The organism is Kribbella sp. NPDC056951 (genome assembly GCF_042674205.1).
GTDB lineage: Bacteria > Actinomycetota > Actinomycetes > Propionibacteriales > Kribbellaceae > Kribbella > Kribbella yunnanensis.
Window position 1 is genome coordinate 737160 of sequence record NZ_JBHUQZ010000001.1, and the last position, 55006, is coordinate 792165.

General features: G+C 66.3%; 59 protein-coding genes and 1 riboswitch (2 of these 60 only partly in view). Of the genes, 27 read left to right on the top strand and 32 right to left on the bottom strand.

Annotated features, from left to right (window positions below; all coding sequences use genetic code 11):
* The 4 genes in view from ACFTSF_RS03510 to ACFTSF_RS03525 are tightly spaced (at most 28 nt apart) and all read right to left on the bottom strand, a layout consistent with a single transcriptional unit that may run on beyond the window.
* Window positions 1–183: the 5' end (the start) of a histidine kinase gene (locus ACFTSF_RS03510; protein WP_344153032.1), read on the bottom strand. Its footprint begins 948 nt before the window's first position; only the first 183 of its 1131 coding nucleotides appear in the window; its start codon is at window positions 181–183; its stop codon lies beyond the left edge, outside the window.
* Window positions 184–200: 17 nt separating this feature from the next.
* Window positions 201–938, bottom strand: coding sequence for a metallophosphoesterase family protein (locus ACFTSF_RS03515; RefSeq protein WP_380152290.1), 738 nt, complete (start codon window positions 936–938; stop codon window positions 201–203).
* 14 nt (window positions 939–952) lie between these two features.
* A complete protein-coding gene (locus ACFTSF_RS03520) occupies window positions 953–2122 on the bottom strand; it encodes a hypothetical protein (RefSeq protein ID WP_380152291.1) in 1170 nt (389 codons plus the stop codon).
* A 28-nt stretch (window positions 2123–2150) separates the two neighbouring features.
* Window positions 2151–3251, bottom strand: a complete 1101-nt coding sequence (locus ACFTSF_RS03525; protein ID WP_380152293.1) for a hypothetical protein — start codon at window positions 3249–3251, stop codon at window positions 2151–2153.
* 87 nt (window positions 3252–3338) lie between these two features.
* On the opposite strand from ACFTSF_RS03525, the gene ACFTSF_RS03530 reads away from it, so the two are divergent.
* Window positions 3339–4763 (top strand): serine/threonine-protein kinase, encoded by a 1425-nt coding sequence (locus ACFTSF_RS03530; RefSeq protein ID WP_344153041.1) that lies wholly within the window; start codon window positions 3339–3341, stop codon window positions 4761–4763.
* On the opposite strand, the gene ACFTSF_RS03535 is transcribed toward ACFTSF_RS03530, so the two are convergent.
* A complete protein-coding gene (locus ACFTSF_RS03535) occupies window positions 4760–5692 on the bottom strand; it encodes a hypothetical protein (protein ID WP_380152294.1) in 933 nt (310 codons plus the stop codon). The genes ACFTSF_RS03530 and ACFTSF_RS03535 overlap by 4 nt on opposite strands.
* A gap of 114 nt (window positions 5693–5806) precedes the next feature.
* Between ACFTSF_RS03535 and ACFTSF_RS03540 the strand changes: the two genes are divergently transcribed.
* The 5 genes from ACFTSF_RS03540 (at window position 5807) to ACFTSF_RS03560 (ending at window position 11874) form a co-directional block, all read left to right on the top strand.
* Window positions 5807–7660, top strand: a complete 1854-nt coding sequence (locus ACFTSF_RS03540) for a hypothetical protein (protein WP_380152295.1) — start codon at window positions 5807–5809, stop codon at window positions 7658–7660.
* 5 nt (window positions 7661–7665) lie between these two features.
* The gene (locus ACFTSF_RS03545; RefSeq protein ID WP_380152296.1) at window positions 7666–9000 is read left to right on the top strand and encodes a dipeptidase; all 1335 of its coding nucleotides are present in this window, start codon (window positions 7666–7668) and stop codon (window positions 8998–9000) included.
* Between the two features lie 80 nt (window positions 9001–9080).
* Window positions 9081–10205: an NAD(P) transhydrogenase subunit alpha gene (locus ACFTSF_RS03550; protein ID WP_344153049.1), complete on the top strand. Its 1125-nt coding sequence runs from the start codon at window positions 9081–9083 to the stop codon at window positions 10203–10205.
* Window positions 10202–10507: an NAD(P) transhydrogenase subunit alpha gene (locus tag ACFTSF_RS03555; RefSeq protein ID WP_344153052.1), complete on the top strand. Its 306-nt coding sequence runs from the start codon at window positions 10202–10204 to the stop codon at window positions 10505–10507. Before ACFTSF_RS03550 ends, ACFTSF_RS03555 begins: the two co-directional genes overlap by 4 nt.
* Window positions 10504–11874: an NAD(P)(+) transhydrogenase (Re/Si-specific) subunit beta gene (locus ACFTSF_RS03560; protein ID WP_344153055.1), complete on the top strand. Its 1371-nt coding sequence runs from the start codon at window positions 10504–10506 to the stop codon at window positions 11872–11874. Before ACFTSF_RS03555 ends, ACFTSF_RS03560 begins: the two co-directional genes overlap by 4 nt.
* A 611-nt stretch (window positions 11875–12485) precedes the next feature.
* On the opposite strand, the gene ACFTSF_RS03565 is transcribed toward ACFTSF_RS03560, so the two are convergent.
* A complete protein-coding gene (locus ACFTSF_RS03565) occupies window positions 12486–13526 on the bottom strand; it encodes a TrmB family transcriptional regulator (RefSeq protein ID WP_380152297.1) in 1041 nt (346 codons plus the stop codon).
* On the bottom strand, window positions 13527–14546 hold the full coding sequence (locus ACFTSF_RS03570) for a LuxR C-terminal-related transcriptional regulator (RefSeq protein ID WP_380152298.1): 1020 nt from the start codon (window positions 14544–14546) through the stop codon (window positions 13527–13529).
* A 64-nt stretch (window positions 14547–14610) separates the two neighbouring features.
* On the opposite strand from ACFTSF_RS03570, the gene ACFTSF_RS03575 reads away from it, so the two are divergent.
* The 3 genes from ACFTSF_RS03575 to purM all read left to right on the top strand — a co-directional run bounded on the left by ACFTSF_RS03575 (window position 14611) and on the right by purM (window position 17507).
* On the top strand, window positions 14611–14754 hold the full coding sequence (locus ACFTSF_RS03575; RefSeq protein ID WP_380152299.1) for a hypothetical protein: 144 nt from the start codon (window positions 14611–14613) through the stop codon (window positions 14752–14754).
* 77 nt (window positions 14755–14831) lie between these two features.
* Entirely contained in the window at window positions 14832–16391 is a 1560-nt protein-coding gene (gene purF / locus ACFTSF_RS03580; RefSeq protein WP_344153064.1) for an amidophosphoribosyltransferase, read from the top strand.
* Between the two features lie 42 nt (window positions 16392–16433).
* On the top strand, window positions 16434–17507 hold the full coding sequence (gene purM, locus ACFTSF_RS03585; RefSeq protein ID WP_380152300.1) for a phosphoribosylformylglycinamidine cyclo-ligase: 1074 nt from the start codon (window positions 16434–16436) through the stop codon (window positions 17505–17507).
* 267 nt (window positions 17508–17774) lie between these two features.
* On the opposite strand, the gene ACFTSF_RS03590 is transcribed toward purM, so the two are convergent.
* The 3 genes from ACFTSF_RS03590 to ACFTSF_RS03600 all read right to left on the bottom strand — a co-directional run bounded on the left by ACFTSF_RS03590 (window position 17775) and on the right by ACFTSF_RS03600 (window position 19894).
* Window positions 17775–17963: a DUF3073 domain-containing protein gene (locus tag ACFTSF_RS03590; protein WP_344153070.1), complete on the bottom strand. Its 189-nt coding sequence runs from the start codon at window positions 17961–17963 to the stop codon at window positions 17775–17777.
* A gap of 205 nt (window positions 17964–18168) precedes the next feature.
* The gene (locus ACFTSF_RS03595; protein ID WP_380152301.1) at window positions 18169–18975 is read right to left on the bottom strand and encodes an ABC transporter permease; all 807 of its coding nucleotides are present in this window, start codon (window positions 18973–18975) and stop codon (window positions 18169–18171) included.
* A 34-nt stretch (window positions 18976–19009) separates the two neighbouring features.
* The gene (locus tag ACFTSF_RS03600; RefSeq protein ID WP_344153076.1) at window positions 19010–19894 is read right to left on the bottom strand and encodes an ABC transporter ATP-binding protein; all 885 of its coding nucleotides are present in this window, start codon (window positions 19892–19894) and stop codon (window positions 19010–19012) included.
* A 143-nt stretch (window positions 19895–20037) separates the two neighbouring features.
* Here ACFTSF_RS03600 and ACFTSF_RS03605 point away from each other — a divergent pair, with 143 nt between their 5' ends.
* Together ACFTSF_RS03605 and ACFTSF_RS03610 are read left to right on the top strand one after the other, a co-directional pair.
* Window positions 20038–21243 carry a histidine kinase gene (locus ACFTSF_RS03605; protein WP_344153079.1) on the top strand — a complete coding sequence of 402 codons (1206 nt, stop codon included), beginning with the start codon at window positions 20038–20040 and terminating at the stop codon, window positions 21241–21243.
* Window positions 21240–21899 (top strand): response regulator transcription factor, encoded by a 660-nt coding sequence (locus tag ACFTSF_RS03610; protein WP_344153082.1) that lies wholly within the window; start codon window positions 21240–21242, stop codon window positions 21897–21899. The genes ACFTSF_RS03605 and ACFTSF_RS03610 overlap by 4 nt, the downstream gene beginning before the upstream one ends.
* A 121-nt stretch (window positions 21900–22020) precedes the next feature.
* On the opposite strand, the gene ACFTSF_RS03615 is transcribed toward ACFTSF_RS03610, so the two are convergent.
* Window positions 22021–22854 carry a C40 family peptidase gene (locus ACFTSF_RS03615; protein WP_380152303.1) on the bottom strand — a complete coding sequence of 278 codons (834 nt, stop codon included), beginning with the start codon at window positions 22852–22854 and terminating at the stop codon, window positions 22021–22023.
* Window positions 22854–23046, bottom strand: a riboswitch (cyclic di-AMP (ydaO/yuaA leader). It overlaps the preceding gene by 1 nt.
* 270 nt (window positions 23047–23316) lie before the next feature.
* Complete coding sequence (locus tag ACFTSF_RS03620) at window positions 23317–24279, bottom strand: pyridoxal-phosphate dependent enzyme (protein WP_380152304.1); 963 nt, start codon at window positions 24277–24279, stop codon at window positions 23317–23319.
* A 94-nt stretch (window positions 24280–24373) separates the two neighbouring features.
* Between ACFTSF_RS03620 and ACFTSF_RS03625 the strand changes: the two genes are divergently transcribed.
* The gene (locus ACFTSF_RS03625; protein WP_344153090.1) at window positions 24374–24736 is read left to right on the top strand and encodes a YciI family protein; all 363 of its coding nucleotides are present in this window, start codon (window positions 24374–24376) and stop codon (window positions 24734–24736) included.
* Window positions 24737–24793: 57 nt separating this feature from the next.
* Here ACFTSF_RS03625 and ACFTSF_RS03630 read toward each other — a convergent pair whose 3' ends face one another.
* The 3 genes from ACFTSF_RS03630 to ACFTSF_RS03640 are packed head-to-tail and all read right to left on the bottom strand — an operon-like array spanning window position 24794 to window position 26297.
* Window positions 24794–24979 carry a YegP family protein gene (locus ACFTSF_RS03630; protein WP_344153093.1) on the bottom strand — a complete coding sequence of 62 codons (186 nt, stop codon included), beginning with the start codon at window positions 24977–24979 and terminating at the stop codon, window positions 24794–24796.
* 51 nt (window positions 24980–25030) lie between these two features.
* A complete protein-coding gene (locus ACFTSF_RS03635; RefSeq protein ID WP_380152305.1) occupies window positions 25031–25624 on the bottom strand; it encodes a GNAT family N-acetyltransferase in 594 nt (197 codons plus the stop codon).
* Between the two features lie 4 nt (window positions 25625–25628).
* Complete coding sequence (locus ACFTSF_RS03640) at window positions 25629–26297, bottom strand: TetR/AcrR family transcriptional regulator (RefSeq protein ID WP_380152306.1); 669 nt, start codon at window positions 26295–26297, stop codon at window positions 25629–25631.
* An 83-nt stretch (window positions 26298–26380) separates the two neighbouring features.
* On the opposite strand from ACFTSF_RS03640, the gene ACFTSF_RS03645 reads away from it, so the two are divergent.
* Window positions 26381–27805: an MFS transporter gene (locus ACFTSF_RS03645; RefSeq protein WP_380152307.1), complete on the top strand. Its 1425-nt coding sequence runs from the start codon at window positions 26381–26383 to the stop codon at window positions 27803–27805.
* A gap of 62 nt (window positions 27806–27867) precedes the next feature.
* Entirely contained in the window at window positions 27868–28503 is a 636-nt protein-coding gene (locus tag ACFTSF_RS03650) for a tyrosine-protein phosphatase (protein WP_380152309.1), read from the top strand.
* Here ACFTSF_RS03650 and ACFTSF_RS03655 read toward each other — a convergent pair.
* A complete protein-coding gene (locus tag ACFTSF_RS03655; RefSeq protein ID WP_380152310.1) occupies window positions 28454–28924 on the bottom strand; it encodes an NUDIX hydrolase in 471 nt (156 codons plus the stop codon). The two genes, ACFTSF_RS03650 and ACFTSF_RS03655, sit on opposite strands and share 50 nt — an antisense overlap.
* A 36-nt stretch (window positions 28925–28960) precedes the next feature.
* Here ACFTSF_RS03655 and ACFTSF_RS03660 point away from each other — a divergent pair, with 36 nt between their 5' ends.
* From ACFTSF_RS03660 to ACFTSF_RS03675, 4 genes are all read left to right on the top strand, one after another.
* On the top strand, window positions 28961–29452 hold the full coding sequence (locus ACFTSF_RS03660; protein ID WP_380152311.1) for an HAD domain-containing protein: 492 nt from the start codon (window positions 28961–28963) through the stop codon (window positions 29450–29452).
* Between the two features lie 22 nt (window positions 29453–29474).
* On the top strand, window positions 29475–30053 hold the full coding sequence (locus tag ACFTSF_RS03665; protein WP_380152312.1) for a suppressor of fused domain protein: 579 nt from the start codon (window positions 29475–29477) through the stop codon (window positions 30051–30053).
* Between the two features lie 33 nt (window positions 30054–30086).
* Window positions 30087–31121 carry an amidohydrolase family protein gene (locus ACFTSF_RS03670; RefSeq protein WP_380152313.1) on the top strand — a complete coding sequence of 345 codons (1035 nt, stop codon included), beginning with the start codon at window positions 30087–30089 and terminating at the stop codon, window positions 31119–31121.
* A 241-nt stretch (window positions 31122–31362) separates the two neighbouring features.
* Entirely contained in the window at window positions 31363–32301 is a 939-nt protein-coding gene (locus ACFTSF_RS03675; RefSeq protein ID WP_380152314.1) for a LysR family transcriptional regulator, read from the top strand.
* Here the strand turns inward: ACFTSF_RS03675 and ACFTSF_RS03680 are convergent.
* The 6 genes from ACFTSF_RS03680 to ACFTSF_RS03705 all read right to left on the bottom strand — a co-directional run bounded on the left by ACFTSF_RS03680 (window position 32230) and on the right by ACFTSF_RS03705 (window position 37654).
* The gene (locus tag ACFTSF_RS03680) at window positions 32230–32961 is read right to left on the bottom strand and encodes an SDR family NAD(P)-dependent oxidoreductase (RefSeq protein ID WP_380152315.1); all 732 of its coding nucleotides are present in this window, start codon (window positions 32959–32961) and stop codon (window positions 32230–32232) included. The genes ACFTSF_RS03675 and ACFTSF_RS03680 overlap by 72 nt on opposite strands.
* A gap of 13 nt (window positions 32962–32974) precedes the next feature.
* Window positions 32975–33715, bottom strand: a complete 741-nt coding sequence (locus ACFTSF_RS03685; protein ID WP_380152316.1) for an oxidoreductase — start codon at window positions 33713–33715, stop codon at window positions 32975–32977.
* Between the two features lie 122 nt (window positions 33716–33837).
* Complete coding sequence (locus ACFTSF_RS03690; RefSeq protein ID WP_380152317.1) at window positions 33838–34581, bottom strand: hypothetical protein; 744 nt, start codon at window positions 34579–34581, stop codon at window positions 33838–33840.
* A gap of 101 nt (window positions 34582–34682) precedes the next feature.
* A complete protein-coding gene (locus ACFTSF_RS03695) occupies window positions 34683–35195 on the bottom strand; it encodes a GNAT family N-acetyltransferase (RefSeq protein WP_380152319.1) in 513 nt (170 codons plus the stop codon).
* Window positions 35196–35288: 93 nt separating this feature from the next.
* Window positions 35289–36530, bottom strand: a complete 1242-nt coding sequence (locus tag ACFTSF_RS03700; RefSeq protein WP_380152321.1) for a hypothetical protein — start codon at window positions 36528–36530, stop codon at window positions 35289–35291.
* Window positions 36527–37654, bottom strand: coding sequence for a helix-turn-helix domain-containing protein (locus tag ACFTSF_RS03705; RefSeq protein ID WP_380152322.1), 1128 nt, complete (start codon window positions 37652–37654; stop codon window positions 36527–36529). Before ACFTSF_RS03705 ends, ACFTSF_RS03700 begins: the two co-directional genes overlap by 4 nt.
* Window positions 37655–38069: 415 nt before the next feature.
* Between ACFTSF_RS03705 and ACFTSF_RS03710 the strand changes: the two genes are divergently transcribed.
* The 3 genes from ACFTSF_RS03710 (at window position 38070) to ACFTSF_RS03720 (ending at window position 40927) form a co-directional block, all read left to right on the top strand.
* Complete coding sequence (locus tag ACFTSF_RS03710) at window positions 38070–38861, top strand: hypothetical protein (protein WP_344153143.1); 792 nt, start codon at window positions 38070–38072, stop codon at window positions 38859–38861.
* 137 nt (window positions 38862–38998) lie between these two features.
* Complete coding sequence (locus tag ACFTSF_RS03715) at window positions 38999–40381, top strand: hypothetical protein (RefSeq protein WP_380152323.1); 1383 nt, start codon at window positions 38999–39001, stop codon at window positions 40379–40381.
* Between the two features lie 111 nt (window positions 40382–40492).
* Window positions 40493–40927 (top strand): hypothetical protein, encoded by a 435-nt coding sequence (locus tag ACFTSF_RS03720; protein WP_380152324.1) that lies wholly within the window; start codon window positions 40493–40495, stop codon window positions 40925–40927.
* On the opposite strand, the gene ACFTSF_RS03725 is transcribed toward ACFTSF_RS03720, so the two are convergent.
* The 3 genes from ACFTSF_RS03725 to ACFTSF_RS03735 are packed head-to-tail and all read right to left on the bottom strand — an operon-like array spanning window position 40916 to window position 44525.
* Window positions 40916–41536: an LLM class flavin-dependent oxidoreductase gene (locus ACFTSF_RS03725; protein WP_380152325.1), complete on the bottom strand. Its 621-nt coding sequence runs from the start codon at window positions 41534–41536 to the stop codon at window positions 40916–40918. The two genes, ACFTSF_RS03720 and ACFTSF_RS03725, sit on opposite strands and share 12 nt — an antisense overlap.
* A 40-nt stretch (window positions 41537–41576) precedes the next feature.
* Window positions 41577–42368 carry an MBL fold metallo-hydrolase gene (locus tag ACFTSF_RS03730; protein WP_380152326.1) on the bottom strand — a complete coding sequence of 264 codons (792 nt, stop codon included), beginning with the start codon at window positions 42366–42368 and terminating at the stop codon, window positions 41577–41579.
* A 39-nt stretch (window positions 42369–42407) separates the two neighbouring features.
* Complete coding sequence (locus ACFTSF_RS03735) at window positions 42408–44525, bottom strand: MMPL family transporter (RefSeq protein WP_380152327.1); 2118 nt, start codon at window positions 44523–44525, stop codon at window positions 42408–42410.
* Between the two features lie 156 nt (window positions 44526–44681).
* On the opposite strand from ACFTSF_RS03735, the gene ACFTSF_RS03740 reads away from it, so the two are divergent.
* The 3 genes from ACFTSF_RS03740 (at window position 44682) to ACFTSF_RS03750 (ending at window position 47677) form a co-directional block, all read left to right on the top strand.
* Window positions 44682–45830, top strand: coding sequence for a sensor histidine kinase (locus ACFTSF_RS03740; protein WP_380152328.1), 1149 nt, complete (start codon window positions 44682–44684; stop codon window positions 45828–45830).
* The gene (locus tag ACFTSF_RS03745; protein ID WP_380152329.1) at window positions 45827–46480 is read left to right on the top strand and encodes a response regulator; all 654 of its coding nucleotides are present in this window, start codon (window positions 45827–45829) and stop codon (window positions 46478–46480) included. Before ACFTSF_RS03740 ends, ACFTSF_RS03745 begins: the two co-directional genes overlap by 4 nt.
* Before the next feature lie 309 nt (window positions 46481–46789).
* Window positions 46790–47677: a TolB family protein gene (locus tag ACFTSF_RS03750; protein WP_380152330.1), complete on the top strand. Its 888-nt coding sequence runs from the start codon at window positions 46790–46792 to the stop codon at window positions 47675–47677.
* A 199-nt stretch (window positions 47678–47876) separates the two neighbouring features.
* On the opposite strand, the gene ACFTSF_RS03755 is transcribed toward ACFTSF_RS03750, so the two are convergent.
* From ACFTSF_RS03755 to ACFTSF_RS03765, 3 genes are all read right to left on the bottom strand, one after another.
* On the bottom strand, window positions 47877–48302 hold the full coding sequence (locus tag ACFTSF_RS03755) for an SAM-dependent methyltransferase (protein ID WP_380152331.1): 426 nt from the start codon (window positions 48300–48302) through the stop codon (window positions 47877–47879).
* Window positions 48303–48698: 396 nt separating this feature from the next.
* Window positions 48699–49190, bottom strand: coding sequence for an SRPBCC family protein (locus ACFTSF_RS03760; protein ID WP_380152333.1), 492 nt, complete (start codon window positions 49188–49190; stop codon window positions 48699–48701).
* 996 nt (window positions 49191–50186) lie between these two features.
* Window positions 50187–50519, bottom strand: a complete 333-nt coding sequence (locus ACFTSF_RS03765; protein WP_380152334.1) for a hypothetical protein — start codon at window positions 50517–50519, stop codon at window positions 50187–50189.
* A 203-nt stretch (window positions 50520–50722) separates the two neighbouring features.
* Here ACFTSF_RS03765 and ACFTSF_RS03770 point away from each other — a divergent pair, with 203 nt between their 5' ends.
* Together ACFTSF_RS03770 and ACFTSF_RS03775 are read left to right on the top strand one after the other, a co-directional pair.
* The gene (locus ACFTSF_RS03770) at window positions 50723–50980 is read left to right on the top strand and encodes a hypothetical protein (protein ID WP_380152336.1); all 258 of its coding nucleotides are present in this window, start codon (window positions 50723–50725) and stop codon (window positions 50978–50980) included.
* Between the two features lie 9 nt (window positions 50981–50989).
* Entirely contained in the window at window positions 50990–51337 is a 348-nt protein-coding gene (locus ACFTSF_RS03775) for a type II toxin-antitoxin system PemK/MazF family toxin (RefSeq protein WP_380152337.1), read from the top strand.
* Window positions 51338–51410: 73 nt separating this feature from the next.
* On the opposite strand, the gene ACFTSF_RS03780 is transcribed toward ACFTSF_RS03775, so the two are convergent.
* The 4 genes from ACFTSF_RS03780 to ACFTSF_RS03795 all read right to left on the bottom strand — a co-directional run bounded on the left by ACFTSF_RS03780 (window position 51411) and on the right by ACFTSF_RS03795 (window position 54697).
* Window positions 51411–51590: a hypothetical protein gene (locus ACFTSF_RS03780; protein WP_380152338.1), complete on the bottom strand. Its 180-nt coding sequence runs from the start codon at window positions 51588–51590 to the stop codon at window positions 51411–51413.
* A 481-nt stretch (window positions 51591–52071) separates the two neighbouring features.
* Complete coding sequence (locus tag ACFTSF_RS03785; RefSeq protein WP_380152339.1) at window positions 52072–52272, bottom strand: hypothetical protein; 201 nt, start codon at window positions 52270–52272, stop codon at window positions 52072–52074.
* Window positions 52273–52779: 507 nt separating this feature from the next.
* The gene (locus ACFTSF_RS03790) at window positions 52780–53277 is read right to left on the bottom strand and encodes an SAM-dependent methyltransferase (RefSeq protein WP_380152340.1); all 498 of its coding nucleotides are present in this window, start codon (window positions 53275–53277) and stop codon (window positions 52780–52782) included.
* 25 nt (window positions 53278–53302) lie between these two features.
* Window positions 53303–54697 carry a hypothetical protein gene (locus ACFTSF_RS03795; RefSeq protein ID WP_380152341.1) on the bottom strand — a complete coding sequence of 465 codons (1395 nt, stop codon included), beginning with the start codon at window positions 54695–54697 and terminating at the stop codon, window positions 53303–53305.
* 240 nt (window positions 54698–54937) lie between these two features.
* On the opposite strand from ACFTSF_RS03795, the gene ACFTSF_RS03800 reads away from it, so the two are divergent.
* On the top strand, window positions 54938–55006 hold the 5' end (the start) of the coding sequence (locus ACFTSF_RS03800) for a hypothetical protein (RefSeq protein WP_380152342.1). Its footprint extends 72 nt past the window's final position; 69 of the gene's 141 nt are visible here — the first part of the coding sequence; its start codon is at window positions 54938–54940; its stop codon lies beyond the right edge, outside the window.

Consider the following 55006-nt stretch of genomic DNA (forward strand, 5'->3'; position numbering starts at 1 on the left):
AGAGTCGCAGATCGCGATGGCCGCCGTACCGAGGAGGTCTCTGAGGTGGCGGCTCGCTTTGCCGGCCGCAGCGGGTGTCAGGCCTTCGCGCAGGTGCGGACTGGCCAACGAGGCGGTATGCAGAGTCGCATACGTCGCCTTGTCAGCCGGGGTGCCGAAATGCTTCCGCCGCCGCGCGAACACCCCACGACCGTAGCCGCTCAACCCTCAGCCCGGGCCCTGAACGCGTCGAGTGCCTCCGTGTCGGAGTAGTTCGTCAGCAGGAACTCATCGACCCACTGCTGCCGCCCGGGGTACGACGACGTCTGCACGATCTGGCTGGCCGCCTTCGCCGGGTCCAGGGCCGACCGCCGCAGCTGAACCCCCTCCGGCGTGACCAGCGCCCAGCTGGGACCCGGGGCGCCGTACGGCATGCCCACACTGCCGGCGTTGACCACGGTCCGCCGGTCCACCTGCCGTACGAACGGCATGTGCGTGTGCCCGCACACCACAGTCCTGATGCTGTCCGGCACTCCACCCAGTACGTCGACCCACCTGCTGATCGGGCTGTCCACCAGCACGACCTCCTCGTCGTCCCGAGGTGTCGCATGGCAAACCAGTACGTCCCCGAACGTCACCGTGGTCGGCAAGTTGTCCAGCCACTCCACCTGCGCTGCCGTCAGCTCCCCAGCGGCCCAAGGGCTCACCGGATCCGGCGCCTCCCCAGTGAACGTGCCCCGAGCCATCGCCACCGCCTCGCGGTCCGCGTTCCCCCGGACCCAAACCACCCGGTCACCCATGGCCTTGAGCCGATCGAACACCTCCCGAGGCTGTGGCCCACTCACCACATCCCCCGCGACTACGACGGTGTGCGCCGCCCGCACGTCCTTCTCCGCCAGCACCGCCTCCAACGCCGGCATCACTCCATGGACATCCGCAAGCACCGCAAGCCGAGTCATACAGCCAGTGTCGTCTACGACCCAATAACGAGAGGCGTGTCGGTGCCGATCGGGGTGGCGCGCTCGCAGGCACCGGTGGTGATGGTGCAGCGAATGATGGCGGTCTTGATCTTCTCGGTCTGGCCGACGGCGCTTGCGTAGGCAACGACAAGGACGTGCTGGTCGTCTTCGGCTGCCATCTCCTGGAAGCAGCCCTTCCACTTGTGCAGGGTCTTGCCGGAGTTCGCCTCGAAGGCTGCCGAGATGCCGGAGCAGAAGCCCTCGGCGTTGTCCTCGTCGCCATAGGCCGTGGCGCCGTTCGGGGTGAAGCCGCGGACCTGGAACTCGCAGGTGCGGAAGAACTGGGTGCCGCTGGGAACCTGGACGACGTTCGAGCAGGTGCCGTCGTCGTTGCGGACCGGCATGGCTGCGGCTGTGTTGCCGTTGGCGGACACTGCGGTCGGTGAGATGACGGCCTTGATCAGCTCGGCCTTCGCTGCACTCGGCACCCAGGAGTAGAGCTTCCAGGGGCCGGTCTCCTTGTCACTCGCGCGGTAGTACACCTTCCCGTCGGTGTAGGCGAGGACCTGGACCTCCCAGCTGTTCGGCAGCTTCAGCGACTGCACCGAGTCGCCTGACTCCGCGTAGACCGTGCCGCCCTTGGTGGTGACGCCGAGGCTGCTGAGCCGGGAAGCGGCGTACGCGGCACCGGTCTGGTCGGACGTCGTGACCAGGGACGACACATCCGGCGTACGGCGGACTGTGTCGCCGGACGAGAGTTTCAGTAGTTCGGTGCCGTCTCCATCCGGCTCGTACATGACGACCGCCAGGACGGTTCCTTGCAACTGGCCGACCGAGAGTACGGAGCCCTTGCCGGGAATGGTCGCTACAGTCTTCGAGCCGCTGCGCACGTCTCGACCGATCAGGTAGGGCACCTGGGGCGCGCGGCCGTCCGAGAGCTTGTTGACGTTCACTGTGCTCTCGGTGCCAGTGGTCAGCGGTGGCTTGCTCGGGACGTTGCTCAGCGTCGGCGCAGGTGGCGTGGTCGAGGGTGTCGGGGTCGGGCTTGGCGTGCTGGTCAGGGGAGCGACGTCAGCTTTGGCGGTCTGTGGGCCCTGGCGGTAGGCGAGGGTGGCGCCGATGGCGACCGCTGCTACGGCGACCGAAGCCACCACAGCGATCAGGCGGCCGTTGTTGTTCCGCATCGGCGGGACTCCTTACAGGTGTTCGCTCTCATGAACCGAGGAGCAGAGGTTCCGGGGACAGCGGGCTGGCCAGCTCGCACTGGCCGGTGCTGACGGTGCAGCGGACGACAGCGGAGCGGGACTCCGGTCCGGCCTGGTTGTGCCACTCGAAGAGGACGTGGTCGTCGTCCTCCGGTACGGCGTTCCGCAGCGACTCGGCCAGCCAGGTGCGGAGGACCTTGCCGGTCTTGGCGTCCAGGGCGCTGGCCGTGCTCTCGCCGTACGGCGAACCGGCGTTGGGCGCGTAGCCGATGACGAATGCGTTGCGGGGGCTGAAGTTGTCCAGGCGGTACTGGCACGTCCGCCACTGCTGGCGGTTCTTGGCGAGGTCGGTGACCACCGAGCACAGCCCGCTGTCGGTGAAGACCGGCAGACCGGCGGCCAGCGTGCCGTCCGGCGACACTGCTACCGGGCGCGCGACCTTGAGGGGTTCTGCCACGGTCGATGCGTCGACGTCCCAGCGGTACAGGTTCGGTGTCTTGCTGTCTTCCGGACGGCTACTGAGGTAAACCGATCGGTCCACGACTGCCAGAACCTCGATCTCGCGAGCCCTCGCGTGGTCCAGGGTGAGGTCCTTGCCGTCGGTGGACCGGAAGTGCACCGTCCCACCGTCGTGGCCGGTGTACCGCCCGCCGGTGGCGAAGGCGGCCGCGTTCCCGTCCGCGCTGGTCACTAGCGAGTCGATCCCGGGCAGTCGCTGGGTGACCTTGCCGGCCTCGTCGAGCACCACCAGGCTGCTGCTGTTCGCGTTCGGGACCTCCATGGCCATGGTGGTGTCCCACAGTCGTGCAACCGCTTCGACAGGTACCGAGCCGGGCACCTTCACCGGGCTGCTGATGCCGCCCTGCACGGTCCGGCCGCGCAGGTACGAAACCTGGGGCGTCCGGCCGGTCGGCAGCTTGGTGGCGTCGATGACGACCTTGCTGGCGGGCAGTGTCACGGGCGGGATCGTCGGCACGCTCAGGGGTGCGGCGGCCGCCCCGGTCTGGCTCTCCGGACCGCGCGCAGCAGCCAGCATGCCGCCGCCTGCTACCGCGACGACAGCCACTGCGGCCACCGCGATCACCAGCGGCCGGTTCCGGTTCGACACCTGCTCCATCCTCGCTGAGACGCACCAAGTCGCCGTTTTGTTCGCACCGGCGAGCGAGTCGCAGGAACGATCGAGCATAATGCGTGCATGGACCAGCCTCAGCGGATCGGCCGGTACGCCCTGGTCCGCCGGGTCGGTGCCGGTGGTTTCGCGACCGTTTGGCTGGCCAAGGACGAGCAGTTGGACGCCGATGTGGCGGTCAAGATCCTCTCCGACCTCTGGACCGACGACGAGGATGTCCGCCGCCGCTTCCTGGCCGAGGGCCGGTTTCTGCGCAAGGTCGACTCGCTGTACGTCGTCGGTGCGCACGACGTCGGGGAGACCGACGACGGCCGCCCGTACCTGGTCATCACCTACGCCGACCTCGGGACCCTGGCCGACAAGATCAAGGCCGGCCCGCTGGAGATCGGCGACGCGGTCCGCATCATCACCGAGGTGGGCAAGGGCCTCAAGCACCTGCACAGCCGCGGCGTCCTGCACCGCGATGTTAAGCCGGCCAACGTGCTGTTCCGCAGCATCGCCGGCGGCGACCGCGCCATGCTCGGCGACCTCGGTCTCGGTAAAGCGGTTCAGGACGTCTCGCAGCTGACGATGCCCGGCGGCACCCCGGCGTACGTCGCCCCGGAGCAGGTGCTCGGTGATCGCCTCGACCACCGTGCAGACCTCTACTCGCTCGGTGCGGTCGCGTACGCCGCTTTCACCGGTCAAGCACCACATGGGGTGAACAGCCTCGGCGCGGTGATGCAGATCGACAAGCCACCGCCCTCGATGACCACGCTGCGCAAGGAGATCCCCGACGCGATCGACGTCGTCGTACGGCGAGCACTTGAGCCCAACCGGGACCTGCGGTGGCAGGACCTGGACAGCTTCCTCAACGCACTCCGCGAAGCGCATGTGACCGGCAAGATCCCCGCAGGTCTGATTCCTGCGCGTGACGTAGCTCCCGCGACCCCCGTCGCCGGTGGCGTCGACCAGGAGACCGCACTGTCCAGTGCGAACCAGCTGACCCAGTCGCCGCCCAAGCGGTCCGGCCGAGGTCGCGTGATTGCCGGACTGCTCGCCGTACTGCTGGCTGCTGGTGGTGGGTACGGCGGCTACCAGTTCGTCCTGTCACGTCCGGTGAAGGTGGAGTCCGGCAGGCTGTCGGTCGAGGTACCGCGTGCCTGGTCGCAGAAGGCGGAGGACACCGCCGCACAACGCCTGCTCGTCGCCACTAGTACAGCGACCTGGCAGACGGACCCGCGCGTCGAAGGCGTCTACATGGAGATCCGCCAAGCCGGAAAGCTCCCGACGACCACCACGCCGCCGCCTGGCTGCCAGCCGGCGACACCGGACGGCGGCCAGGTCGGCGACCAGGCGTTGGCGACCTTTCGCTACACCTGCGGTAGCGGACCATCGGTCATCGAGCAGTACCGGCAGCTGAATGCGACCACCCAGCTCCGGATCCAGGTCCGCGACGACAACCCCAACGGCCGCGAGACCATCGTGAACTCGGCCCGCTACCAGCCTTAAGGCACCAGTGAGGTCAGCGACGAGATCGAGGCCTTGTGCAGCCGCGGGATCACGTTGAGCGTGTTCGGGTCCGAGCCATACAGGTGTGACGCCGATTCGTAGACCAGGTAGGCAGTGCCGTTGTACTCGGTGATGCCCTCGGTCATGCTCGGCGCCCGGAAGCAACTGAGCGCTGCGGCATCCAGGTCCTTCTGGCCACGCTTCACGACGTACAGGTTGCTGCGGTTGGACCGCCCGTACGACGTGCTGTAGATGAAGTGGTTCGCGGTGACTGTCAGCCCCTGTGTCTTGGTGGGGATCTCCCAGGCGCCGGACAGCGTGGTGAGCGTGCCGTCGTCAGCGATCTTGTACTCGTACATAGCGCCGCGACCGGTCTCGTTGAACGAGCCGGCGAACAGTGAGTCGCCATAGGTGCCGATGAACGACGCCGCGGCCACGTCCCGCGCCGTACCGACCTGAGTCAGGTACGGCGTTCCTGCGGCCTTCATCGCATCACGCAACGCGGTGAGGCTGTACTTCCGAATGCTCGACCCCGCACCCGAAACGAACGCCCACCCCTTGCTGACCGCAATCCCACCCACATGCGACTCAGCCACCGCCACCACACCCACAGTGGAACCAGTAGCCGGGTCGATGCCATAGATCTGCGAGTCAGCACCTTCGCGGTACGACGCGACCAGCAGCAGGTTCTTGCCGCTACCGTCCCAGTTGTACCAAGTCCCAGCACCCTGAGGCGTGTGCGTACTCAGGTTAGGAATGCTCGCACTGTTGCTGAACCGAGCGTCGTACTTCTTGGACGCAGAAGGCCCGTCATAGAACGTCGAGCCACCAGTAGTAGCGGTGTCACACGTGATCGCAGCCTGCGCCGGCAGCGCGACCGTCAGAGCGGTAGCGGTGAGGAGGAAAGCAGTCATCAGGGGGCGGGACATGTCGTTGTCCTGTTCTCTAAAGTCACAGTCTCGATGGGGGCGGAAAGTTACAGCTTCCCCACCCTATGGCGACAACCACCCACGGTGAACCCTTCGCGTGTCTAGGGTCCGGGCGTGCTCAGACCCCTGCTCGCCATCACGTTGCTGACCGGACTGCTCGCCGTACCGGGCCAAGCGCAGGCTGCCGCGCCCACGTCGCAGTGCGCGGGCGCGAAGGTCGGTCCGGCCGTGGAGGTCGTGTCTGACGCGACCCGGAAGGGCCTAGGCCTCAAAGGCTGGGCGGACACCGCATACGGCGTACTGCCGGCTGGGAACGGGAAGTACGACTTCCTGGCGGTGGCTGCACTGGCTGGTGGGACTGGGTTCAACCAGAGCATTGCGGTCACCCGGGGCACGTTGAGCAACCCAGTGGGCGATGGTGTGCAGAAGCTCGCGCCGTTGATCGGACTGCCTGCGGGTTATGACTATGGCGGTGGTGGGCCGGTCTACCGCGACCCGGCGACCGGGGTCGTGCTGCAGATGCTGCATCTGGAGCAGGGGTTCTCGGATGGCTTTTACTCGACGCTACATCTCGGGAAGTACGACCCGGTGAGCAAGCGGACGACGTACCTGGGCCCGCTGGCCACTCCGCGGGCGACCAAGGAGCAGATCCAGGCCCTGCACGGCTCGGCCGACATGGGCACTCCGGCCTTCACTGTGCGGGACGGGTACCTGTACGTCCACTTCCCCGACTACTACGTCAACGCGGGAGGCGGCTGGGCCAGTACGGCGCTCTCGGTCGCGCGGGCGCCGTTGGCCGACGTACTGAGCGCTGCGGCCGCTGGTCGGGTTGTGGGGTGGCAGAAGTACCTCGACGGCGGTTGGGACTCTCCGGCGGTCGGTGGCATGTCGACCGACGTACGGCCGGGAGAGCGTGGCGCGTGGCATCCGAACGTCGTACGGACTGCACGTGGTGGTTCGCTACTGGTTCAAGGCATTTCGTCTACCGAGTTCGTTCTGTCGGACTCTGCGGACGGAGCGCTGTCGTGGTCGGCCGCGGTGCCGCTGTTCAACGACCCGGACAAGTTCAACGCCTATCCGACCGTCGTCGGCACCGGAGTAGATCCGTCGGTCGTAGGCGACGAGTTCTACGTCTACTACCTGCAGTGGAACGGCGTACAGCCGAACTGGGACAACGCCCACATGATGCGCCGGCTCGTCACGTGCACTGAGGGCCGCGACCTCGGCACAGTCCCGCTCGTCCGCAACGACAACGGCAACCGCCATCGCGTGACCACCGAACCGGTGACCGACCGCGGCTACTACCCGACGCGTACATGGATGCTGGAGGCCGGCCAGAAGCCAGGGACCTTCCCGGTGTTCAGCTGTCGGGGCGGCGCGCGCGACGACTTCGTGTCGGTCACGGCGAACTGCGAAGGCACGAGCTTCTTGCAGACACTCGGCTGGATGTACGGCTCGCCCCCGGCTGCGCCGTCCGTTGCGCTGTACCGCTGCACCGTGCCCGGCCTCGACGACCACTACCTCTCGGCCGAGTCCGGATGCGAGAACCCGACGGCGACCAACGAGGGACGGCTCGGCTACGCGCTCAGTACGACGAGGGTCGCGCTCTCGCGGTTCGACAGCTCCTCCGAGCGCTGGGTGACCAGTGGGGCCGTGCCAGCGAGCTATGGCGTGGTGAAGCGGTGGTTCATCGAGGGAAGCGAGCAGCCGGGCACCACCGCGCTCTATGGCTGTTCCTATGGGACTCCGAAGGGCACCAACCACTTCATCTCCAGTGACGTCAACTGTGAGGGGCTGACGCGACTGCGGACCGAGGGCTGGATCTACTCGAGTAGGACCGCCGCAGCGACGGCACCGCTCTACCGGTGCTACCACCCGGCCGACTACGACCACTTCCTGGGGGACGAGCGCTGTGACGGAGTCGTAGGTGCTCAGCGTGAGGGGCTGATGGGTTACGCCGTACCGTAGGCCCCATGACCGATCTGTCTGCGGCGATCGACCGCGTTCTGCCCAGTGTCCGTGCCGACCTCGAGGACCTCATCCGGATCCCTTCGGTCAGCTACGAAGCCGCCCGCGCGGGCGATGTCCAACGGTCCGCTGAGGCGACCGCTGCGTTGTTCGAGGCGGAGGGGTTCGCGGTTCAGATCGTGCGGGCCGGTGAGGGTGCGCCCGCGGTGATCGCGAAGAAGCCGGCGCCGGCCGGGAAGCCGACGGTGCTGTTGTATGCACACCACGACGTGCAGCCGACCGGTCCGGTCGACCAGTGGACGTCTGACCCGTTTGAGCCGACTGAGCGGGGTGACCGGCTCTACGGTCGCGGGGCGGCTGACGACAAGGCCGGGATTGCTGCGCACCTGGCCGCCGTACGGGCCTTTGGCAACGACCTGCCGGTGGGTGTGACGGTGTTCGTCGAGGGTGAGGAGGAGATCGGCTCTCCGACTCTGCTGCAGCTTCTGGATGAGTACTCCGCCGACTTGGCCGCCGATGCGATCGTGATCGCCGACTCCGGCAACTGGGATGTCGGCCACCCCGCACTGACCGTGTCGCTGCGCGGACTGGTCGAGTCGTACGTCGAGGTGCGGACACTCGACCACGCTGTGCACTCTGGGTTGTTCGGTGGACCGATTCCGGATGCGTTGTCAGCGCTGTGCCGGCTGCTCGCCACGCTGCACGACGACAAGGGTGATGTCGCGGTCGACGGTCTGCACGCGTCGCGTGCGGCTGACGTGGTGTACCCGGAGGACCGGTTGCGGGCCGAGTCGAGTGTTCTGGACTCGGTGCGGCTGACCGGGTCGGGTTCGCTGGTCGACCGGCTGTGGACGCGCCCGGCGATCGCCGTACTGGGTATTGACGCACCTGCCGTGGCTGAGGCCAGCAACACGCTGGTGCCGGTCGCACGGGCCAAGGTCAGCCTGCGGGTTGCGCCCGGTGACGATGCGTTCAAGGCCAGTGCTGCGCTCAAGGAGCACTTGGAGAGCAACGCACCGTGGGGCGCGCAGGTGACTGTCACCGAGGGTGAGGTCGGCCAGCCGTGCAGCATCAACGCACGCGGTGGCGGCTACGAAGCGGCCCGGTCGGCGTTCCAGACCGCGTGGGGTGTCGAGCCGATCGACATGGGCATGGGCGGATCGATCCCGTTCATCGCCGAGTTCCAGCGGGTTTTCCCAGCCGCCGCCATCCTGGTGACCGGCGTCGAGGACCCGGACACCCGCGCGCACGGCGTCGACGAAGGCCTGCATTTGGCGGAGTTCCGCAAGGTCTGCCTGGCCGAAGCGCTGCTCCTGCAGAACCTCGCAGACAACGCGTAAGGCCCTTACAGGACACAACCTGACCACGAGGTCGGGGCCAGGGTTTCCGACAACGCTCGGTTTGGCATAGGTTTCGGCGAGTGAAGATCGCAGTGGTACGGGAGACCAGGCCGGCCGAGCGCCGGGTCGCATTGGTGCCGGAACAAGTCGCGAAACTGATCGAGCTCGGGTACGAGGTTGCGGTCGAGCCGGCCGCCGGAGAGCGCGCGCTCTACTCCGACGACCAGTACCGCGACGCCGGTGCCGAGGTGGCCTGGGGTGCCGACCACGCGGCGACCATCGTGGCATCGGTGCAGCCGCTGGAGCGCGAACGCCTGCAGCGGCTCCACGCCGGTACGGCGTTGCTGTCGTTCCTGCCGACGAATCCGCCGGACATCATCCGCTCGGCGGCCAGGGCCAAGCTGACCGCGTTCGCGATGGAACTGGTGCCGCGAATCTCCCGGGCCCAGTCGATGGACGCGCTGTCCTCGCAGGCCCTGGTGGCCGGCTACCGGGCCGCGATCGTCGCCGCCGAACGGCTCCCGCGGTTCTTCCCGCTGAACATGACCGCGGCCGGCACGGTTCCGCCGGCCCAGGTCCTCGTCCTCGGCGCCGGGGTCGCCGGTCTCCAGGCCATCGCGACCGCGAAGCGCCTCGGTGGCGTCGTCAAGGCGTACGACGTCCGCACCGCGGCCGCCGAGGAGATCGCCTCGATGGGCGCGCAGCCGATCACGCTCGAACTCGGCACCCTCGACGGGCCCGGTGGTTACGCCCGCGAGATGACCGCCGAGCGGGCGCAACTCCAGCGCGAGCTGCTGACGCCGTACGTCGCCGCTGCGGATGCCCTGATCACGACCGCCGCCGTACCGGGGCGAACCGCGCCGATGCTGGTGTCGCGTGCCATGGTCGAGCAGATGAAGCCCGGCTCCGTCGTCGTCGACCTCGCCTCCGAGCAGGGCGGCAATGTCGAAGGATCGGTCGCCGGTACTGAGCTGACGATCGGCAACGCGCTGGTCTGGGGCGGCGCGAACGTGCCAAGCCAGATGGCCGGCCCGGCCAGCCGCCTGTACGGGCAGAACATCGCCAACCTGATCCGGCTGATGACCCGCAACGCGGCCTTCGACCCCGACTTCGACGACGAGATCGTCCGCGGCTGCTGCGTCACCCACGACGGCGCCGTACTGCACGAGCCCACCCGCGAACTCCTGAACGGACCGCAGGCATGACCGAATCCATTGCTCTGCTGACGATCTTCGTGCTCGCCGCGTTCGTCGGCGTCGAGGTGATCAGCAAGGTCTCCTCGACCCTGCACACGCCGCTGATGTCCGGGGCGAACGCGATCCACGGCGTCATCCTGGTCGGCGCCATCATCGTCACCGGCCAGGCCGAGTCCACCATCGTGGTGATCGTCGGCCTGCTGGCCGTCGTCCTCGCGACCGTCAACATGGTCGGCGGGTTCGTCGTCACCGACCGGATGCTCGAGATGTTCAAGCCCCCGGCCGCCCGCAAGAAGGAGCTTGGCAAGTGATCCCGACCTGGGCCCAGATCGGGTACCTGATCGCCGCAGTCTGCTTCATCGTCGCACTCAAGGCGCTGTCGTCGCCGAAGTCGGCCCGGACCGGCAACCTGCTCGGTGCGGCCGGCGCCGTACTGGCCGTCATCATCACCTTCGTCGCCTACAAGCCCGACCACCTGGCCCCGATCCTGGTCGCCCTCGCGATCGGAACCATCGGCGGTGTCGCCGGTTCGCGCCGCGTCCAGATGACCCACATGCCGCAGCTCGTTGCCCTGTTCAACGGCGTCGGCGGCGGCGCGGCCGCACTGGTCGCGCTGATGGAGCTCGGCGAGGTCCCGGACGGCGCCACCGTCGCCGCGATCGCGACCGCGTTCACCATCCTGGTCGGCGCGATCAGCTTCTCCGGCTCGATCGTCACGTTCGCGAAGCTCCAGGAACTGATGACGACCCGGCCGGTGACCTTCCCCGGTCTGCCGGTGCTGTTCATCGCCTCGATCCTCGGCAGCCTGGTGCTGGCCGGGTTCCTGGTCTCCGACCCGCGCGTCTGGGTCGGCATCCTGCTCTGCCTGATCGGTCTCGCGGTCGGCGTGATGCTGGTGCTGCCGGTCGGTGGTGCCGACGTACCGATCGTCATCTCGCTCCTGAACGCCTTCACCGGCCTGACCGTCGCGGCCGGCGGCTACGTCCTCGGGAACACCCTGCTGCTGGTCGCAGGCACCCTGGTCGGCGCGGCCGGTACGTTGTTGACCAAGCTGATGGCCGACGCGATGGGCCGCTCGGTCTTCAACATCCTCTTCGGTGCCGTGAAGGGTGGGTCGACCCTCGGCGGCGGTGAAGCGTCCGAGCGGCCGGTGATCTCCGGTGGCGCCGAGGATGTCGCGATCCTGCTCGGCTACGCCAACAAGGTCATCATCGTCCCCGGCTACGGCCTCGCCGTCGCCCAGGCCCAGCACACCCTGCGCGAACTCGTCGAAGAACTCCAGGGCCGCGGCGTCAAGGTCGACTACGCCATCCACCCCGTCGCCGGCCGGATGCCCGGCCACATGAACGTCCTGCTCGCCGAAGCCCAGGTCCCCTACGACCAGCTCCGCGAAATGGAAGACATCAACAGCGACTTCAAGTCGACGGACGTCGTCCTGGTCGTCGGCGCGAACGACGTGGTCAACCCCGCCGCCCGCACCACCCCTTCGGCCCCCATCTACGGCATGCCCATCCTGAACGCCGACGAGGCCCAGCGCGTCATCTTCCTCAAACGCTCCATGCGCCCCGGCTTCGCCGGCATCGAGAACGAACTCCTCTACGACCCCAGAACCACGTTGTTGTTCGGCGACGCCAAGGACTCTCTCACCAAACTCCTAGCCGCCCTCAAAAACATCTAGCCCACTCCGACCAACGGCTGCCGCCCCCGCGGCAGCCGTTTCGTCATGTAGCCCGCCCGAATTGAACGGGCGCCGCCTCAACCGCGAACCCTCCCCGGTAGCGACCACTGGGCGGTCCCAGGCCACCAGTGGTGGCGGCGGGGGTCGGCGCGTACCTGAGTGGGGGGCAGATGTGGTGGGTTGGGACAGGAAACGAGGGCTGGAGACAGGGAATGACCTGTCCGAGGGCCCCGGCGCCTGTCTCAGGCCACGGATGCTGACCGCCGCGTCCAGGGGGTGGTGGGGGTGTGTCGGGTGTGTGCGTGTTGGGTCGTCGGCAATCGGTTGCTGGGGATAATCTCCGCACGGCCGGTACGACGGGGTGCAGTTCATGAGGTGGTTGTGTAGACCACGGGGGCCGGTCGTGGCGGGCGTTTCGTCAGGAATGCACGAATTCGTGCAGCTATTGGTCCAGACCGGCTCGTTGACGCTGTTGGCCGCTCCCGGCCAACGTCCCACCCCGGCCACCAGGATTCATTGCTGCCGATTTCCCCGGCCTGTTTAACTTCTGCCGTCAGCAACTGCCGCTGCACCCCCCCGGCGTGACATCTCCCGCTGCCCGCCCACACCTGTCAGGAGCTCCGCCTTGGCCTGCCCGCACAACAATTCGCCCCACCCCCGAGCCTGGGACTGGGGCTAATCCACCCACCCCCGCTGAGCCGCCCGAACCCCCAGTTCGAACCGCCCCGAAGCCCCCACCTGCTCACTGAGTTTGGCCGCCATTCTGCGAACCGTTCGCATAGAGACGCCAAGCTTCCGAGCCACCTGCTCATCGGTAGCCCCTGCACCAACAGGCGCAGCAGCTCCGCCTCCTGCCCACTGAGCTCGCTCGCCTCAGGCCGTCGCTCGAACGACCGATCGGCGTACCGCCAGTAGTGCTCGTACATCTCGATGGCCATCCGTACGACGGCCTTGCTGTGGTGCACCACAGCGCCTGCGTCGTAGTCGTCCGGATCTAGGTTCATCACCGCGGACTCGCCATCGAAGATGACAAGCTTGAACGGTATCGAGGGGACGAATCTAACCTTCCCGCCCATTTCCTGCATGTAGGCAAGGTAATCCCGTGCGCCCCTGAGTTTGAGCTGGGATTCCTCGAGGAGGTAACGGCATTCGACTCCGCGTTCCAGGATGTGTTTGTCGGGAAAATTTTCGGTCGGAGCGATCAGGGGCGACTTCGACTTGTTCAGACCCCACATCGATACTGTGGGGTGAAAATGCTGCATGCGCAGATTGGCTTTGTCGACACCGTCGAGAATTTCGACATCGGGCACCGCGTTCTGGGTCACGAACTTGTTGTAATCGGCGATGAATTCGCTGGCGCGGAGTCGATCGGAATCCAACTCCTGGGTGAGATCGCCGATCATCGACTGCCGTTGGGCAGCGAGGCGCGCAAGCGTCAGGGAGGGATCTACTGCGTACTCGTCGTCGCCCCAGCGGAACGCGAGGAAACCCATATCCCGCAGGCGTTCGAGCCGTGCTTCCACCTCGTCTTCAGGCAGCTTTAGTTCGGTGAAGAGCAGCGCACGGTTCGCCTTGTTGGCGAGCTCCGGCTTCTGTAGGAGTAGTCGGTAGAGGTCGAGGCTGTCCTGTGACAGCCCCAGCGACTCGAACACTCAGACCCAGCCGCGCTTCGCGGCCGCCACCCCGAGTTCGAAGCGGCTGGCAGCGTCGAGGCGCTCGGACAGGTTGGCGGTGATGCGGCGAGCGGTCCGCAGCGAGATGCCCAGCAGACGTGCCACCTGCTCGTCCTTAGCCCCGCCCGCCAGCAGCCGCAGTACTTCGGCCTCGTGCGGCGTCAGCGGGGATTCGTTGTCGCGGTCGTCCGGGGCGAAGAGTTCGGAGGCGCGCGCCCAGTAGGCGTCGAACAAGGCGATCGCGATGTTGACCACTGCCGGACTGCGATGGATGACTGCGCCGGCGGCGTGGTTCTCGGGATCCATCGGCATGACGGCGATTTCATGGTCGAAGATCAGGAGCCGCATCGGCAGCGTTGGGGTGGCCCGGACCTCGCCGCCGAGGCGGTGGATGGACGCGGCGTACTCATTGGCGCCCTTCGACTCCATCATGTTCTGCAGGTAGATGGCGCGCATCTTGATGCCGCGCTCCAGCAGTGGCGCGTCCGGTGACTTCTCCACGGGCCGAATCACGTCGTCGACGTGCGCCGGGGTCAGCGCCCAGAACGAGTGCCGGACCTTCAGGGCCAGTTCGTCGATCCGACGAGAAGCGTTGGCCCTGCCTTTGATCACCTCGACATCGCCGCTGCTGCGAGCCGTCAAGAGCTCGTTGTACTGCTCGGCGACGACCTCGGCGTTCGCTTCGGCCTCGCGGAGGAGTCCCAACTCCGCATTGAGTTGAACCCGGCGCCGCTCGGCGAGATTGGCGAGACCCACTCGAGGGTGAACGGCGTGTTCGCCATCGGGATTCGCCCAGGTGGGGACGAGGAGATCGAGTTTGCGCAGCTTGTTCATCAGCTCATGTACATCGTTAACCGAACGATCTACTAGCGCGGCAATCTGTTCCGGCGTACTGTCCGGCTGACTGAGGAGGGCGTGATAGACCGCAAAGGTGGCTTCATCCACACCCAGCGGATCGAGCACGAAAAACCTCCTTGTGAACCTGTCGGAACCGACCATATACAGAGAGCGTCGATATGAGGCACTCAATGTGTGTTCCGGGATTATTTCGGAGGGACGAGTTGTGATCAAGAAGATGCTGTCAGTGATCGGCCTCGCCATCGTGCTGACGGGGGTTGCTGCAGGTACGGCGAATGCCGGTGACCCGCCGGATACGACGCACTGCTCGCCCAGTTCGGCCTCGGCCTGCTGGGGCTGGCCGAAGTAACGCGGGGCCGACCCCGCCCGGTCGGCCCTGGAACTTGCTCGTCCGGGACACCTCTGTCTGTCGCGTAGACTGCTGGTGTGGCTCGTGGCGATGGTCGGCTCACTCATGACCTTGACCCTCAGGACCTGGGACCGCAGGACGCTTGTGGCGTCTTCGGGGTTTGGGCGCCGGGGGAAGAGGTTGCCAAACTCACCTATTTCGGGCTCTACGCCTTGCAACACCGGGGGCAGGAGTCGGCGGGGATCGCGGTCAGTAACGGGAGTCAGATTCTCGTTTACAAGGACATGGGTCTCGTCAGCCAGGCGTTCGACGAGGCGACGCTCGCCTCGCTGCGCGGGCATATCGCGATCGGGCACTGCCGGTACTCCACCACTGGGTCCAGTGTGTGGGCGAATGCTCAGCCCACCTTCCGGTCCACGGCGACCGGGTCGATCGCGCTCGGGCACAACGGGAACCTGACGAACACCGGGGAGCTCGCCGCCAGTCTGAACGGCGGTGGTGATCTGGATCTCGGTCTGGATGCCGGCGTCGAGCACGCGAAGGCGAACGCGAAGCACTCCGCTTCCTCGGACACCGACATCCTGACGTCGATGCTGGCCGGGTACCCGGATCTCACCATCGAGCAGGCCGCCGCGAAGGTGCTGCCGAAGGTGAAGGGGGCTTTCAGCCTCATCTTCATGGACGAGAACACTCTGTACGCCGCTCGCGACCCGCAGGGCATCCGCCCGCTCGTACTGGGTCGTTTGGAGCGCGGTTGGGTGATCGCGAGTGAGACTGCGGCGCTCGACATCGTCGGGGCGAGTTTCATCCGTGAGGTCGAGCCGGGTGAGATGGTCGCGGTCGACGCGGACGGTCTCCGCTCGCAGCGGTTCGCCGAGGCGGATCCGAAGGGTTGTCTGTTCGAGTTCGTCTACCTCGCCCGCCCGGACACCCAGATCTCCGGTCAGCGGATCCACTCGACCCGCGTCGAGATCGGTCGTCGCCTGGCCCGGGAGCACCCGGCCGACGCCGACCTGGTCATTGCGACGCCGGAGTCCGGCGTACCGGGTGCGATCGGGTACGCCGAAGAGTCCGGGATCCCGTATGGATCCGGCCTGGTGAAGAACGCGTACGTCGGCCGGACGTTCATCCAGCCGAGCCAGACGATCCGGCAGCTCGGGATCCGGTTGAAGCTGAATCCGTTGCGCGAGGTGATCGAGGGCAAGCGCCTGGTGGTCGTCGACGACACGATCGTCCGCGGCAACACTCAGCGGGCCGTGATCCGGATGCTGCGCGAGGCCGGGGCGAAGGAGATCCACGTCCGGATCACCGCCCCGCCGGTGAAGTGGCCGTGTTTCTACGGCATCGACTTCGCCAGCCGCGCGGAGCTGATCGCGAACGGGCTGAACACCGAGGAGATCTGCCGCTCGCTCGGCGCGGACTCGCTCGGGTACATCGACCTGGACACGCTGGTCGAGGCGACGAATCAGCCGAAGGATTCGCTGTGCCGCGCCTGTTTCGACGGTGTGTACCCGGTTGCCCTGCCGGATCCGGAGTACCTGGGCAAGCATCTGCTCGAGGTCCCGGTCACCGATGCGGACGGCCTGGCCGCCGTCGTCGGTGGTGGCGGCGCAGCCGACGCCCTCAGTCGTCCGTAACAGCGCGTCGGCAGGGATCGACGTCGTACCGAGGAGAAGAACGTGAGCGAAGGCGCGAGCTACGCCGCCGCCGGAGTCGACATCGAGGCCGGTGACCGGGCCGTCGAACTGATGAAGGAATGGGTGGCGAAGGCGACCCGGCCCGAGGTGGTGGGCGGTCTCGGCGGGTTCGCCGGTCTGTTCGACGCGAGCGCGCTGACGGCGTACCGGCGGCCGTTGCTGGCGACTTCGACGGACGGGATCGGGACCAAGGTCCAGATCGCGCAGCGGATGGACAAGCACGACACGATCGGGTTCGACCTGGTTGGGATGGTCGTCGACGACCTGGTCGTCTGCGGCGCCGAGCCGCTGTTCATGACCGACTACATCTGCACCGGCAAGGTGGTCCCGGAGACGATCGCGCAGATCGTGAAGGGCATCGCCGAAGCGTGTGTCGAGGCCGGTACGGCGCTCGTCGGCGGCGAGACCGCGGAGCACCCGGGCCTGCTCGAGCCGGACGAGTACGACGTCGCCGGCGCCTCGACCGGCGTTGTCGAGGCAGACGAGCTGCTCGGTGCGGAGCGGGTGCGCGCCGGGGATGTGGTCGTCGCGATGGCCTCGTCGGGTCTGCACTCGAACGGGTACTCCCTGGTTCGGCACGTGTTCTTCGACCGGGCCAAGTGGGCGCTCGACCGGGAGGTTCCGGAGCTCGGGACTACGCTCGGTGAGACGCTGCTGACGCCGACCCGGGTCTACGCCAAGCACTGCCTGGAGCTGATTCGGGCGCTCAACACCGCCGACGCGCGACCGCTGCACGCGATGTCGCACATCACCGGCGGTGGTTTCGCGGCGAACCTGGCCCGCGTGATCCCGTCGGAGCTCTCGGTCCGGATCGATCGGTCGACCTGGTCGCCGGCGCCGATCTTCGGTCTGGTCGGCGAGCTCGGTGCGGTCGAGCTGCTGGAGCTCGAGAAGACGCTGAACATGGGCGCGGGCATGGTCGCCGTACTGGATCAGTCGGCGGCCGATGCTGCGATCGCCGAGCTGGCGGCGCGCGACATCCCGGCCTGGGTCTGCGGTGAAGTCACCGAAACCGCCGGTGGCACAGTCACCCTCGAAGGCTCCTACGCCAAGTAGGCACCCCGAAAACCGCGCTCGGACTAGCCGAGCGCGGTCAGAGGTAGACGCACAAGAACCGCGACCGGCCTGAGCCGGGCGCGGTGAGTGCTTGCGCGCACACGTCCACCGAGCGGTCGCCCCAGGTGGTGCGGTGTGCTGCCTCGGCCCGCCGGCTTGAGCAGCACAACATCACCGCGTGGTGCTGGTGTAGTGGAACTACGTCGGACACACGGAGAACTACTCAGGCACCCGTGGGGGCGCTGAGCAGCTCAGCCGGGCTGATGTTTACCGACGGGGATGGTAGTCGTCGGCGTCGCTGTCGTCGCCGTCGTTGTCACCGTTCGCAGAAGCGGTGCCGCTCTGGTCTCCGCCGGCCAGCTCTCGTTTGAGCTGGTCCAGGTCGGTGTCCCAGGTGCGGTACTTCAGGTCGCGTGCGACCTTCGTCTGCTTGGCCTTTGCACGGCCGCGCCCCATAGCGTCGACCCCCTCGCACAAGTCAACCGGGTACGCTGCGTGGCGCCCACGGATCAGTCGTCAGTAATCGTGGTTCAAGGATACCCGGAGCTGGGGATCGACACACGCACCGGCCCCCTGGGCGGACGCCGAAGAGGTCCGATCACCGTGCCGGCGGGGTGGCCCGGACCCCTCAGACCGGTCCACCCCGCCGCGTTCTTCGGTGTTATTTGACCTCGCGGCGTGAGCTAAGCCACAGTCCGACGATGGTCGGCAGGACCACCCAGACGCCGATCGCGGTCAGGGTCTCCGGCAGCATTCCGTGCAGATCACGCTCGGCGATCCGGCCGAAGGCGGAGAAGACGTCCAGCCAGTTGGCGTTGTCCTTGAACAGTGCCGGCCCGGCCAGTGCCCAGGCCGTCGGAGCGATGAAGAAGACCAGGATCGCGACCGCGGTCTGGGCGATCACCGCACCGAAGGCGGCACCCATCACGACGTTCAGCGCCATGGTCAGGTAGGAACCGGCGAGCTGCCCGCCCACACCGGCGTACGACGTGCTGTGGTCGGTGACTGCGCCTGCCAGCGCGGTGGCGCCGAAGGCGAGGATCACGACCGCGGTCATCACGACCGCGCTCAGGACGATCGCGGAGGCGAACTTCGCCAGCTGGACCCGGACCCGGCGCGGCGACAGCGTGAAGGTGGTCAGCGCGGTCCGCTGCGTCCACTCCGAGGTCATCGCCATCACGCCGATGACCGGCAGGATCAGCATCGCGCCGGTCGATCCGGCACCGAGGAACCCGTCGAAACCGGCGGCGCCCTCGGGCAGGTGGGTGATCTGCCAGGTCATCGCGGCCAGCGCGATCAGCAGGATGCCGGCGATCAGGAACCGGCCGCTGCGGGTGTTCACGGACTTGCGGAGCTCGATCGTGACGAGCTTCAGGAAGGACTGGCCGCGCGCGGGCGGCAGCGTCGTACCGGCTGCGGCCTTGTGCTTGGCCGGGGCGGCCGGCGCGGCTTCGGTCAGAGTGGTCATGGTGATGTGCTCCAGGAGTCTTAGGAGAAGGTGATCAGGCGGCCGCGGGGGTGGCGGTCAGCTGGAAGAACAGGTCCTCCAGGCCGGCGCCGTCGCTCTGGCGGAGTTCGAGCAGGATCTGCCCGGCGGACGCGGCGGCGCGTCCGACCTGCTCGGCGGTGGCGTCGACCCGCAGCGAGCCGTCGTGCAGCGGCTCGACGGTCAGGCCGGCTGCGGTCAGCGCCTGGTTCAGGCCGATCGGGTCGAGGCCGCGGACCAGCGTTCCGGTCCCGGCCAGCAGTTCGTCGAGCGAACCGTTGGCGACGATCCGGCCGCCGCCGATGACGACCAGCCGGTCGACGGTCGCCTGGACCTCACCGAGCAGGTGGCTGGACAGGATCACGGTGCCGCCGCGGGAGGCGAAGTCCTGGAGCAGCCCGCGCATCCAGCGGATGCCCTCGGGGTCCATACCGTTCGCCGGCTCGTCGAGGATCAGTACGGCGGGGTCGCCGAGCAGCGCGTTCGCGATCCCGAGCCGCTGCCGCATGCCGAGTGAGTACTGACCGACGCGGCGCTTCGCGGCGTGGGCGAGGCCGACCGCCTCGAGCATCTCGTCCGCGCGGTTCTTCGGGACACCGAGCAGGCTCGCGTTCAGGGCCAGCGTCTCGCGGCCGGTGCGGCCGGCGTGCTGTGCGGCGGCGTCCAGCATGACTCCGACAACCCGACCAGGGTTCGGCAGCTCGGCGTACCGCTTGCCGGTGATGGTCGCGGTACCGGACGACGGCGGGGTGAGCCCGGTCAGCATCCGCAGCGTGGTGGACTTGCCGGCGCCGTTCGGGCCGAGGAAGCCGGTGATGCTCCCGGGCTGGACGGTGAAGGACACATCCTGGACAGCCGTGGTGCTGCCGTAGCGCTTGGTCAGGTTCTCGACGGTGATCATGACAACGAGTCAACCGTCCGGACCCCCTTCGCCACATCGGACGTCCGGCTGCAAACACCCCCTACCAAAGTCTGGGCTCCGGGGTCAGGAACCTAACCACATGGGGGAGGGCTTCCCTGAGGCCTCCCCACTACGCTGGGTGAATGCGACGTCTGCGCCGGTGGTACGCCTGGTGGCGCACGCATGCCCCGCGCATCCGCGACTTTCTCTATTTGTTCTTCGGCTTGCTGACCGTCGTCCTGCAGGCGAGTGCCGGCGACGAAGGCGCAGAGATCAACGACTGGCTCGTCCTCGGCGCGGGCGTCGTCGCGTCGGTGGCGCTGCTCTGGCGCCGCCGATTCACGGTCACGGTCACGCTGATCGGCATTGCCGCGATGGCCGTCGGCGGCATCTTCGTCCCGCTCGGTCTGGCCTTGCTGACGCTGGCGATCCGCCGCCGCGACCTGGTCCTCGCGATCCTGACTTTCCTCGGGTACGTCGCTCTGGTGCTCAACAGCGGTGTGTCCGGCGAGGCGTTCTGGGTCTCGGTGTTCACCGGCCCGTTCATGATCGGGACCTGGGTCGCCATCGGAGCGTTCGTCGGGGCTCGCCGGGATCTCGTCGCCTCGTGGCAAGACCGGGCTGAGCGGGCCGAGGCCGAGCGCGAGTTGCGCGCCGAGCAGGCCCGGCTGGGTGAGCGGGCTCGCATCGCGCAGGAGATGCACGACGTACTGGCTCACAAGGTTTCGCTGATCGCGTTGCATGCCGGTGGGTTGGAGGTGAACCCGGCGGTCGGTCCGGAGAAGATCGAGGGCTCGGCCCGGCTGATCCGGGAGACGGCTCGGCAGGCGATGGAGGATCTGCGCGAGGTCCTAGGCGTACTGCGGTCTGACACCAGCGTGGCCGGGGCCGACCTGGCACCGGTACCGCAGGCTGCTGATCTGGAGCGGTTGGTGGCCGACTCGCGGGCGGCCGGGGTGACGGTGACCAGCGAGATCACGCTGGCGGCCGACGTGCCGCTGTCGATCGGGCGGACCATCTACCGGATCGTCCAGGAGTCGTTGACGAATGTGCACAAGCACGCCCGCGGCGCCTCGACCGAAGTACTGGTATCCGGCGGGCGGGGCGAAGGTGTGACGGTGAGGGTGACGAACATTCGGCCGGTCGCGGCTGATTCACTGCTCCCAGGTGCCGGGGCCGGTTTGGTCGGTCTGCGCGAGCGCGTCGTACTGGTTGGCGGCCGGCTGGCGACCGGTCCGACAGCGGACGGCGGCTGGCGGGTCGAAGGCTGGTTGCCGTGGCCGAGCGGCCAGACTGTCTCACCGGTTGAGGTGGACAAGGTCTCACCACTGGGTGAAGGGGAGCGATGACACGGCTGCTGATCGTGGACGACGAGGCGCTGGTTCGGGCTGGGTTGAAGATGATCCTCGAGTCCGATGGTGAGCTCGAGGTGGTGGCCGAGGCCGATGACGGCGCCGATGCCGCCGCGATGGTGACCAAGCACCGGCCGGACGTCGTCCTGATGGACATCCGGATGCCGCGGCTCGACGGGTTGGCCGCGACTCGTGCGGTTCAGGCGCTGCCGGATCCGCCGAAGGTCGTCGTACTGACGACGTTCGACCTGGATGACTATGTCTTCCGGGCGCTGCAGGCCGGGGCGAGCGGGTTCCTGTTGAAGGACACGCCTCCGCGCGAGTTGGTGCAGGCAATCAAGGTCGTTGCGGCCGGGGACGCGATGCTGTCGCCGGCGGTGACCCGGCGCCTGATCGGCCACTACGCCAAGGACTCCCGCGCCGATCGGCGCCGGGTCGGGCAGGAGCGGGTCAGCAAGCTCACCGAGCGGGAGCGCGAGGTGCTGGTCGAGGTCGGCAGCGGGCTGCCGAACGCCGATATCGGCAAGAAGCTGTTCATGAGCGAGGCCACGGTGAAGGCGCACGTCTCCCGGCTGCTGGTGAAGCTGGCCGCGACCAACCGGGTCCAGGCCGCGATCATCGCCTATGAGGCCGGATTGCTCACGGACGACTAGCAACAAAGAGAAACCGGCCGGGGGATCGTCGGAGGGGTGGGGGTCGACGATCCCGCGGCCGGTCTCGGGTCAGAGCGCCCGGGGGGAGGGCGCGCTGACGGGGGAGGACCTGACAGTCAGGTCAGACGCGGCCGAAGGCCACGCTCTTGGTCCAGATCTTGCCCTTGCCGATCCGGGTACCCGGCTTCGACGCGTGCCAGAGCAGGTTGCCACCGGCGTAGACGCCGACGTGGTAGACGCTGCCGCCACCGTTCTTGAAGAAGACCAGGTCACCCGGCTTGGCGGCCGCGCGGCTGATGTGCTTCGTCGCGGCGTACTGCTGACGCGAGGTGCGCGGCATCTTCTTGCCGGCCGCGCGGTACACGAAGCCGGTGTAGCCGGAGCAGTCGAAGCCGCGCTTCGACGTGCCGCCGTAGCGGTACGGCGTGCCCTTGAGCTTCGCGGCCTCGCGGAGCACCTTGGCCCGGAACATGTCGGCCTTGACGCCACCCTTGTTGCCGTAGAGCACCTTGTGCTTCGCGGCCCAGGTGAGGCGACCCCAGGTCGCGTGGTCGGTGGTGCCGCTGACCTTGATCCCCCAGGACAGCTGGAACTTCTTCAGGGCCACCACGGTGGTGTTGCCGAAGTAGCCGTCCGGACCCAGCCGCAGGGCGCGCTGGACGAACTTCACGGTCGGGCCGGAGTCACCCTTGCGGAGCAGCGGGCGGCTCTTGATCGTGGCGTGACCGCGGACCTGGGCCGGGCTCAGGGCCTTGGCCGAGGCGGTGGTCGGAGCGGCGGCGATGCTGACCAGGGCGCCGCCGCTGACGGCGAGACCCACGGACAGTACGGCGGCCGCGGCCCGCGGAGCTGCGGACCGGGAAGGCTTGCGGTGCTTCGGGAGAGTCCGAATGGCGGCGGACTCGGTATGGCTGACGGCGCGCGAAAGCGACGTCCGTCGGGCAGTGACGGGCATGGTTGTCTCCCGACGCCTACGGAGTTAGCTGTCGGGTTCGGGCTGGGAAATCTTGCCCGGTCCACTCCCGTGGACTTCACCCCAGGGATCCGACCACTCACGGTCGGGCCCCAACCTCCTGGGTCCCCCACCTCTGCCATTGGTTGTTCGAGGGGAGCGCAGGTGCCTGGCAGAGCTCGGCGTGACACCTGTGCAGTTCGTGTTGTTTACCGAACCGCCGACGACTGTATAACAGAACGATCACGACGCAAACCCTCAGATCGACAGAGACCCTCTCAAAAGGCCCTCAGAGCCTCTCTGACGGATCAATGAGTCTTGGTGAACATCTGGTGTCCTGAGCGCGTCTGAGCGTGCCGGAGGCGCCAAATGAGAGCTTCGATGTGAGCTGGGTCACACTTTATAGTCGCTGTCTGTGACAACGAGCACAGTGCGTACTCAGGTCCGGCTGAGTTCCTTGCGAATTCAGCCTTGTGCGAGCAGTGCCTGGAAGCGCTCGAGGCCGACGTTCCCGCCGCTCAGCACCACTCCGACGCGCTCGGGCAGCCCTTGGATCCGCCCGGCCAGCAGGGCCGCCAACGCGCTCGCCCCACTCGGCTCGAGGACGATCTTCAGCCGTTCGAACGCGAACGTCATCGCGGCCAGGATCTCCTCGTCGGTGACGAGTGCGAAGGCCCCCACCAACCGCCGGTTGATCGTGAACGTCAGCTCGCCCGGCGTCGCGATCGCCTGACCGTCGGCAATCGTCCGCGGTACGTCGATCGTCACCCGCTCCCCGGCTGCCAAGGATCGGGCGTGGTCGTCGCCGGCGGCCGGCTCGACACCGATCATCCGGATCCCCGGCGACAGCGCCGTGGCCGCGGTCGCGCAGCCGGCCATCAGCCCGCCACCGCCGACCGGAACCAGCAGCGCGCCGAGCTGGCCGACCTCCTCGATCAGCTCGAGCGCAACCGTCCCCTGCCCGGCCATCACGTCGTAGTGGTCGTACGGCGGGATCAGCGTCATCCCGCGGTCCCTGGCCAGCTCCGTGGCCAGGGCGGCCCGGTCCTGCGTATAGCGGTCATAGCTGACGACCTCCGCGCCGTACCCCTTGGCGGCTGCGACCTTCGTCGGCGGCGCGTCAGCCGGCATCAGGATTGCCGCCTTGCTGCCCACGAGTTGAGCCGCCAGAGCCACCGCCTGGGCGTGGTTCCCCGATGAGTAGGCGGTGACGCCTCTTGACAACTCATCTGGCGAGAGTCGGCTGATGGCGTTGAAAGCGCCGCGGAACTTGAAGGCCCCGATCCGCTGGAAGTTCTCCGCCTTCAGGAACACCTGCGCCCCGGCCCGCTCATCCAGGGTCCGGGACGTGAGCACCGGCGTACGGTGTGCGACGCCTGCGATCCGGCCCGCGGCGGCCTGGACGTCTGTGAGACTCAGCTCAGCCATGGGGTGACGCTATCGCGATGTCAAAGTGGTGCGGTCGGCTCCGTACTCATCACCGAGAGGGCCCGGGCCGGGTCCGTAGCTGAAGGAGACACCCGTGAAGTACCTAGTGGTCCTGAACATCAATCCGGACGTGCTGTCCGCGCTGAGCGAGTCCGAGCAGCAGGCCATCTTCTCCGGGCACGAGAAGTTCATGGCGACGATCCAGGAGTCCGGCGAGTTCCACAGCACGGTCGCCCTGGCCGAGCCGGCCAAGAGCTCGGTCGTGAAGGTCCGCGACGGCGTGCCGGCCGTGACGGACGGGCCGTTCCTGGAGGCGAAGGAATTCCTGGCCGGCTACTACCTGATCGACGTCGCCAGCCTGGAGCGCGCGCAGGAGCTGGCCGCGATGATTCCGGATGCCGGGATCGAGGGCCTCGGTGTCGAGGTCCGGCCGGTCATCCACGAGGTCGGCCTGTAGAACAAGCAGGGGGTTTCTCCACAGGCTGTGGAGAAACCCCCTTGTTTTCTTGACGTTTCAGTCGGTCTGGTCGTCGAGGTTCGCGTCGGCCGCGTTCTTCTTGATCGACTCGATGCCGTTCAGTGCGCCGGCCTTGGTCTCGTAGCTTTCGCTGCTGGTCGCGATGACCTCGCCGTTGCCGGCCTTCAGCCGGAACCGGAACTCGCCGGACTTGTCCTTGTAGAGCTCGAACTTCGCCGCCATCGGTATACCTCCACCTGGATTGGTATCACTCCGTTGGCGAGCGTAGCGCCGTCAGCCCGCCGGTACCTCCCGCACCACGCCGGGCGGTCCGTCCCAGCCGGGCCACGGTCCAGGCGCCGTACCGTCGGCGTCCGGCCGCTCCTCCTCCACTGTCTGGTACGGCGTCAGTCCGCGCGCCTGGTAGTTCGCCAGCGCGGCCGGTCCGTCCAGGGTGTTCGTGTTCACCCAGACGCGTGTGATCGGGGCGACGTCCTCGTGGCGCTCGTCCAGCGTCCACGCCTGTCGGAGGCCGACTGTGAGCAGGTGTCCGCCGAGTCCGCGGCCGATGAAGCTCCGCAGCAGGCCGAAGTTCTCGATCTCGACTTCACTGCCCACTCCGCGCAGGGCGACGTACCCGGCCGGTACTCCGCCGACCCAGGGCACGTAGGTCTCGAAACCGGGCCTGCTCAGCCACTCCACCCACTGGTCCCAGTTCCAGCCGAGTTTGCCGATCCAGTGCCAGTGTCCGCCCACTGCGGTGTAGAGGTAGCGGGCGAACTCCGGTGAGACCTCCTCGACCGCTCTGACCTCTACTGGCTGTTCTTTCGCCGGCCGGAGCTCCTCCGGGCTGTGCATCTCCAGATAGGTCAGGACGCTGAGGGCCAAAGCGTTACTCCTTGTTCTGTACGCCGCAGATGCCGGCAACAACCAGGTCGATCCCGAGACCGTAGTACCGGTCGTTTGAGCTCGAGCAGACCAGGGTGTCGGCCGAAGCTGTCACCAGCGGGTATTTGCGGGGCGGCAACGCGGAGAGCGCTGCCCGCTTCATCCGCAAGGAATCCTCGCGCTCGACCGGGTCAGTCGCCTCCCGGGTCATCGGATCGGTGGACACCAGTGCGATCAGTGTGCAGATCGACTGGCGGCCGATCTCGGCGGCATCGTCGGTGGAGAACCCGCCCTCGGTGAGGAGCTCCAGCGCCCGCTCCGCGAAGTTCAGCCCGGGCTCGATGCGCAGGATCCGCGGGAGCGTCAGGTCAGCCAGTCGCGGGTGGGTGCGCAATGCGGCCACGAAGGCCGTCAGCAGCTTGTGCAGCTGCACATCCCAGCGCTCGTCGGTCGGCTCGGGCAGCACGACGCTGGCGAGCAGGCGGTCACCCAGGGCGGCCAGCAGGTCGTCCTTGTCCTTGAAGTGCCGGTACAGCGCCATCGGCGTCACACCGTGCAGCTGAGCCAGCCGCCGCAGCGTGACGGCCGCCGGCCCCTCGTCGTCGGCGATGGCCAGTGCGCTGTCGACAACCTTCTGCGGATCCAGGCGGCGGGGCGTCTCCTTGGTGATCACGTTGACAAGTTTACACCGTAGACCTAACGTCTACTGCGTACGCATACAGCGTATACATACGGCGTAGACTTAGTGAGGTCGGAATGCGACGCAGTCCCTGGGCCACCCTGGCGGTGCTGGCTCTCGCCCAATTCATCGTGGTACTCGACGTGACGATCGTGAACGTCGCGCTGCCCGACATCCAGGCGGACCTGAACTTCTCCGCCGACTCCCTGCAGTGGGTGATCAACGCCTACACCCTGCTCTTCGGCGGCTTCTTGCTCCTCGGCGGCCGGATGGCCGACCTCCTCGGCGCCCGCCGGGTGTTCGTCGGCGGTCTGGTGCTGTTCGGCATCACCTCGCTGGTGGCCGGCCTCGCCAATTCACCCGAGTTCCTGATCGGAGCCCGCGCCGTACAAGGTCTTGGCGGCGCACTGCTGTCACCCGCGGCGCTGGCGATCCTCACCATGACCTTCGCGCACGGCCGCGAGCGCAACATCGCCATGGGCGTCTGGGGCGGCCTGGCCGGTCTCGGTGGCACGCTCGGCGTGGTCGCGGGCGGCGTACTGGTCGATGCACTCAGCTGGCAGTGGGTCTTCTTCGTCAACGTACCGATCGTGATCGCACTGGTCGCGCTGATCCCAGTGTTCGTGCCGGACGTCCGTCACCACGTTGGTGCACGCACCTTCGACACCCTGGGCGCCGTCCTCGGTACGTCGGGACTCATGGCGATCGTGTACGGCGTTGTGCGGTCGGAACCGCAGGGCTGGGGCTCTGCCGAGGTCATCGGCGTACTGACTGCCGGAGTGATCCTGATGGTCGCCTTCGTCATCGTCGAACGGCGGTCCGCAGCACCGCTCGTCCCGATGCGGCTCTTCCGCTCGCGAGCGCTGAGCGTGTCCGGCGCATCGCTCTCGCTCAACGGCGCTGCATTCCTCTCCATGTTCTTCCTGACTGCCATCTACCTGCAGCAGGTCCGAGGCGACAGCGCGCTAGAGGCAGGCGTGCACTTCCTGCCCATGGGCGGCGCCGCGATCGTCGGCGCCGTACTGGCCTCCCAGCTGGTGCAGCGAATCGGCACCCGGACCGTCCAACTAGCAGGAGCCGTCCTCAGCGTCGGTGCGCTGCTCTGGCTCTCCCAAGCCGACGCAACCGGCAGCTACACCACCCAGCTCCTACCCGGCCTCATCCTCTTCGGCTTCGGCATCATCGGCGTCGGAGTCCCCGGCCAAATCACCGCAGTCTCCGAAGTACAACACGCTGAAGCCGGCGCAGCCTCCGGCGTAGTCAACGCCATGTACCAAGTAGGCGGCGCACTAGGCCTAGCCATCGTCACCACCCTCTCCATCAGCCACACCACCGCCGAACTAACCCACGGCGCCACCCAACAACACGCCCTGGAAGCAGGCTTCGAACGCGGCCTCCTAGTAGCCGCCCTCTTCTCACTAGCCAACGTCTTCCTCACCCTGGCCAGCCCCCAACTCCAACCCACCGCAGACCAACTAACCGAAGCCACAGCCGCCGCCTGACTCTCTACCGAACCCCTCGGTGCCTCGTGCACCGAGGGGGTCCGTCGTCGATGATCGTCCCCATGCCGACGCCCCTCACCTGGCCCAACTGCCACAACTCCCGCGACCTCGGCGGCCTCATCCGCAGCGACAACCTCGACCAACTAACCCCCAAAGGCCACGCCGCCTTCGCCGCCGTCGGCATCAGCCGCATCATCGACCTCCGCGACGTCTGGGAGACCGAGGCCTTCCCCTCTCCCTACCGAGCCGACCCCCGCTGGCTCAACATCCCCCTGAACGACCCCGCCGACCCCGCCATCGACTCAGACGATCTCCTAGTCCAGTACCGCACCCTCATCGACAACTACCCCCACCGCTTCGCCACCGCCCTCACCGCAATCGCCGAAGCCCCACCAGGCCCAGTCCTAGTCGCCTGCCACGCCGGCCGCGATCGCACCGGCCTGGTAACCGCCCTCACCCTCGCAGCAATCGACGTACCGGCCGAAGCCATAGCCGCCGACTACGCCACGGCGCCACCACAATTCCCAGCCGAGGCCGCCACCATGCGCGCCCTCCTGACCCACGTGGACCTCAACCACGGCGGAGTCGTTGCCTACCTCCGGGCAGCCGGCCTAACCCCCAATCACCTTGCTGCCTTGAAGAATCGCCTCAGTGCCGTACCAGCCCACCAACCACCACCGGCGGCAGATGCCCACTAGCCGGCCGCTGAGTCACCAACCCCACCCCCACATCAACCACAGCTGACCGGTCCAACTCGGAGATCTCCGCAACCGGAGTCCACACCGCCTCCGCCGTCTCCCCATTGGCCTCCGGTCGCATCACGCCACCAACAACCCGCACTCCGTAAAACACCCCCACGTTCTGATGCGGCACCCCGCGCTTCGCCTCGTGCGCCGGAATCACCCGAGAGTCCACCCCCAGCAACTCCTCCACCACCCCCACCAACCCGGTCTCCTCCTCAAGCTCCCGCACCACCGCATCAACCGGGTCCTCCCCGAACTCGACCTGCCCACCCGGCAAAGTCCACCAACTCCCATCACCCACCGGCGACACATACCGAGCCAGCAAAACCCGCCCACCATCGAGACAAACGCCGTACGCCGCCAACCGAAAACTCATCCCAGCAAGCTACCCCCGACCCGCTATCGTGCCCGGGTGTCGCTCACGCTGCTCTTCCTCGATGTCGACGGTCCGCTCATCCCCTTCGGGGCCACGCAGCCGTACCCGGCCTACCCGCCGTACGACGACATGAACCCGCTCCTCGATCGCGTCAACCCAGCACACGGCCCCCGCTTGGCCGGCCTCGGCTGCGAACTCGTCTGGGCGACCACCTGGATGGACGACGCAAACGACTGCGTCTCGCCAAGACTCGGCCTCGCCGACCTCCCGGTCGTCACCTGGCCCCGCTCAACCGGAGACGAGCCCGTCGGCCTGCACTGGAAGACCCCCACCCTCGTCCGCCAAGCCGCCGCGCGCCCCTTCATCTGGCTGGACGACGAAATCACCAACACCGACCGCGACTGGGTCCACGCCAACCACCCAGAACCCGTACTCCTCCACAAAGTCGATCCAACCCGCGGCCTCACCGACGAAGACTTCGCCATCCTGCAGCAATGGCTGGCCGCACATGAATCCCCTTGTAAATAAGGCGGTGGACTAGACTCCGGGGATGGCTGACTTTCCGCCGTGCGACGACGTTTGTGGCGCGCTCGAGGAGCATGTACGGCGGTTCTTCGGTGGGCAGGAGATGGAGGCGTTCACGTGGAGCGCCGGGCCGATCCTCGGTCAGAATCCGCATTTCCGGGTTCTCCGGGTGCCGCCGAAGGAGCGTGGCGGGTTGTGGACCTACGTGTCGATCGGTGGGTGGGCGGCGACGGAGGATGCGGACCGCGGCCTGGAGTTCGTCCTCTGCACCGAAGCCGAAGACCCACGTGCAGTCGAGCTGCTCGCTGCGACCACCTACTACCACCAGGGCGGCAAGCTCGGCCTCGGCCACACCGTGCCGATCGGCGAGCCGTGGCTACCCGGATCGGCCTGTGACCACCTCCTGATCTGCCTGCCGTACCCGTTCGGCCCCGACCTACAGACCTGCCACGTGGGCGACCGGCATGTCGACTTCCTCTGGCTGCTGCCGATCACCGAGGCAGAACGTGCATTCAAGGTCGCGTCCGGTCTGGAAGCACTGGAGTCACGCTTCGACCAGGTGGGCTTGCACTACTGGCAGGTGGACCGCCCTTCCGCGATCTGACGGCGTGGACCCGGCGCGGAGGAGGATGCCGGTATGACGCGCTGGGTATTCGACGGGATCGGTCTGCCGACCGGGGAGCAGGTGCATGTCGAGGCGGGGAGTGGTGCGGCCGAGACATTGCCAGGGCGGTTTGTGCTGCCGGGGTTGGTGGATTCGCATTGCCACTTGACGGTCGGGGTTCAGGAGCGCACGCCGGTACCGCTCGACGAAGCGGCCGCGCGGGCGATGCTCGACGACCTCGGTCAGGCGGGAGTTCGCGCCGTACGGGATGTTGGTGGCGATCGGTCGATTACGCTCAAACTCGCAGCGAACCCTGAGGAGGGTCGCCCGCTAGTCCTTGCGGCCGGACGGTTCTTCGCTCCGGAAGCGTCGTACTTCAACGGCATCTACGAACCCGTTCCCGCCGAGCACCTGGTGACCGCGGTCGAAGCCGAGCTCGACGCCGGCGCCACCTGGATCAAACTGGTCGCCGACTTCCCGCCGGTCGGTCCCGACGGCCCGATCCCCGGCAGCCCGATGACGCCGAACTACGAGCCCAACGCCGTCGATCAACTGATCGCAACAGCCCATGCCCGCGGCGCCCGGGTCGCCGCGCACGTCCAAACCGGCCTGGTCAGCGAACTCATCCGCGCCGGCATCGACTCCGTCGAACACGGCGAAGTCATCACCGCCGAAGACTTGCAAACCCTCGGCGCACGAGGCGGCGGCTGGACCCCAACCCTCTCCGCCTACGGCCCACCCGACCCCAACGCCACCCCACAACAAGCCGAACGCCGCCGCCTGCGCACGGAACACATGACCGAGATGCTCCCGCTCGCCCGCCAGTACGGCGTCCATGTCCTCACCGGCTCCGACATGATCGGAACCGTCGCCGGCGAGGTCGACCAACTAGTCAAACACGGCCTGACCGTCACCCAAGCCCTAGAAGCCGCCACCACCTCCGCCGCCACCTTCCTAGGCCTCACCACCACCGACGACCTGGTCACCTACGACGTCGACCCCCGCCACCACCCCGACATCCTCGCCACCCCCACCGCCGTAGTCCTCCGCGGCCACCGCATCCGCTAGCCCTGTCGCCAAGGACACGTAGTAGTCCCGAGACACCACCTCACCCACGCTCAAAAGCCAGCCGCAATACCGTCCCAAACCCACTACTACGTGTCCTTCCCGACGCGTTGGGTCGCTCTATGAACAGGACGTAGTCCTCTACGCATAGCCCCGTGCTCGCCTGCAACCGCCGCGCGAAGACCGGCGCAGGCGTATACGTCCTGTCGGTCGGGTGCTGGCGTGCGGTGTAAGACTGGGGAGCATGAGCCTTCGGCAGTATGAATACGCGTTGGCTGTTGCGGAGGAAGGCTCGGTGACGGCGGCCGCGGAGCGGTTGCGGGTTGCGCAGCCGTCGGTGTCGCAGCAGATTCGTGGGCTGGAGCGGGAGCTCGGGGTGCAGTTGTTCGCCCGTACACCGACCGGCTTGGTACCGACAGTTGTCGGCCGCGCGTTCTTGCGCGAGGCGCAGGTTGCGGTGAACGCATCACGCCGCGCGCGAGCGACCGCCCGGGCCGGTGCCGCGGAACTCGTGGGCGAGCTGGTTGTCGCCGTACAGCTGGGCTTCGGGACCCGGCAGCTGCCGGGTGCTCTGAGTGCGCTCCGCCGCCGCTTCCCGCGCCTCGAGGTCACCGTCTTCGAGGAGCAGAGCTCGGCCGAGCTGGAGCGCCTCTGCAGTCGCGGCGTACTCGACCTCGCCCTGATGGCCGCATGCGATCGCAGCCCGGCCAACGCACACCGCCTCGGAGTCGAGGAATTCGTTGTAGTGCTGGGTCCTGGGCACGAATTGCTCAAAGAGGACCGGGTCAACCTCCGCGACCTGAAAGACGAAACCTGGCTGCGCTTCGACCGCGACAGCGCGCTCGACGGCGTACTGCTGAGTGTCCTCCGTGACCACGACCTGGCCCCGACCACGGCCGCCCGGGTCTCCCAGACCTCGACGGCCGTGCGCTGGGCCGCGCACGGGTTGGGCGTCACACTCGTTCCGGCCTCGGCGGTACCCGACGGCAACGAGCACCTCATCCGCCCGGTGTCCCCGGTCGTCACCCAACCCGTGATCGCTGTCGTCCGTGAGGACGCGGGTCCCGCCGAGACCGCCCTGCTCGAACTCCTCCGTCAGGCGACCTGGCCCTTAGAAGACACGACCGCCGGCATCGACGTGGAGCGTGGTCCCGTTGACATAGCTGGCGCGCGGAGAAGCTAGGAAGTAGATCGCCTCGGCAATCTCCGATGCCTGCGCCGTCCGCCCAAGCCCCAACTCCTTCGCCATCCCTTCATTCCCCTCCGGACCCCACTCAGCCAGCACACCCTCCGTACGCGTCGGCCCAGGCGCAACGCTATTCACCCGTACGCCGCCCTCCGCGAACTCAGCTGCCCAAGTCCGCGTCAGCGAATCCAATGCAGCCTTCGAAGCGCTGTACGCCGAAGTGGTCGCAAACGCCTTGTGTGCAGCCAATGTGGTCACGTTGACGATGCTCCCCGCACCTTTCGCCAGCATGTGTGGCACGAGCGCCGCGACCAGGAAATAAGCACCCCGCACGTTGGTGTCGAAGATCCGCTCATAGTCCGCAACGCTCTGCTCAATGGTCAATGCCGTCGGAAAAGCACCAGCGTTGTTGACCAAGATATCCACCGGCCCACTCTGTCGACCGAGCTCAGCAACCGACTCCAAGTCAGCCAGATCAGCCGGTATGAACCGAACCGCGCCATCCTTCCGCGCCGATTCCACGGCACTCGCACCACGTCGTACATCACGACCGCTGATGACAACCTCAGCACCACCGCGAGCCAGCAACCGAGCCGTCGCCAACCCGATCCCAGACGTCCCGCCGGTCACCAATGCGGTTCTACCCTGCAATTCCATCGCGTGTTCTCCTTCAACGCCTGGGATATTCGCCGCCGTCGACAACGAGATTGCTGCCGGTCAACCACCCCGCCCGCTCAGACACCAGAAACAACACGGCATTCGCAATGTCGTCAGCCTGTCCATCGCGTCCCAACGGCGGCGAGCCGAGATCCCCTGACGCACCCTCCAGTTGCGCCCACAGCTCGCGAGTCGCCTCCCCACCCGGCGTCGCGACCCGCCCCGGCGTCACGGTGTTCACGCGAACGCCGTACGGCGCCAACTCCACCGACAACCCACGGCTGTAACTCTCCAACGCCGCCTTGGCCGCGATGTAATGCAAGAACGGCCCAATCGGCGTAAACACCGCAGCCGAAGACACATGCACAATCGCCCCCGACCGCCGCTCCCGCATCCCCGGCGCCAGCAACGAATCCAGCCGCACAGAGGCCAAGTAATTCAAGTCCAACGCGTCCTGCCACTCCTCATCAGGAATAGCTGAACTATCCACAAACGGCCGCGCCCCACCCACGTTGTGAACCACAATGTCCACCCCACCAAACCGCTCCGCCACAGCCCGCGCCACAACCTCAGCCCCACCCCGCCCCCGTACGTCGGCCTCCACCACAGTCACGCCCTCCGGCCCACCACGCCCCGCCGATCGAGCAGTAGCAACCACCTCCGCCCCACCCGCCACCAACTGCCGAACCACAGCAGCCCCGATCCCCCGAGTACCACCCGTAACAACAGCCCGCTTCCCCGCAAACTCCAACATCGTCCAACCTCTCGTTTCCCGGCAATCTCCATTTCAACCTAAAGCCGAAAAACAAAGCACACAAAGACGAAAAGACAGTAACCGCTATAGGTAACACCTATAGTGTCGTCCGGTGCGGTAGCTCAGGCGGTGTCCCGTAGCGGTCGTGCCAGGACGACCAGGTTCTTCTCGGTCAGAGTTTCGCCTGATCGGCGGTAGGAGACGATGCATTCGAAGCCGTGCGGGAATCTCCGGCTGAGGTTGGCCATGTTCGCGATGTCGTTGACGGCCAGGTAGCCCGCGGCCATGCAGCCGAATCCATGGGCGCCGGCCAGGATGAGGACGTGCTTGCCCTCTTGGTATGGGCTCGGAGCCTTGATCAAGATGCCGTAGTCCCGCGTCTCGGCCTCTACCGCTCGAGTCACATACCGCTGGCCGTGGATCAAGTCCTCGACACCATTGCGATCGGAGTCATCCATCGCGATGGTCACCGCGCAGTCGAGCAGCTTGAGCAGTTCCTTCGTCACAGAGTTGACGTCAGGCCCGCCGACCACGATCAGGTTGTCTTTCTTGCGCTCGCCCAGGTCGTAGTCAGCTCGCACCGGAAGAGTGTGCGGAAGACCTGCTCTGGCCAGACCGGCTTGGACTCTGACGATTGCCTCGTGGTCACCGCGGCCCATCAAGCCGGCCGGCTCCTGGTCACGCAGGTAGCTCTCGATGTGTGGCAGGAGATCGGTCGCAGGTTGCTTGAGTCCGGTCGGCACCCAGCCGGGCAGTGCTTCGGAGAGTGTGGCTGCACTCAGGCTGCCCTCGACGATGCAGGAATTGCCGTCAAGAAATGGGCCCCACATCGCCCGGACGTCCTTGGTGCCCATTCTGCTGCGCACGACTCGCCAGCCCGCGGTCGCCAGTCCTCCGATTGCCGCTGCAGTCAAGTTCCCCGCGATTTCCACCAGCGCGCCCAACGTGGACCTCCTGAAATGGCGTGTCACCCAAGATGCTTCTCGAACTCTTCTTCGATCCTGACCTGGTTGTTGACCTTGATCTTCTGGGTCCGGGTCGGGCCGGTGTAGCCAAGTCGCCGGTAGAAGCCTTGAGCAGATCGGTTCTCGGCAAACACCCACAGACGTAGGAGCTGCGCGCCTAGGCTGGTCGCCGTCGACTCCAGTGCCGAAACCAGGGCTGCACCGACCCCTCGGCGGCGTGCTTCCGGGGCGACCCACATCGCTTCCAGGTGCATGCCGTCGTTGTGTTCTGCAGTGCGGTTGAGCTTCGCGAGACCGACGGGGTTGCCGTCCAGGCCGACCAGGAACCAGGCATTGAGTTCGAGGTCGCCGCGCCAATGCTTCGCGTCGTACTCGCGCTCTGAGGACATGCCGCCGAGGAATGCTTCGGGCGACTCTGCCAAAGCCCGCAGCCGCAACTCTCTGGCGCTTGGCCAGTCGTCAGCTTCGAGACGGAAGACAGAAAACTGCCGATCGAACCCTTGCAGCTCAAGCAACCGGGACCCCTCCGTCCGAGCGCGCGGGGAAAAGGGAGTCTAGCTGCCCGCTTCGAGCTGCCTCAAGTGAAACCAATCATTCAAACAGTCTCTTCAGGAGCGACCGGAGACGAGCGCCGCCGCCGATGCGGGCTCAGGCTGCCGCTCCTTTCGCGGTCCGGACGTCAGAACCTTGGCGCCGTACCCGCAAGAGATCCAGGTGTTCAATCCCAGCTCTGCCAAGGCATAACGCTCGTTGGTCACCTGATTGACATCCAGGAGGTACTTCTGCCAGCTCAACTCGTCCTGTCGCCAGGCATCGAGATAGTCGACGCACAACTCTGCCGAGATGCTCGTCGTCTGTTTCTCGGCGATGTGTAGCGCATCCTCTGCGTCGACCACCGTGGGATCCAGGATGATGTCGGCCTTGAACTCTGCTTGCCAGAGCCCGTCCAGCGTCTCCTGGATCATCGCCAGGCGAACTTCTTTGAACTCACGCCAGTAGCTTGTCTTGGTGGCGATCGCGAGCTGTTCGTCGAAGTCGCATCCCGGGGTGCTCTCGAACAGTCCGTACAGACCCTCGGCGAGCAGATCGCCGAACTCCTCGCGAGCCGCTCGCTGCTGGTCGGCGAACGGCAGGTAGGTGAGTTGCCGGACCTCGCCGACCTTGGGCAGGTAGCGATCGGCGGCGTGCCGGGCGAAGAAGAACCAGTCCTCGTTGTAGACGTCAGGAAAGAACGACAGCGCCGGATGCTGGAGCTGTACGCCGAGGACGGCGCCGCTGACGAAGATGTCCTGCTCGAAACCGGCGAGCCGCCTGGCATGACAGACGACCGAGTTGTCGGGGAACCTCCGGGTGATCATCGATGCCACCGGATGACGGTCGAGCACACTGGTGAGACGCCCGACGTCCACGGGCCGCAGGTGGCTGATGTCGTCGTCGACGAAGAGCAGCTTGCGCCAGCCGCGGAGCCGGCCGAGGGCCAGTCCGATGTTGCGCTTGAGGCTGAGATCACTGGAGCGGTCGGCGAGCGCTTCTCGGAAATTGCGGGACGCGGTCAGTTGCGGTTGATTCGGCAGCTGATACCCGGTGGGCACGTCGACGACCAGGGCGCGAGCTCCCAAAGTCTTTTCCACGCGCTCGGCTACCTGCTCCACGCCGGCTTGCCGACTGCAAAGAATGACGAGGGGGATGGACAAGTCCGCGGACAGGTCGATGAGGTTCTGCAGGACCGAGGCCGGACGCGCTGCCGGGACCACGATCGCGTCCAGCCGGCTTCGGCTGGGGGGTACGTGAGAGGCGGACACATCGCGGAGCAAGGATGCGTGCGACTGTTCGTGCCTGATACGGCTCACGCAGTCGCCTCATCGCTCGGCGACCACTCGTAGAGCCGGTTGTACGGGTTCTCCAGATCGGGCGACATCGCCGCACCGTTGAGCAGCGGGACCCGCGTCAGGAGTGCGAAGGATCCGCTGGGGAACCGGCTGGCCAGATACGCCTCGTTCCGATCGCGTACGGCGATATCGGTGAGCGCACGAACCGCGCCCACAACTCCCCGGCTGTAGACCCCGCTGCAGACGGTCAGCGTGCGCGTGTGATTGAGAGGATTGGGAACCCGCGCCAGAAATGCCACGTCCTCGATCAGACTGCGCCGTTTACCGTCGCGCCAGACATCCTCGGTCTGTTCCGCAGTGATCTGTTCCTTGGACGGGGCCTTTTCCAGGATCCGCTCGTATTCTCCCCATTGCGGCCGGAATTCCTGCCCGTCCGGAAGCCTGAAGATCTCGCCGTTGAGGAGATCCTGTACTTCGACCTGCTGGATCGGCAGGTTCCGCAGAAACGGCTGCAGTTGATGGGCGACGTCGTTCCAGACGATCCCGCCGAGCACGATCAAGTGCCCGGCCAGGTCGGGCGGGACGGCCTCCTCGGGAAGCTTGTGTGACAGCTCCTCCAAGTCAGGATTGCGGGAGCGAAGGTGCCCCCACAGCTCGATGAGGGCGTCGACATCGGCGTACCGGTACATGCGGGTGTAGTTGGGGTTCGCCTCGTCTGCCAACGGCGAGCGATAGGCAGCTGGTGCCTCTGGGCAGATGACCGTCACTGGACCTTCTTCAAAGGTCCAGATCCCGCTGCCGGCAGCAGACGTACTGGGCTTACTTCTGGCTTCATCCCGGAGGCCGATCAGTTCGCGGTACAGCGCGGCGAACTTTTCTCGTTCGGTGGAGCTGAGGTCCTCTTCGCGGGCGAGCTGAGGGATGGCTTCGGTGGCGTGGTCCTGGGCGCAGAAGAGGGCGTAGGCGCGGAGGCGGCTGGCGGGGGGCAGCTTGGGGTCGGAGGAGTTTTCCCACGAGCTGATCGCCGAGACCGAGATGCCCTTGGTGCCGCCCAGTGCGCGTGCCAGTTTCGCCTGGGTCAGCCGCTGCGACTGTCTGAGCGCGCGCAGCCGCTCGGCGAGTACCGCCTCTGGCGAGGGGGCCAAGGGTTCACTCCTGGAGGGTCAGCGTCCAAGGATGGATCCGGTCACCCTACACCGGATTACACCTAACTACAGGTGAAGTTCAAGCGTGGACAGATCCAGGGTCCGCATCGACAACTGTGGAACGGCTGAGGCGCTAGCAAGACCGCCTGCATCGTGATCATCCCGTGACTTCTCCGGCCCGATCGAGGCTCAGAAAGAGGAAATCCACCTTTCTACTGAATCTACTGTGTATCTAGGTGGATGCACGGGTAGAACAGCTGTAGATGGACAAGCCAGCGACAGGAGCTTCTCACGACCGCAGCCGTTCGATGATCGAGGCAGGTGCCCCCATGAGCAGACTCCCGGCGGTAGTACCGATGCTCACCGTGACGCCATCGCCCTTCGCAAGGGGTGTTCGGCCAGACCCTCCGCGGCCATGATCGGCGTGATCGAGGCGCTCGAGCTGGGGAACTGGCGAAAGGCCTCGCGCATCCTGCACGACGCCGAGCTGTCCGATGCGTACCTGGCGACGATCCTGATGAGGGTCGCCCGAGCGATGTCCTACCGCGCGATCGGCGAGCACAGTCGGGCCTGGACGACGCTCGGAGGCGCGGCGGTCCAGATGCGGCGCCGGCACCCGCGGCTTCCGTGCCTGGCGGTCAACGACAGCGGCCAGATCGACGACGTACCGTCCTGGCCCGGTGAGGTCGAACGACTGGCACTCCCGCAAAGGCCGGCCGCTGGTGGCGATGCCGAGTTGGTCTTTCGGACGGTCCGGCTGATCTGGCGCGAGCAGCAAGAACTGAGTGAGCTGTTCCGGCAGATCGCCGAGCGGTCGACCGGGCTCACCCCGGCCACTCACATCCTGGTGCTCGCCTTCGTGGAGTACATGTGCTGGGTGCGGCACGACCCGGGGACCTGGACGAAGACGGCGCCGATCGACGAGGAAGCCGCCGCTGTCGAGGAACGGATCGATGCGTTCCGCGACGGGCTGCGCGCGGAGTTTCTGCGCAGCGCGACCGATCTGCGCCGTTTGCGGTACCCGTCCGCGGGGGAGATGTCCCTCATGGTCTGGAGCAATGGCGGCAAATACAACGGATTGCAGAGACTGGCGATCCTCGAGCTCGCTCGCCGTTCGGAACCGCCCTGGGCCGGCCCGTCGAAACCCGCCGACTGTCCTTCCCGCCTGAGTTCCGTCAATGCCTGGCAATTCGCCCGGGCATCCTGATTTCGCCGATGTCTTTACGCGTCTTCCCTGCAGACCTACCCTTTAAGGATCCCTATTCCAACGCATCGTCGGCCCATCGTTGACATCATCAACGATCTCGACCCGCCGGTCCGGCAGTGCGCGGAGGAGGTACTTCGATGATCGCCGTCCTGACCGTGCCAGGGAGCGGGGGTGGTGTGCCCGAGGTCCGGCTGGCCGACGAGCCGCCGGCCGACCTGACCGGTACGACGCAGCTCGGGGCCGGCGTCAGTGTCGGGATCGATCTGGCGGATCCGGGCGGATGGCGATCGGTTGCGGTTGACGGATGGGACGCGGCGGACCGGGATCTCCTCGAAGCCGTTGTGGGGCAGGACTGCATCCGGCGTCTGAACCAACTCCGAGCCGGCCTGGTCTCGCAACTCACCACCGAAGTTCCGGTTGAGGCTGCCAGGTCGGGGCCTTGGCGGAGGCTCGCGGTGATCGACGCACTGGATCGTTGGCTGCAGGTGCCGCTGGATCAGGCGTTGCTGGATGCCGAGCGCGCGGTCGTCCGAGCGCGGGCTGCGCGGACCTTGCGATCGAGATCGCTACGGGAGCACCGCAACGGGCAGGCAGTGGTGCTGGCTCGGCGCTCGGCAGGAGAGCTCTCCACCTACCTAACAGGCCTGGCGAACTCCGCGTCCTCGTTGCCGCGGGCCTTGTATTCCTCGTTGTCGCGGGTCACGAGCGGATACGCGGGCCTGGCAAGCCAGGTGACCGGCGGGCCCGACGAGTGTTTCGATGCCGTCGCTGAAGCGTGGAGTCGGTTGAAGCTCGCCGTTCCTGTTGGGGGAGTTCTCAAGCAGTTGCCGACAGTTCAGTTCGGTGGCGGGGACAGTACGTCGCTGAGCAGCCCGGTCGATCCCCGTCAGGTGCGCGCCCGTGTCGTCGCCACGGAGATCCGCATGGTCGAGTCTCGGGGAGGCTCAGCGGTCCGCGTGGTCGTACCCGCGTTCGGTGCGCGGGTGCCTTCGGTGATCGCGGACCAGTTGATGGTGCGACTCGTCGACAGACGTTCCGGGGAGGCGCATGCGCCGGTCCGCCTGAAGTTGCGGTCGGGGCGTGACGCCGAGCAGTTCGGGGTCGGGGCGCCGGTCTTCACCCAGGACGTTCCGTTGCGGGGTGCGTCGGCTGATGATGTTCGGGCCGATGTTTTCGACCCTGGGTATGAGACCTCGCCGGCTCTGACGGATGGCGATGACGAGCTGGTTCGGCAACGTAGAGCGCAGTTCGTCTTGAGTGAGTGGCGGCGGGCGATGGTGGAGATCCGGCTCTCGCGGCAGCCGAAGACGCGGAACCGCCGACTGGCGCGACTGACCGCCGTACTGAATCAGGCTGTTCCGGACGCCGATGAACCCGTCTTCCGTGGTGGTCCGACGCGGGACGAGATCAGCCGGTACGTCGATGCTGCGCCGGGGACCGTTCATCCGTGGTTCACGGGCACGCGGGGGGCCGGCGAACCGTTGGTTGCGGAGCTTGCGGCGGTTCACCAGGCGCGTTGATGTCGTCACGACATCGGAATTGGCCAGACTGCTGCGTGCCAAGGCTCACTAGCGTCAGAAGGACGTTCGCGATGAGAGGCGGACGTCGCTCCGGGCGATAGGAGTAGCACGATGGCCGTCCGCAGACTGAGTAGCTTGAGCACCGCCCGCAACCCGGTACTGGTGCGCCCGAAGGACCCCGAAACCGTTGCTCTGAAGCAGGCCGTGTCGCGGCCCTCGACCATGTACTGGTTCCTGATGGTCAGCGATCTGGCGACCGCGATCTGGATGTACACCGTCGGGCCATGGCTCGACACGACCTCGAAATTCACCGCCACCGGCACCCTCGGCGGTCACCACGTCCTCCTCATGATCGTTGCGATAGTCGGTTTCCTGATGCTCGCCGCACTCGCAGTCCTGACCGACAACTTCACCCACAGCACCCGAAACCTGGCGATCGCGAGAAACATCGCCTGCATCATCTCGATCGTTGCCCTGACAGGCCTCCTGGCCCTGATCCTGATGGCTCTCCTTAGTCGCGTCCTCTTCGGACCGCTACGCCCGTAGCCGTGGTGGTCCTTGGCGGAGGATGGCTTCGGCTTCGGAGCGTGGGCCTGGGGCTATCCAGTGGCCGCACCAAGTGGCGCCGGCTTCGGCGTAGGCGGCGGGGTCTCCGTCGCCTAGGCGGACCTTGATGTCCAGGGGTTCGTTGCGGTCGGCAAGTAGTGAGCGGATGTCTTGTGGGGTTAGCTTCTGGGGTGCGGTGGTGGGGCCTTTGTAGGCGGTGGAGCCGTCCCAGCGGAGGATGCGGCGGCGGACTGCGGGGATAAGCAGGTTGCCGCCGACCCAGATGGGGATGCGGGGGTGTTGGAGTGGGCGAGCGGTGAGCTGAGCGCCGGCTAGCTGGTAGTGCTTGCCGTTGTGGTGCACGGGTTGGCCGGTCGAGAGGGCGGTGATGACCTCGAGCGATTCGTCGAGCATCTCGGCGAGCACCCGCGGGTCGGTGGGTTCGCCGACGCCGGCCAGGAACGGGTCACCGGGGTCGCCGATTCCGACGCCGAGGATGAGTCGGCCGTTCGACAGGTGGTCAAGGGCGACCGCCTCGGCCGCGAGCTTCCAGGGACGACGCGCAGTCCTCGGCCATCCGCGCGAGCTCGGCCAGACCGCGTGGATCACGACCTGGCCCCACCGCTCCGAACGTCACAGAGAATTGCATTCACCTCGCCCTCCAGTTGGCGAACTGCTGGACCTGTCCGTTGTGGATATCGCTCACCCAATCCCAGCCAGGCGGCGGATCCGTGATCCGTGAGTCGTCGAACGTGCCGCCGGCACGCAGGGCATGCACGTACGCGCGGTCCTGCTCGATCCGTTTGCGTACGTCGCCCGAGCCGACCGACCCGTGCCCCGGGACGACGACCTCGACGCCGTCCGCCACCTCCTCGAGCCGTTGCAGTCCAACGAGGTAGTCCTCGATCGGATCAGCATCGAAGTCGAGCATCGGGACGAAGAGATCGGAAAGCATGTCGCCGGCCACGAGCACCCCACTCTCCTCGATGAGCAGCGCCGCATGGCCCGTGGCATGGGCCGGATGTTCGATGATCCGGACGGTTGGACCATCCCAGGGAATCTCACCGGCAGGCAGATCTGTGATGAGGCCGAACAGCTCCAGCGACATGTCGTCGGCGATCTCCGGAGGCAGCCCCGCGGTGACACGTGCCTCCCAATCCGCGTTCGACCGCAGATCGCGCATGAAGGCCGCGCAACGCGTCGTACCGTAGCGGGGCACCTCGCCGAGCTGGGCGTGCCAGAGCACGTGATCCCAGTCCGGGTGCGTCGAGAAGCCCGCCACAACCGGCTGATCCAGGTCGCTTGCCAGACACGCCATTTCGGCGTCCGTGATCCCGGCGTCGATGATGAGCACGCCGTTCCGGCCTTGCACCACAGCGGTGTTGTTCTGGAGCAACTCGCTCTGGTGGACCAGTACACCCTCTGCAACCTGCGTCAGCATGGTTCCCTCTTCCCCTCGTCGACTGCTGCTGCGATTGTGCTACTCCGCACCGACAGTTTGCTGTTGTAGCGCCGGCCGCGGCGTGCGTCGGGTGAACCAGGCGGGCATCCACCAGTTCGCGTCACCCAGCAGCTTCATCAACGCCGGCACGAGAATCAAGCGCACGATGGTCGAATCGACGAGTACGGCGGTCGCCAGGCCGAGCCCGAACATCTTGGCCGTCGGATCGGAGGCCAGCGAGAAACTGACGAAGACCGCGATCATGATCAGCGCTGCCGAGGTGATCACGCGACCCGTCGTCGTGATGCCGTGAATGGTCGAGTTGGTGTTGTCACCAGTCCGCACGTATTCCTCGCGGATCCGGCTGAGCAGGAACACCTCGTAGTCCATCGACAGCCCGAACACCACGGCGAACATGAACATCGGGATGAACGGCAGGATCGGCACCGTCGACTCCAGTCCGATCAGGTTCGCGCCCCAGCCCCATTGGAAGATCATCACGACGACGCCGAAGGATGCGCCGATGCTGAGCAGGTTCATCAGGGCAGCCTTCAACGGTACGACGACCGACCGGAACACCACCATGAGCAGCACGACCGACAACAGGATCACCGCGCCGATGAACCACGGCAGCCGGTCATTGACCTTCGCACCGACATCCGCCAGGGTCGCGGTCTGACCGCCGACATGAGCCTTCGCCGGGCTGTCCCGCAGTACCGAAGGGAAGACCTCGCCCCGCAGCCGTTCGACAGTGGTCATCGTCGCATCGTCCTGCGGACCAGTCGTCGGTACGGCGATCAGTGTCGCAACGCCCGCCGCGGAATTCACCTGAGGCGGCGCCACCGATGCGACTCCGCGGTCGGCCCCGATCGCGTCGTACAAGGGTTGCACGACGCTCGGATCGCGCGAGATGTCGACCGCGATCACCAGCGGACCGTTGCTACCGGCACCGAATCCCGCGGCCACCAGGTCGTATGCCCGGCGCTCGGTGCGTTGCACGGGGAGGGCCCCGTCATCGGGCGTACCGACGCGAAGTGCGAGCACGGGTGCGGCCAATGCCAGCAGGAGGACAGTCGCGCCGACTGCATAAACCGCCGCGTGCCTGGACACATGGCCCGCCCACCGTTGCCATCCGGAACCAGGAGTCGACCGCACCCGCCGTACCTGAAGGCGGTTGATCCAGTGCCCGGCCAAGCCCAGGAACGCGGGCAACAAGGTGAGTGAGGCGAGAACCATGGTCAGCACGATCAGCGAGATGGCAATCCCACCGGCTGTCATGAACGGTACGCCGGCCACGGCCAGCCCGAGGATTGCGATCACTACCGTGCCACCGGCGAAGAGCACCGCCTGCCCGGCCGTGGACACAGCTCGGCCGACCGCCTCTTCGACTGCCATCCCGGCGGTCAGGTACTCGCGGTGCCGGGTGACGATCATCAGCGCGTAGTCGATGCCCACGCCGAGCCCGATCATGCTGCCGAGCACTGGCGCCCAACTGGGTAGGTCGATCAGATAGTTCACCAGGCCCAGAGAACTGATCGCCAGCGCGAGGCCGAACACCGCCATACCGATCGGCAGGCCCATCGCGATGATGGATCCGAAGGCGAGCAGCAGGATCACCATGGCCGCGATCAACCCGACCGCCTCGCCGAGACCTGCCTGGGCTTCTTCGAAGGCGTAGAAGATGTCTCCGCCCAGCTCGATCCGCAGCGGCCCTTGTCCCGAGCTCAATGTCTTCAGATTCTCGAGATCACTCGGCTCGAGCTTGTCGAGCACCGGGTACTGCAGCCGGATGAGCCCGACCCTGCCGTCCTCCGAGATCACGGGATCGCCCGCCGACACGACGTGCGGCAACGACGCCGCGGTCTCTCGGACCCGCGTCAGGGCGGTCTGCAGCTCGGGCGCGGTGAGCGTCGCGGCCGGGTTGTTCGGAGTGACGACGACCTGGGCGGTGAGCCCGGCCTGATCCGCTCCCGCGGCCGACAGCAGGTCGGTCGCGGCTTGCGAGTCGACACCGGGTGCCCCGAACGACTCCTCGAGCTTCTTGCCGAAGGCCCCGGAAGCGGCGATCACGAGTGCCGCTACGACCAGCCACGCTCCGATCACCACCCAGGGCCGACGGGCGGCGTACCGGCCCAGTTTGTACAGGTTCGACCTCATGACGGTTCCTTTCGGCGAGAGTTGGGTTCAGCCTGCGGTCGAAGGGCTGGGCGCCACCTCGGGCGATGAGCCGGACTTCCCTCGGCCGATGAGCCAGGTCGAGTCCCGTACTTTGAGCCGATACGCCAGGCGGCCCGGAGTCTCTACTCTGTGTGCATGTTGAGAAACGCCGTCCGCTCGCTACTGCGCGAGCCGCGAGCACCCGAGCCGCCCAAGAGGGTGTGGCGCGACTGGGTGCTCGTCGCCGGCGTGCTGATAGGCGGCGTACTGGAGGTCGTGCTCAGCGACGATGTGGTGTGGCCGCCCGTCGCGCTGGTGCTCGCTGCGGCAATCGCGTACGCGCTGCTCTGGCGCCGTACCCATCCGTTGCAGGTGGTGGTCGGTGTCTTCAGCCTTCTGATCCTGATCAACACCGTGGTGCTGATCAGTGGGAGCGCGCCTTTCGGCCTGTACTCGATGATCTGCGTGGTGCTGTTGCCATACTCGCTCCTCCGCTGGGCGTCCGGTCGCGAGGTCCTCATCGGGCTGATGTTCGTCCTGGTGGCACTCGTGACCGGAACCGCCAGCGACTTCCCTGGGTGGGGCGAAGCGGTTCTCGGCGGCATGTTCCTGCTCTTCCCGGCGACACTCGGCCACGCGGCCCGCTACCGGCGTACCGCCCGGCTCCGCGAACTGGACCAGGTACGACTCCGCGAGCGCGAGCAACTGGCCCGCGAACTACACGACACAGTCGCCCACCACGTCTCGGCCATCGTCATCCGCGCCCAGGCCGGCCGAGCCGTCGCCGCCACCCGCCCGGAAGCCGCGGTCGATGCGCTCGACATCATCGAGACCGAGGGGACGCGTACGCTCGCCGAGCTGCGGACGATGGTCGGGTTACTGCGAGACGACGGTACGGCGGCGCTCGTGCCCCAACCGGGAGTCGCCGACCTGGAGCGGCTCGCCCGCAGTGTCGGCGACCGGCCGCGGGTCCAGGTCTCGATGTCGGGCGACCTCGACAACCTCGGCCCCGGGGTCGGTGCCGCGATCTACCGAATCGCCCAGGAGTCGATCACGAACGCCATCCGGCACGCCCGCCACGCAACGCGCATCGATGTCCGATTGACGTCGTACGACGACTCTCTTCGGCTGACCGTCCACGACGACGGCGAGGCCACCTCAGCCCCCGGGAATTCGCTCGGCTACGGCCTGGCCGGCATGACCGAGCGCGCCACCCTGCTCGGCGGCACTTTCACCGCAGGTCCTGACTCTGACCGCGGCTGGTCCGTCGACGTGGTCCTCCCCCGAACGGCGGTCCGCCGATGACCATTCGCGTCCTCGTCGCCGACGACCAAGACCTCGTCCGAACCGGCCTCGCGATGATCCTCGACGCCCAACCCGACATCGAGGTCGTCGGCCAAGCCGCCGACGGCGTCGAAGCAGTCGAGTTCGCCCGCCGCCTCCGCCCCGACGTCTGCCTGCTCGACATCAGAATGCCCGGCCTCGACGGCATCGCCGTCACCCGCGAACTAGCCGGCCCCGGCGTCCCCGACCCACTCCCCATCGTCGTCATCACCACCTTCGACCTCGACGAATACGTGTACGGCGCCCTGAAAGCCGGCGCCCGCGGATTCCTTCTCAAAGACGCCGGTTCCGACCTCCTGGTCCAAGCCATCCACGCCGCCGCCAACGGCGACGCCCTGATCGCCCCCAACATCACCGCCCGCCTGTTGGCTGCCTTCGCCGAACCCACCGGCCACACCCCGGCCCAACCGACCGACCCGCTCACGCCCCGCGAGGAAGAGGTCCTCCTAGCCGCCTCCCGCGGCCGCACCAACGCCGAGATCGCAGCAGACCTCCACATCAGCCTCAGCACCGTCAAAACCCACCTGACAGCCGTCATGGCCAAGATCGGCGCCCGAAACCGAGTAGAAATCGCCATGTGGGCCTACGACACCGCCCGAATCAAACGCTGATGTGAAACTCACCCCCGCAGCAGCTACGCCCACTCCTTCGTCGCGTGCTCCGCAGCTGCCCCACCCACCCCAAGTCCCACGCGCTACGCGCGCCCCCTGCGGGCTACCGCCCGCCCCGACCCCTCTGTGGCTCGCGCACCCGCCCACCTGACCGAGGCTCGGCCCTCCGCTCGGGAGGGCAGACGGGTTTAAGGCCAGCTGAAGGTGCCTTTCCTAGCCTGAAACCACTAGTTCAGATTGGTTTTGGGGGAGTTGGTTGTCATGCAATGGTCACGGCCTGTAGTGGTAGTTTGCGCTGTTGTCGGCTCGATGCTGTCACCGTCAGTCGCCAGCGCTGACGGTGGTTCGCGGATCGCGTTCACCCGCACGAACGCGGACTTCGAGGATCTGAGCCTGTGGACGGCCCGCCCCGACGGCAGCGGCCAGCGCCGCATCGCCGACGGCGTCGGCAGCTTCCCGGACTGGTCGCCCGACCGGCAGCGCTTGCTGTTCGACTACACCGACGAGGACGGCAACCAGCAGCTCGCGACCGTCCGTCCCGACGGCTCACGCTTCCGCCAACTGACCGACGTACCGGGAATCTCCGAAGCAGGCGACTACTCGCCCGACGGCCGCACGATCGTGTTCGACCGCTCGACCCAGTCCCCGGACGATCCCGCCTTCCACACATCCTTGTGGACAATGCGGTCCGACGGCAGCCGCGCCCGACCGCTCTTCGGCCCGTCGTCCACCACCTTCGACGTCGAACCGGCGTACTCACCCGACGGTTCGAAGATCGCCTTCGCCCGCCTGAGCCTCGAGCCGACATTCACCGCCGCGATCTACATCGCCGACGCCGACGGGACCGATGTACGACGCATCACGCCGTACCGGCACGTCATCGAGCACCCGAAATGGTCCCCCGACGGCCGCCGCATCATCTTCAACATCGCCAACCCGGAAAACCTAGACGACCCCTTGGAAGGCATCTGGGAAGTCCGAGCGAGTGGCGGCCCCGCCCGCCACCTCCTACCCGCCACCAAAGGCCTCCACGGCTTCAAACCCGACTACTCCCCAGACGGCCAACGAATCCTCTTCGGCTGCTTCGTCCGAGCCCAACAACAAGACGACCTCTGCACCATGACCCCCACCGGCCACAACGTCCGCCGAATCACCCAAACCCCCAACCACAACGAAAACAACCCAGCCTGGCGCTAGTAGTCGGAGGGGATCCCTACCCCGCGTGCTACGCAGCCGCCACTCGTCGCTCCGCTCCTCACAGCGTCAGCTACGCGCGCACCGCCCACCCTTTCGACGGTGCGTGCTCCGCCCGCTCCTAGCGCGACCGCGCGCCCTCCCACGGGCTACCGCCCGCCCTTGCGCGCTCATCGCGCGCCGGTGGCGTGGACGTGCTCGGTTAGCTGTTGTTGGCGTAGTAGTTGGTGAGCATTTCGGTAGGCCAGGTGGGTTGGTGGATGGGGCCTCTGGGGGCGAATTCGGTGAACCAGGGTTTGATGTCGAGCACCGGGGTGCCGTCAACTGCGTCGAGGTCTTCGACATGCAGATCCAGCCCATCGACCTCAACCAGACGGCACCGGGACACACCCAGCCAGTTGACCCGCCGCATATTGCGGTGACCAAAGATCCCCACCTCCGGCCACTCCGGATTGCTGCGAGCGGGCCGAGCACCGAGGTCGAGATCCGACTGATCGGTCAGGTGAAAGTGAAAGACCACCTCGAGATGCGAGAACTCCTCAAGCCCTTTGGTGGAGTCCGGCCCGAAGACACTCCCGTCGATACGGACGATCGCCCGCGTACCACCCCAATAATCGTCCGTGGGCACAACCCTGCCCCCGACTACATGAGCTACAGGCCGCACCGTGATCCCTTGGTCAGTCACGTTTCCCCTTACTGGTAAGGCGCGACCCGACGGTCGGTCGCACCGACTGGAAGCACTGTGCTGCTGGACATCGATTTCTGACGACAATCTTCCCCCACTCGACGGCCCGGCCGCTGTTCCTGTACGGCGACTGAAGCCACCGTGCACCCCTGGTGCAGGAAGGCAGGGGATCCGGGAAGGTGCGGACCGCCACCACTGTCTAACTCAGTGCGTCTCGGTCAGTTCACGCTCAGCATCGCCTGCACGAGTCGCCGCGCGGGAGGTTAGACAGTGGCGCAGATCCGCTCGGGCGGTTCTTGGGGCTCATCTCAAGGGTCCGCGGCAGAGTCAACGCGTCGGTCAGCCCTTCGCTTCGCGGACGTCCGTTCCCTGCTCGGCGAACGCCTTGAAGTCCTGCATGTGCTGTTGCGACTGTTTGCGGAAGGCGCCGCGCATGAAAGGCGCCCCCAGCCGCATCGGCAAGCTGCTGAACCGGAATTCGTTCTCGCTCTCCCAGAGCGTCGTCTCCGGACCGATTTCAGTCAGTCGTTCACGTGCGGCGTTCCACATGCCCTTGGCAACGATCTCGCGTTCGAAGCGAACGACGCTGCCTTTCGGGATCCCCTGCAGGTCCGCCGGTTCCCGGCGCGTGATGGTCTCGATGGCCTCCATCTCCTGCTGCCCCATCTGCATCACGACACGCGACTTGGTACCGACCTGTCCGTGCAGCCCATTCAACGGCTCATGCAGCACCACGCCCCGCAACCACTTCGGCAAGTGCGCGGAGTCGGCGAGCAACTGAACCGTCTTCTCCCGCGGCAGCGCGATCTCGATCGAGACGGTGTACTTCATGGCGAATCGCTCCAGTCCCCCGGCAGAAGGATGCGGCCCAGCCGCGCCGCCGATGCTAGCCCGGCCCACCTGCGGCCCGCAGCCACCGGCACGAACCTGCCATCCAGACACGCCGCGAGCCACCCGAAGTCGACTGAACGGTCGTGGCGGGAGCACCCGGGTCTGACGAATGCATGTTTGTCAGGTAGCCGCGGACGTGCGGCAGGATGGGGAACGCGCGATAGCACGCACCGCCGAGGGTGGCGAGTGCACGCGGGGGATGAAAGCTCAAAGAAGAATCCTCGCCGATGTCGGAGAGGGGGGTGGTCAAGGGCGGTCTCGAATCGCCGAACCTACGCTTTTCAGGTCGACAGCGGCCCACGAACATCTGTGCGGCGCCGTCGTCTACAAGGTCTGAGCGCCCAGGACCGTCGATTGCTGAGGCTGGCTGTTGGGTCGTGGTTGCGGTCTTTGCCGCGCCCGGACAGTGGCGTCACGACTCAGGGGAGCACGTAGCCATGCGGGCAGCTGTGCGAGTCGCGAGCTGCCCCTAGCTAAGTCGTACCGGTTGGCGTCATCTCGGGAAGAAAGTGCCCCGACTGGCCAGTTCTGCTCCAATCAACTCTCTAGAATGTTGCACAGAGTGACGATCTTCGTGAGTGGCGATGAGGCTCCTCATGCAACGGCGACACGCTAGCTCGGAAGCAATTGTGACGCAGATCACGTTCGAAAATGTGACACGTGTGTCCAAACCCGCCGTTACCCATACTCCAGTAACCACTGCTGCGCTAGCGTGGACATGTGAAGGGGTTGACAAGCCGGAGTATGCTCCTCCGCTGGGTTCCATGTCCGCGTATCTACGATACGCGGAGTGACCTAGTGGAGATGCTGGATCATGGCTGGAAAGTGGACCAATTCCGCATCGATACGGGTTCCGTTGGGTGCCTGTTGGTCGGTGGTATCTGGGTTCGAGTTGACGTTCACGGCCTAAGCCTCTTTGGTTTAGTGAGGCGCTCATCAGGGCGTGAGCGCCAGGTCTTGGCTGACCTCGCTGTTGCGATCGTGAGCAAGTTGGATGCCAGGCCAACGTCGATCACTTTCGACTTTCAGCACCTGGTCCCTTGGGATACAGGGAACGTTGTAGAGGCCTATGGCCGTGCGGCGGACAACGTCCTCGATCGACTCGCGAGCACCCTTCGGATCAAGGATTTCTCGTTGCTGGTTGATGGTGAGCGCGAGCGTGGGGACGCTAAGTACCAGGCTGAGTGGGGCATCGTTTCGGCGGACGAGGCGCCTGCGCGAGTCGCTCGGATGGCGGGCCGGACCTCTGGCGTCAAGCCAGACGCTCACGAGCAGATTCTGAAGAGAACGTATCCCGATGTTGCAACGTTCGTTGACTCATGGTGGTCAACTACGTCAAATCCTGCGGATGATGACCTCTCAACATGGGTATACGAAGAGATGACGGCGGCTGAGGCGGAGGCTGACAGTCTGACTCGGTTCGTTCATGCACAAGCCGTAGGTCTTGCTAGGTCAGGGGAGGGGACTAGCTCATGACTGTGACGACTCTTATGAAGCGAGTAGCCAGTGAGGATGGCTATGTGCTGATGCATCCGCAGCCTGAGCGGCGCGCACGCGCCGTGATCGCGGAGGCTGCGGCCCAGCAAGACGCAAAGGTTTACTCGCTGCTTGGCCGGCATCTCCGTGAAGATGCGGTCCTTGATGAGGATTTCTTGCTCTATGCCGATGAGGTTGAGGAGTGGTCGGACGCCACGCTCGCGGCAGCGTTCGAGAGCTGGCCGGACGAGTAGCCCGAGCCGGTGGTAGACGAGGACGCACCGCGGAAGGGCGAGATCTACTGGGTTGACTTCGATCCCGCTCGCGGATCGGAGCAAGCAGGGCATCGTCCGGCGGTCATAATCTCGACGTCGAGCTGGAATCGATTGATGAACGTTGTGACCGTCGCAGCGCTGACGACCAGGGTGAAGCACGGAAAGATGGCTGTCTACCTACCTGTTGGCAAGCCTCTCGACAAGGAAGGCGAGATCCTTCCTTTTCAGATCATGTCGATCGACAAGAGGCGGCTTGAGGACTATGCCGGCTGTCTTAGCGACGAGCAGGTTGCCGAGCTTGATGCGAAGCTAAAGCTCTGCTGGGGGCTCACCTAGCGGCGCTCGCCGGACGGCTGCAATCTGTCGTCGTGAGGCGTCCCCAGCCCACGGCAGCAGGTTCGATGTCGAGTCAGCCGAGTGCCCTTGCGAGCGTCAGCATGGTTGTCACGATTACGTCGGTGCCATCGTTCTGAAGTGCCTCGACCTTGCCCGGCTTGTTCGCGTAGTCGACAGTCGCGACGCCCGCCGCCTGACCAGCTTCTATACCGGTGATCTGGTCGCCGATGAAGAGACAACCTGATGGAGACACTGCCGAGGGCGCTGATCGCACGGTCGATTAGGTGCGGATCGGGCTTCATTGGCGTCGGACTAGACGGGTCTCTACCCTCAATGTGAGAAACGCTCCCTGAAAGCCCCTGCCCTAGTTAGGTATTCGGCCACCGCGTTCGCATAGTTGTTGCTTTTGACCGCGGCGAGGCGCCCCGACGCGACGCATGCCGCCAGAGAGTCGGCGGGCCAACCGTCGCGCGGGCCGCTCTGACCGCGCGACGGTTGGCCTCCTGGAGAGCTGCTTCGAGCTGTCGGGCTAGGGCCGCGTCACCAGCCGCCGCCAGTAGAAGTTCGTGAGGGCTTGCTGCCTGCTCCACGGCGGAATCCAGATCGTCGCGAATCTGGTGGGCCAGTTCGAGGAGCTTTCGGGTGATCTGGGGTGCTGGATAGCCCATCGAAGAGTGAGCAGATACGGCCGTCGAAGTCGAAGAGAACGGCTTCTGTCGAGCTGAGGCTCTGTGTCAGGGGATCAGTAACCACAGGTCGCGGGCCTGCCCCAGGGTGTCCCAATGGCTGTCGAACCAGCGGTGCACCTGGTCGACGCACTGGGAGCCGGTTGCTCGGTCGTCGTCACTGATCGAGTGGTGGAAGAGGGCTGCGTCCTTGCCTACTGCATCGAAGATTGAGACCGGCTTGCCGTTGATCTCTGCATCGCGCTCCACGACGGTGATAGAAGCCGAAGAAGACCTCTTCGTCGTTCGGGGCATAGAGCTTGAATATCATCGGAAGGCCGACAATGCGCACGTCAGCACGGAGCTTGGAGACCAAGCCCAGCTCGCCAAGCTCGCGGATCGAGGTCAGTACTTCACCTGCTGATCGGGGTGCGATCTTCTCGGCACCCGCCCTGACCGCTGGGTCACCGCCTGGATTCTTGCCAGCGCGCGACGGTGCTGCGAGTAGCTGCGAGAGGTCTGGGAGCGGCCTGTGATGGATTGCGGCATGAGACGACCCGTCAGATGCGATCGATGGGCTCCTCAAGAGTGCCGAGCAACCTCTTTCCGGTCGGGTCGGCAAAGTCGATCGTGCCCGTGTCGCGCTTGAATGCTTTCTCGACATGAGGGCGCATCCCAACGGCCTAGTCGACCTGCGCGCCGACGTACACGCCGCTGCCGAAGCGGGACACGATCAGACCTTCGTCGCACAAGATGAGCAGCGACTGCTGGAGCACATCAGCGATCTGTCGCTTGGTCCTGGGCGCTGAAGTAGTTGGTGAGCATTTCGGTGGGCCAGGTGGGTTGGTGGATGGGGCCTCGGGGGGCGAAGTCGGTGAACCAGGGTTTGATGTCTAGGACGGGGGTGCCGTCTACGGCATCTAGGTCTTCGACGTGCAGGTCTAGGCCGTCGACTTTTAGGAGGCGGCAGCGGGAGACGCCTAGCCAGTTGAGGCGGCGCATGTTGCGGTGGGCGAAGACGCCGGCTTCTGGCCAGTTGGGGTTGTTGCGGGCTGGGCGGGCGCCGAGGTGGAGGTCCGACTTGTCGGTTAGGTGGAAGTGGAAGACGACCTCGATGTGGGAGAAGTCTTCGAGGCCCTTGGTGGCGTCGGGACCGAGGCGCGGGTCGTCGATGCGGATGATTGCCTGGGTGCCGCCCCAGTAGTCGTCGGTTGGTTCGATGCGGCCGCCGATGACGTGGGCGACGGGGTGGAGAGTGATCGACCGGTCGGTCATCGTTTCCCTTGCTGGTAAGGCGCTGTCAGCGATCGACTGCGGCGAGGTATCGGGCTGCTCGGCTGTCGAGCTCGGCTACTGAGCGAATGCCTTTGGCTCGGTAGACGGAGAGGCTGGAGCGCATGTCGCGGACGGCTTGGCGGGCTCGTCCGGAGTGGATTCCGTCCATGACGTCGAGGGCTTCCGACCAGGTGCCGCATGCCTCTTCGATGCCGCCAGTGCGCGCTTGCACGGCGCCCAGGTATCCGAGGGTCACCGCATGAGTGCGGGTGAAGGTGGCGGCCTTGCGAGTACGGACGCTGCGTTGGAACTCCTTGGTGGCGGCCGCAAGGTCGCCCATGTCCCGCAGAGTGCAGGCGGTTTCGTGGGCCAAGCTGGCTTCGCCGAAGAAGAACACGCGGCCTGGTTCGTCGTCACCGGACGTCGCAGTTGCCAGGTCTGTTTCGGCGCGGAGGAGAGCTCGGCTGGCGGCGGCTCGTTGGCCGTCGACGGCGAGTGCGCGCGCATGGACGACGCCGATCAGCGAGCGTTCGCGAGGACTTGCCTCGCTGTAGCGCTTTCCGTCCAGTGAGGCTTCGGCGATCCGGACGGCCTGCCGGTGGTGTCCGAGGTCGACAGCCTGATGGGCCATTGCGCGGAGGATGTGTGCGGCGAGAGGTGCGTCGTCGGCCTCGGCTGCCAGCTTCACCGCCACTGCGAAGTACTGCTGGGCGATAGCGTGTTCGGAGTTGTCAAAGGCCATCCAACCCACGAGGTAGGCGAGCTCGCCGGCGGTGGAGAACATGCCTTGGCGTACGGCGTCGTCGGAGTAGGAAGCGCGTAGATATCCGGCGACGTCGGAGGACAGGTACTGAACGACGGCAGCGCGGGCATGTCCGCCGCCTCGGCGCTGATCAATGCGCGTGAATAGCTGAACGGTCTCACGCACGGCATCGAGATCGCCTCGGCCGACCAGTCGTCCGCCGGTGACCGAGTACTGTCTGGCGGATCGCTCTCGAAGCTGTTCCCACCAAGCCTGATCCGGCATTGCCAGCGCGGCGACCGAGTATCCGGCAGCTCGTAGTATCGCCCTGCGCTCGACATCCAAGGTGCTTCTCCCGAGATCGACCAGCGCCGTCAGCGTATCGGCATTCCAGTCGATCGCCGGCGCGGAGGCCGCCGCTGTGAGACCGATCTCATCGACAGTGACGGTTCGCCCGAGCCGCCGTGACAGCGTCTCGATGAGGATGTCGGGCGCGATACCTGATGGCCGGGAGCCGGCGACCCAGTGCGAGACGTGCGATCGGCCGATACCGGTGTGGTCCTCTGATCGGCGTTCCGTGGCGACGCGTCCGAACGCGAGAGCGAGTTGAGCGTGCGACCAGTTGGCCTCGGCGATCACCGCTGCCAGCTTCATGTTGCGTTGCCGGGTCTTTGACACGACAGGTGCCTCCCCTCGGTGAACGCCCGCCGTTCACCGCTTTCACCACATGGAACCTTTGCTGCAGGTACGAACTCACCGTAGCCGATGGTTCGCTCGACGTGTCGGGAAATCCGACTGTCGGTGACCGTACGGAATGAGAGCTTTCGTGAACACACAGATGCGGGTCCTCGCGGTGGTCGCCGCGGTCTTGGCCGTGGCGATGGTGATCGATGTCCTGCGCGATCTGCGAGGTCGTCGATGACGACTCTGGAGCGGCGCAAGGTGCAGGTCTGGTTCGGCGCTCACGTGATTGCCACGTACGTCGCT

Excerpts from the sequence above, each read along its gene's own strand:
- ACFTSF_RS03515 (WP_380152290.1), bottom strand. The coding sequence starts at position 938 with ATGACTCGGCTTGCGGTGCTTGCGGATGTCCATGGAGTGATGCCGGCG.
- ACFTSF_RS03520 (WP_380152291.1), bottom strand. The coding sequence starts at position 2,122 with ATGCGGAACAACAACGGCCGCCTGATCGCTGTGGTGGCTTCGGTCGCC.
- ACFTSF_RS03530 (WP_344153041.1), top strand. The coding sequence starts at position 3,339 with ATGGACCAGCCTCAGCGGATCGGCCGGTACGCCCTGGTCCGCCGGGTC.
- ACFTSF_RS03535 (WP_380152294.1), bottom strand. The coding sequence starts at position 5,692 with ATGTCCCGCCCCCTGATGACTGCTTTCCTCCTCACCGCTACCGCTCTG.
- ACFTSF_RS03545 (WP_380152296.1), top strand. The coding sequence starts at position 7,666 with ATGACCGATCTGTCTGCGGCGATCGACCGCGTTCTGCCCAGTGTCCGT.
- ACFTSF_RS03555 (WP_344153052.1), top strand. The coding sequence starts at position 10,202 with ATGACCGAATCCATTGCTCTGCTGACGATCTTCGTGCTCGCCGCGTTC.
- ACFTSF_RS03570 (WP_380152298.1), bottom strand. The coding sequence starts at position 14,546 with ATGGTCGGTTCCGACAGGTTCACAAGGAGGTTTTTCGTGCTCGATCCG.
- ACFTSF_RS03590 (WP_344153070.1), bottom strand. The coding sequence starts at position 17,963 with ATGGGGCGCGGCCGTGCAAAGGCCAAGCAGACGAAGGTCGCACGCGAC.
- ACFTSF_RS03595 (WP_380152301.1), bottom strand. The coding sequence starts at position 18,975 with ATGACCACTCTGACCGAAGCCGCGCCGGCCGCCCCGGCCAAGCACAAG.
- ACFTSF_RS03600 (WP_344153076.1), bottom strand. The coding sequence starts at position 19,894 with ATGATCACCGTCGAGAACCTGACCAAGCGCTACGGCAGCACCACGGCT.
- ACFTSF_RS03605 (WP_344153079.1), top strand. The coding sequence starts at position 20,038 with ATGCGACGTCTGCGCCGGTGGTACGCCTGGTGGCGCACGCATGCCCCG.
- ACFTSF_RS03610 (WP_344153082.1), top strand. The coding sequence starts at position 21,240 with ATGACACGGCTGCTGATCGTGGACGACGAGGCGCTGGTTCGGGCTGGG.
- ACFTSF_RS03615 (WP_380152303.1), bottom strand. The coding sequence starts at position 22,854 with ATGCCCGTCACTGCCCGACGGACGTCGCTTTCGCGCGCCGTCAGCCAT.
- ACFTSF_RS03620 (WP_380152304.1), bottom strand. The coding sequence starts at position 24,279 with ATGGCTGAGCTGAGTCTCACAGACGTCCAGGCCGCCGCGGGCCGGATC.
- ACFTSF_RS03630 (WP_344153093.1), bottom strand. The coding sequence starts at position 24,979 with ATGGCGGCGAAGTTCGAGCTCTACAAGGACAAGTCCGGCGAGTTCCGG.
- ACFTSF_RS03645 (WP_380152307.1), top strand. The coding sequence starts at position 26,381 with ATGCGACGCAGTCCCTGGGCCACCCTGGCGGTGCTGGCTCTCGCCCAA.
- ACFTSF_RS03650 (WP_380152309.1), top strand. The coding sequence starts at position 27,868 with ATGCCGACGCCCCTCACCTGGCCCAACTGCCACAACTCCCGCGACCTC.
- ACFTSF_RS03655 (WP_380152310.1), bottom strand. The coding sequence starts at position 28,924 with ATGAGTTTTCGGTTGGCGGCGTACGGCGTTTGTCTCGATGGTGGGCGG.
- ACFTSF_RS03665 (WP_380152312.1), top strand. The coding sequence starts at position 29,475 with ATGGCTGACTTTCCGCCGTGCGACGACGTTTGTGGCGCGCTCGAGGAG.
- ACFTSF_RS03670 (WP_380152313.1), top strand. The coding sequence starts at position 30,087 with ATGACGCGCTGGGTATTCGACGGGATCGGTCTGCCGACCGGGGAGCAG.
- ACFTSF_RS03675 (WP_380152314.1), top strand. The coding sequence starts at position 31,363 with ATGAGCCTTCGGCAGTATGAATACGCGTTGGCTGTTGCGGAGGAAGGC.
- ACFTSF_RS03680 (WP_380152315.1), bottom strand. The coding sequence starts at position 32,961 with ATGGAATTGCAGGGTAGAACCGCATTGGTGACCGGCGGGACGTCTGGG.
- ACFTSF_RS03685 (WP_380152316.1), bottom strand. The coding sequence starts at position 33,715 with ATGTTGGAGTTTGCGGGGAAGCGGGCTGTTGTTACGGGTGGTACTCGG.
- ACFTSF_RS03710 (WP_344153143.1), top strand. The coding sequence starts at position 38,070 with ATGATCGGCGTGATCGAGGCGCTCGAGCTGGGGAACTGGCGAAAGGCC.
- ACFTSF_RS03715 (WP_380152323.1), top strand. The coding sequence starts at position 38,999 with ATGATCGCCGTCCTGACCGTGCCAGGGAGCGGGGGTGGTGTGCCCGAG.
- ACFTSF_RS03720 (WP_380152324.1), top strand. The coding sequence starts at position 40,493 with ATGGCCGTCCGCAGACTGAGTAGCTTGAGCACCGCCCGCAACCCGGTA.
- ACFTSF_RS03730 (WP_380152326.1), bottom strand. The coding sequence starts at position 42,368 with ATGCTGACGCAGGTTGCAGAGGGTGTACTGGTCCACCAGAGCGAGTTG.
- ACFTSF_RS03735 (WP_380152327.1), bottom strand. The coding sequence starts at position 44,525 with ATGAGGTCGAACCTGTACAAACTGGGCCGGTACGCCGCCCGTCGGCCC.
- ACFTSF_RS03740 (WP_380152328.1), top strand. The coding sequence starts at position 44,682 with ATGTTGAGAAACGCCGTCCGCTCGCTACTGCGCGAGCCGCGAGCACCC.
- ACFTSF_RS03745 (WP_380152329.1), top strand. The coding sequence starts at position 45,827 with ATGACCATTCGCGTCCTCGTCGCCGACGACCAAGACCTCGTCCGAACC.
- ACFTSF_RS03750 (WP_380152330.1), top strand. The coding sequence starts at position 46,790 with ATGCTGTCACCGTCAGTCGCCAGCGCTGACGGTGGTTCGCGGATCGCG.
- ACFTSF_RS03760 (WP_380152333.1), bottom strand. The coding sequence starts at position 49,190 with ATGAAGTACACCGTCTCGATCGAGATCGCGCTGCCGCGGGAGAAGACG.
- ACFTSF_RS03770 (WP_380152336.1), top strand. The coding sequence starts at position 50,723 with ATGACTGTGACGACTCTTATGAAGCGAGTAGCCAGTGAGGATGGCTAT.
- ACFTSF_RS03790 (WP_380152340.1), bottom strand. The coding sequence starts at position 53,277 with ATGACCGACCGGTCGATCACTCTCCACCCCGTCGCCCACGTCATCGGC.